Genomic DNA, 57671 nt, shown 5'->3' with positions numbered 1-57671 from the left:
TTAGCAAAGGCTGTCACTCGCCCAGATTCTTTTGTTAGAATCACAAGCCGTTTATCGAATTCACCTACATCGGAGCTTGATAATACAATTCCCGTAATGGTCACAAGTCCCATTTATTAAATGTCCTCTTTTTTATATCCAAAATTCTTCAGCTCATAGTCGCTATCACGCCAATCCTTTTTAACCTTAACAAAAAGCTTAAGATTGACCTTGGCATCAAGGAGCTTCTCGATTTCGTAACGTGAGTTGGTGCCGATTTTCTTAATCATGGCACCGCCCTTACCTATTATAATTCCCTTATGAGAATTCTTCTCGCAAATTATAGTCGCCTCAATATCCCACATTGGCTTTTTGCCTGGGCGCTCCTTCATGGTATCAATTGCTATAGCAATACCATGAGGTACCTCATCATTTAATGCGTGAAGAGATTTCTCTCTGATAATCTCTGCTGTGATTTCTCTAAGAGTCTGATTGGTAACAGTCTCCTCGTCGTAAAAAGCTGGTCCCTCTGGAAGGTGCTTAAATATAGTAGAAAGTAAATCATCACAGCCCTCTCCGTGAAGTGCGGATACAGGTACAACCTCTATAAAATCACATAAATCCTTGAATGCCTGAATAGTCTCTCCTACCTTGGCACCATCAGCCATGTCGATTTTATTGATAACAAGAATTACTGGTGCCTCTGCTGTAGCAAGAAGCTCTGCAATTTTCTTATCACCTGCTCCAACTTTTGTATCAGGCTCGATGAGCCACAAAATCAAATCCACATCATTGATTGTGCTCTTAGCTGCAGTCATCATATACTCGCCAAGCTTATTTTTAGCCTGATGCATGCCAGGTGTATCAAGAAAAACAATCTGGCCAACCTCAGAATCTGTATATACAGTCTGTATTCTGTTTCTTGTTGTCTGAGGCTTGTTGCTTGTGATGGCTATCTTCTGCCCAATGATATGATTCATCAATGTGCTCTTGCCCACATTTGGGCGACCTACTATTGTAACGAAACCTGATTTAAAATTATCACTCATTTAAAATCCTCTAATCCGCTGGTTACTCCTACCAGCTCATCAAATAATTATCATTAATATAAACTCTCAATAGAAGTGAATATGTCTCTATTCTCCTCTATTGCATTTTCGTTTCCTACCACACAGATATACTGCTGTGAGATAGCTGCCTCTACAGGCTCAGCCAAGGCTCTAACATCCTCTACAGTAGCATCTAGCACTTCGTTTCTAGTCTTCTGTAAATCCTCGAAGGTAATCCCTGAAAGATAACAATTAAGACCACGTAAACCTCTCTGAGAAGGAGTAAGCGGTGTATCCATACCACTTATGGTACCAATGATATATTTGGTCATGTCTCTATCATCAGCATCAAAATTCTTAAGATAAACACCTGTCTCCTTAAATACATTTATTGTCTCAAGAAGATTTGGATCTCTGTATGATACAAATACGACATCGCCCTGTCGGCTGCAATTCATACTGCATCCATAGGCGCCGCCTTGGACACGAACCTTTATCCAGAAGTAATCATATCCAAGAATAGTGTTTAATAATCTGTACGCGCCGTTATATTTAAATCCAGCTTTAACAAAATCTCCAGCCATGGCCACATACTGAATCTGTGAGGCATCCTTCAAACCTTCCTTCACCTGATGTGGCTCATACTCATCTTGACCATCAAATGAAGTCTTGGTTTGTGACAACAGAGGTCTTATATCATTTACAAGAGATCTGGCCTGCTCTAATGCCTCGGCCTTTCCAGTAGAAGAAATGATTAATCTTTCTGTAGAGAATATTGTATCGCAAAGTTTATTAAGTTTAGATATAACTTTGTCTTTTTTGCTGTCAAAGTTTTCTTCTAGGTCAACCAAGAACCTATAGAACTCCAATCCGCTTGACATATCAGAAATCATAGCTCTCTTGGAGAATCCGCTTCTAGCTCTAGTTGCAGCCACCTGATTGCCCTTTGCATTAAGGTTTGCTTCTATATGAGATTTCTCTGCTGTAATAAGCTCACTTAATCTCTTTTCATCAGAGAAAATCGTATGACGAATCATCTCGATAACTAAATCTCTAGCAGCATCTGCTTCATCATATATAAACTTAGAGCGAACCTCAAAGGAAATCTTGTATTTGTCGTGCTCACCGAATACCTCATGTACTGTTGTAGATGTGGTGATTCCACCAGTGTGGAGATACATCTCATTAGTATAATCAGTGTAGGTATAATGCTCAGTATCCATAAGGCCTATAAAGCGCTCTAACAGGGAAACATATGGAATATCTGATAAAGTCACATCACTGATATCAAACACCATATTGAAGTAGTGAATACCATTAGTGCTAACCTTGTGATGTAAAATGGTAGTTCCATTTTCCTCATAAACAGCTAAATCTATCGGACGAGCCTCTCTAGTCAAATCGAATCTAGTAAGCATAGGTATCTTAGCCAAATCCTCTTTTGAGCTAGGTGTCTGCTGATACTCTTTCAAGTATGCTGTATGCTCTACAATCTCAGCAATCTCTTCTGCTGTCATAGTAGCCTTTTTAGCTGCAAGCTTTGACTTTAATTCCTCGTCATCCTTTGCTGTAAGCCCCTGCTTTGGACGAAGTGTAACAATTGACTTGTGATTATTTGAAAGCAAATATACATCAGCAATATAATCGAAAAGACCATTCTCAACTCTAGATTTAATTTTATCAAATACCTCTACTGCATGGAGATGTATAAATGGTCTATCCTTGTCATAGAGCCAGCTATCAAGAAGCTGAAGACCTATTATAAGTCCCTTTGGCGCGCTACCAAAATCAAGCTCTCTAGCTCTAAACTGCTCGCCATTTATAGATGCATATAGAGTCTTCTTATCGATTCCCTTTTGAATCTCTCGCTTCAATGTAGACTCTATTGTCTCAACGAACTTGTCTTTGTCTTCTTCGTTGGCGCCGCGTGCCACAATAGAAAAATACATCTGTCTCTGAGATGCTTCAAATGAGCATTCAACATCCTCTGCTATATCAGCATCAATAAGTGCCTGATAAAGAGGGGCACCTGGTGCAGATACCAGCGCATAATTAAGTACATCAAAAGCTCTGTACATATTAGGATCTAAAACATCACCAATACACACATTATAGGAAAGGAAGGTATTGTTCTCCACATCCTGATCAGCAGCTATTGAATAATCCAGTGTAATATCAACTGGCTTATCAAAAGGCTTCTGCATCTGAATCTCAGAATCAACCTCAAGATAATCATACTTGCAAAGATATTTTTTATCTAAATACTCTAGCATCTCATCTATATCCACATCTCCATAGACGTAAATATAGGAATTGCTAGGATGATAATACTTGCTGTGGAATGCAAGGAAATCCTCATATGTAAGAGATGGGATTACCTTTGGGTCACCACCTGACTCTATAGCATATGTGGTATCTGGGAATAATGAATTGAGAATCTGACGTGAAAGTACATCATCAGGAGATGAATATGCACCCTTCATTTCATTATAAACAACACCATTGATGGTCAGCTCGCTGTCAGCATCCTCCATCTCATAGTGCCATCCTTCCTGCTCAAAAATCTCACGATACTTGTAAATGTTTGGATGAAAAACTGCATCCATATACACATCGATAAGATTCATATAATCAGTGTTATTAGTGCTTGCAATAGGATAAACTGTTTTATCTGGGTAAGTCATAGCATTTAAAAATGTGTTAAGACTTCCCTTTACAAGCTCAACAAAAGGATCCTTCACTGGATACTTATCAGAACCACACAAAACTGTATGCTCCACAATATGCGCCACACCTGTAGAATCCTTTGGTGGTGTTCTGAATCCTATATAAAACACCTTGTTAGTATCGTCGTTAGAAATAAAACAAATTCTTGCCTTAGTCTTCTTGTGTTCAAAGATAAAGCCTAGTGAATCAAGCCCTTCAAGCTTTTCTTCTTTTAATAAATCGTATGCCTTGTTCAAAACTCCTGCCCAACCCTATATGGGTCCTTCCTAAATTAATCTTCTTTTTTTATGTGAACATCTAACTGATTAAAGCAGATTTCAATCCCCGCCTTATCAAAACGTTCTTTTATTTGCTCTAGAACTCTCCATTTTGTCTCCCAGTAATACTCTGTCTCGATCCAAAAACGAAGACCTATCTGAACCGCACTTTCTCCTAACTCTGCTACAAATACAGAAATAGGCTCAGAGGAAATACGGTGGTCCTGCTGTGTAGCAATGTACTCCATTATCTCCTTTGCTCTCTTAATGTCAGAACTATAGCTAATCCCAACAGTCTCATTGAACATTCTTCTAGTCATAGAAGTACAGTTAGTAAGAGATGCTGAAGATAATGTACCATTAGGAATCTGCACCATTCTACCATCAATCATCTTAAGGCTAGTGTAAATGATATTGATTTTTTCTACTCTACCCTCTTGATTAGTAGCATGCTCAATGATGTAATCACCGACTCTAAATGGATGCATTACAAGAATCAAAATGCCACCGGCGAAATTTGAAAGAGCTCCCTGCAGCGCAAGACCGATGGTAACACCAAGTCCTGCCACAGCAGCAGAAATAGATGTGGTAGTAACTCCAAATAATCCAAGAATTATGGTAAATAAAATAATATATAAAATCCATCTAAGGACTGACTCTAAGAATGTGGCTACACCTGTATCAACATTTCTAATAGTCAACGCCTTAGCTGTTAGCTTGATAATTCCCTTTATAATCTGAGAACCTATAAAAAATACAACTATAGATAACACTACACACCACAAGAAACTCCAAAACTGTGGAATGAGCTTTTCAATCTGTTGTTGTATAACACCCTTTTGAATATCCTCTACTAATTCGTCAGCCGAAATAGTCCCATTTGTAATATCAGTTGCCAAAAAAATTAAGCTTCTCATATTATTCTCCCGCCTTTTACACTTTGATGCAAATTATACCATATTTCATATTTTTTTTTAACACAGTACAGTTGCTTTTAAAGGCCTATTTTTCTCAACAATAGCTAGTCCCATTTAGTTTTATGGGCTAGGCTGACAATAAAAACAAAACTACAAATTTATAAATCAAAAAGCCAGAAGGAACCAGCGCTAATGCTGCAGCTATTAAAAGAACAATAACAAGGGTTTTCTTTCTCTTAGACTCACTAAGCTTTTTACCTGTATTAGCAAGAACAACACTACTAATAAGTGCCGTAATTCCAACAGCTATAAGAAAAAGTACCAATCCTACTACAGCTAAAAAAGCTGCAAGCATCAATAAACATACTAACAATACTCCAATAAATGCCATTATTCTTCCCTCTTTTTTCTATATTTACTAGTTGTATTGTACAAGAACATCACTTGTAATCCAAATATATTTTACAGATTCTTTTCATAAATTCGCGCCATGCAACATTTTAATACACGTATGTGGATTAAGCCACTGTTATACCCACAGAATAATTAAAGCACATTTTTTCACTTTTATGGCAAGTTTTATAATGCATGATTATTTCCTCGTTGTTACGATTTTATTATGTGGTTATAAACATTTGTAACATATAGAAGGAGGTTTTTAGTGAAGAAAAAATTAGCAGCGGCGTTGTTGTCTCTTGCCGTTTCTGCCACCACACTTTTTGCACCTATTACTGTTAAGGCAGCTAACACAATTTACAACAACGAGACCGGTAACCAGGATGGTTACGATTATGAATTATGGAAAGATACGGGAAACACAAGCATGACATTGAATGCTGGGGGAACATTCGAATGTTCATGGAGCAATATTAACAATGCTCTTTTCCGTAAAGGTAAGAAATTTGATAGTACAAAAACCTACAAAGAAATAGGAAATATTTCTTTTGATTACGGTTGCGACTATAATCCAAATGGAAATTCTTATCTTTGCGTCTACGGATGGACAGTAGACCCACTAGTTGAATACTACATTGTAGACAGCTGGGGAACATGGCGTCCACCAGGAGGAACTCCAAGAGGACAAATCCAGGTAGACGGTGGTACTTATGATGTATATGTTACTACCCGTGAAAATGCCCCTTCCATCCAGGGCGACACTACATTTACACAGTACTTTAGCGTTCGCACAACAAAGCGAACCAGTGGTACTATAAGCGTTTCAGAGCACTTCAAAGCATGGGAAAATATGGGGTTACCATGCGGAAAGCTTTACGAAGCTGCTCTGAATATCGAAGGCTACCAAAGTAGCGGTACAGCAAATGTTTATAAAAACAATATGACTATCGGAGGCAGTTCTTCTGGCTCAAACAACTCCGGCAACCAGGGTTCAAGCCAAGGAAACAACGGAGGCAATAGTAATGCTGGAAACAACCTAGTAACTGTTAACGATTCCGATAAAATTCAATGTGAAAACATGACAAAGAGTGGCCAATATGCAGGAAACATCTCTTCTCCTTTCAGCGGTGTAGCCCTGTACGCCAACAATGACACTGTAAAATTCAACCAGAATTTCACAAGCGGCACTCATGACTTCACACTAAGAGGATGCTCTAACAATGATAATATGGCTAGAGTAGATTTGAAAATCGGCGGTCAATACAAGGGAACATTCTATTATGGCGACTCATACCCAGCTGAATACACTATTAAAAATGTCAGCCACGGAACAGGCAACCAAACTGTAGAGCTTGTAGTGACAGCAGATGACGGTCAATGGGATGCTTATATTGATTGGCTTGGAATAGGTGGAATCAGCTCACAAGGGGGAGCTTCTCCATCTCCATCCACAGGCAATGGCAATTCTGGAGGAAACACTGGTAACAAAAAAGTAGTGGCTCTCACATTTGATGACGGGCCTAGCAGCACTACTGATCAGGTACTAGACGTCCTTGAGCAATATAATGTAAAGGCAACATTCTTCCTTATTGGACAGAATGTAAATTCCAACACTATGGCAACTATGCAGCGCCAGGTTAACATGGGTTGCGAGCTTGCCAGCCATTCATATACACATGAAGACATGGCTTACATGAGCCCAAATGACATTAAGAACCAGATGTATTGGACTTCTTCAGCCATCAACAACACTGTTGGTGTGGAGCCAAAATTCTTCCGCCCACCATATATTTCAGTGAGCAATACTATGTATCAAAACATTGATGTTCCTTTTATTCAAGGAACAATGCACAATGATTGGGAGTCAGGAACTTCATCTTCACAAATCGTGAATTCCGTCCTTTCAAGCACAAAGGATGGTGATATCATTCTACTTCACGATTTCCAGGGAAATAGCAAAACAGTTCAGGCTCTCCCACAGATAATAGAAGGTCTTCAGAATCAGGGTTATCAATTTGTTACAGTTAGCGAATTATTCCAGATAAAAGGTGTTAATCCAAATGTAGAATATAAAATCTGGTCAAACGCTAACCAGTAAAAATTTACCCATCGTTTATAACCACAAAGGCGCCAGGGACACCCGGCGCCTTTTATATTATCCATATATTTTTACATCAAAAGACTCTGCCACTGCCCTTCTTGCTTCCTCAAGAGATGAAAACTCATTTTTTGCAAGCATTTGTACAATTATATTTCCTATAGCAGTAGCTTCTGTAGGTCCAGCAGATACAATAAGCCTAGTTTCTTTGGCTGTCAGCTCATTGAGATACTTAGCATTAGAACCACCGCCAACTATAAATAATTTTTGATATTTCACATTTTGAACGAACTCTATCTCTGCCAAGGTCTTTTTGTAGCATACAGCCAGACTATGATAAATAACCCTAGCAAAATCGGAAGGTTCTTTAGGTTCCGGTTGATTTGATTCTTTGCAAAAAGTAACCACCGCATCCATCATGGATTTCGGCGCAAGAAATCTCTCATCATTGCAATCAACTATAGAAACACAGCTACTCTCCTCAGCCATCTCGCAAAGCTCTGCAAATGAATATTTATCATCCAATTCCTTCTTTAAACTCTGAATCATCCAAAGTCCCATTATATTTTTCAAATATCTGAAGCGATAATTATAGCCTCCTTCATTTGTAAAATTCAGGGCATGGGATTCCTTTGAACAATCAGGTTTCATGGCTTCAACGCCCATAAGAGACCATGTACCTGAGCTTATGTAGAGGGTATTTTTCTCGTTTGAAGGAACTGCAAGCACAGCTGATGCCGTATCGTGGGAACCTGGAAGAATAACTTCACAATCAAAACCTATTTCTTCTGAAACCTCTTTTCTTAAATTCCCGAGACTTGTTCCAGGAACTTTTATTTCTTGAAAAATCTCTTTTGGGTACCCAAGCATATCTATAAGCTCATAATCCCATGACTTAGTATTTGGATTAATAAGCTGGCTTGTGGTTGCAATAGTATATTCTGAAGCCTTTTTCCCCGTCAAAAGAAAATGCATGTAATCAGGCATCATAAGCAGAGCCTTAGCATTTTCTAGCTGATTAGGATTTTGCGTTTTGACCGCCATAAGCTGATAAATAGTATTGTAGATAGCCTTTTGAATTCCTGTTCTTGCATATAAATCTGTCTCAGAAATGATTTTATAGACTTCTTTATCCATATCCTCATTTCTACTATCTCTATAGCCTACAGCCTGACCAATTAAATTATCATTCTCATCAAGCAGGACAAAGTCTACACCCCAGGTATCCACACCAATTGTAGAGGGTATTTTTCCTATAGCCTTGCATTTCTTAAGTCCTGTAAGAATCTCACCAAATAAATACTTGGTATCCCAGCATAAATGCCCCTTAATCTCTTTCAAACCATTTTCAAATCTATGGATTTCTTCAAGTTTAATTATTCCATTTTCAGTTTCACCTAATATAAGCCGTCCACTGGACGCCCCCATATCAATCGCCGCAAAATATTTTCCCATAATGCCCCCTTTAATTATCTATCCTCTTTATAAATAGAATTATAGCTTCTAGAAATATGGGAAAGTATTACTTTGCTGGCAATTTATATAATCTTTTTCACAACAAAAAATGGCACCTGCAATTACTTGCAGATGCCATCGTACTTTTATTTAGGCAATAATTTTACAATTACTGAACTGACACATCAAGTGTATTTCCGATGCTACCTGTTCCGATAATACCGAACTGAATTGACTTTCCGTTCTCAATATGTGAGTTCCAATCAAGTGGAGTGATTACATAGTAGTCACCCTCCTCTTTAATATTTACACACCAGCTATTGTCGATGCTTACCTGATCTTTTCTAACCTTAACTGTCCAGCCATTAGTTGTAGAACCTGACTTATTATCTACAAAGAAGTCAACAGTATAGCCTGTGCCCCAGCTATTAATCTGATATCTAACATTTAATCCCTCAGTAACTACTGGATCTGGGTTAACTGGGTCTGGATTAACTGGCTCTGGAGTTACTGGATCTGGGTTAACTGGATCTGGATTTACTGGATCTGGATTTACTGGATCTGGATTTACTGGATCTGGATTTACATTTGGTCCAGGCATCAATTTCCACGAATCAAGATTTACTGTGCCTTTCTTTGCAACTAAATATACATCATGTTTACCTGTAACATCTGATGTAAACTTCACAGCATTTGTTTTAAATTCATCTGGAGATGCAATCTTTAAAGAAGCAACCGCTTCACTGTCAAGGCTATCAACATGAAGCTCTAATGATGTATTTGGTCTATCTGATTTAGCTGTAATCATCAAGCCTGAAATACCTTTTGATAAGTCTACATCCTTAAATAAAATATATCCATTTGCTTTAATTCCAAGATAGTTAACACCATCCTTGCTTAAAGGTGCAGCAAAATATTTATCCTGTGCAGATTCAGCTTCTACTGTATCATATGGATTTAATGTTGTAGTTGGATTCTCTGGTGTTTCTGGTTGTGGATTTTCCGGCTGTGGATCTTCTGGCTGTGGGTCAGGATTTGCACTTTCTACAGGAAGTAATTTCCATGAATCAAGTTTTACTGTACCTGTCTTTGCAACCAAGTATACATCATGTGTGCCTGTAACATCTGATGTGAACTTTTCAGTGGTAATTTTAAAAGCGCTAGGAGCACTAACCTTTACAGATGAAAGCGCTTCACCATCGACGCTATCTATATGAAGTTCTAAAGTTGTATTAGGTCTATCACATTTAGCAGTAACCACTAAACCTGAGATACCTTTTGATAAATCTACATCTTTAAATAAGAGGTATCCATTTGCTTTAATTCCAACATAGTTAACACCTTTATCACTTAAATCTTCAGCATCTGATCTCTCCTTTGTAGATTCAGCCTCAACTGTATCATATGGATTAAATGTTACAGTTGAATTCTCTGGTGTTTCTGGTGTTTCGGGATTCTCTGGCTGTGGATTTTCAGGCTGTGGGTCCTCAGGCTGTGGCTCAGTTGTCTGAGCTGCCACTGCTGACCAATAGTCAATTGACACAGATCCACCCGCACCTACAAATGCGATAGTATCTTTACCCTCTACATTCTTCATTGCTGCAGAGAAATCCTTATACTCGCCATTTGTATTTGAAAGCTTGATATTACCTAGAACTTCGCCATCTGCTCCGCCCTTTCTTACTTCGATAACAGCTGGGCCTTCTGCTTTAGCAGAAATAGCGATTTTTGAAAGACCTTCTGAGAAATTAACATCCTTTACAAAGAAATAATCACCCTTATCAATACTTGATACTACCTTAGCGCCGCTTGCTTCTGTGGTGACTTCAACACCTGAATCACCAAACTTTGCTTCAGCCTGAATTGTCTTATAAGGATTGAAAGCAGGTGCTGCCTCAACTGTAAGCGCTGGTGCTGTGAGACCAGCAGCCAACAGCATGCTTAATATAACTGGTACTTTTCTTTTCATAAAACTTTATACCCCCTTGGTATTTTTTTGTATACGGAAATTTCCGAAAACGTTTACGTTGCTCGAGCCTTTTCAATTGTAATAATTATGTAATAGTTTTACTTTCTAATTCTTGCCTTGCAACTATTAATTATTGCCTTTTTATACACATCAGTGGCATAAACGAGCAAAAACGTTATAATAAACGCAAAACAACCAATCAATTGTGTAATATATACTTAATTGATTGGTTATTTTTCTTGTTATTATCAGTTATTTTATATAACTATTCGTTAATATTTGTATTATATATCTAATTTTGTATCACCACCCAAGAATGTTGGAAGTGATTTTCCATTCTTTTTCCACTGTGCATATTCTGCTGTAGCAGCAAACATAACGTCACCAGATGAATTAAGAGCAGTCTCAACAGAATCCTGCACTACTCCAATAATAAAGCCTACTGCAACTACCTGCATTGCAACATCTCCATCTACACCAAATAAAGAACATGCCATAGGAATAAGAAGAAGTGAACCGCCAGCTACACCTGAAGCACCACATGCTGCAAGTGTTGAAATAAATGCAAGAATAAGCGCAGTTACAAAGGATACATGAATACCTACTGTATTTGCAGCTGCAAGGGACATAACTGCTATAGTAATTGCTGCACCATCCATGTTTATTGTTGCACCAAGAGGAATTGATACAGCATACATTTCTGGATCCATACCAAGCTTCTCACAAAGCTCCATATTTACTGGAATATTTGCAGCCGAGCTTCTTGTAAAGAAAGCTGTTACGCCAGATTCTCTAAGGCATCTAAATACAAGTGGATATGGATTTCTTCTGAGAACAATTGCCGCCAAAAGTGGATCTACAACAAGTGCTACAGCTACCATACAACCAACTAAAAGCAATAAAAGCTTGCCATAATCTGTGAAAATAGACATTCCATTTGTAGAAATATTCTCGTATACAAGACCCATAATACCAAATGGAGCAAGCTGAATTATCCATCTTACAGCTTGGGAAACTATTTCAGAAATGTCTCCCATCATCTTCTTAGTAGCATCGCTGGCAATTCTCTTAGCTGCCACACCAAGTACAACTGCCCAGAAAAGAATACCAATATATCTTCCCTCAGCAAGTGAATTAACAGGATTAGATACCATGTTAATTAAAAGATTAGAAAGGACCTCGCCTACACTTGAAGGAACTGTATCTGCCTGAGCTGCCTCAGTAAGAGTAAGTGTCTGTGGGAATATAAAGCTTCCAACTACTGCTATTACAGATGCAAGAAGTGTACTTGTCATATAAAGGATAAGTACAAGGCCAAATCTTCTATCTAGCTTGTCATTGCCCTGGGCAAGAGCTGCAATTACAAGAACAAATACAAGCACAGGAGCCACTGCCTTTAAAGCTCCAACAAATATTGTGCCAAGAAGTGAAAGAAAGCCAAGATTATCAAAGGCCAATCCAAAAGCCACTCCCAACAACAATCCGATGATGATTCTTAGAATCAAACTTACACTAGTGTACTTTTTAATTAGATTCATACGTATATTCTCCCTTTTATAAAATTATGGTTTAATTCTACCGCTTTAAACTAATGAAGTAAAGGAATAAACAAAAAAGTCACTCCCTAAGGAGTGACTTTAATATGCTATAAATTATTAAACATTAATCTCAGCCTTAACACCAAGAATTTCTTTGTTAGCATCAAGAATTGGGTTGATAACATCACGAAGATAAACTTCAACCTGACGTGGGCTACGTCCAACATATCTGCTAGGCTCCATTGTAGCCTCAAGCTCCTCAAGTCCCATTGGGAACTGATCATCATCAGCGATAAGCGAAAGCAAGTTATTCTCCTTACCCTCTACCTTGACATTCTTGCCTGCCTCCATAGAAAGTGTACGAATCTTCTCATGAAGCTCCTGTCTATTGCCACCAAGCTTAACAGCATCCATCATGATATTCTCTGTAGCCATAAATGGAAGCTCAGACATCAGGCGCTTTGTAATAACCTTGTCGTATACAACAAGACCATCTACTACGTTAAGGCAAAGGTCCAAAACACCGTCAGTTGCAAGGAAACCTTCTGCTATAGAAAGTCTCTTATTAGCTGAATCATCAAGTGTTCTCTCAAACCACTGTGTAGCTGATGTAATAGCTGGATTAAGGGCATCAATCATAACGTAGCGAGAAAGTGATGCGATACGCTCAGAACGCATTGGATTTCTCTTGTAAGCCATAGCTGATGAACCAATCTGGCTCTTCTCAAATGGCTCCTCTACTTCCTTCAAATGCTGAAGAAGTCTAATATCGTTTGACATCTTGTGTGCTGAAGCGGCGATGCCTGCTAAAATATTGCAAACTCTAGTATCTACCTTTCTAGAATATGTCTGACCTGACACTGGATAACAAGCATCAAATCCCATCTTCTTAGCAATAGTAGGGTCAATCTTGTCAATTGTCTCATTATCACCATTAAAGAGCTCTAAGAAGCTAGCCTGTGTACCAGTTGTACCCTTTGAACCAAGAAGCTTAAGAGTAGAAAGTACATAGTCAAGATCCTCAAGATCCATAACGAACTCATTGAGCCAAAGTGTTGCACGCTTACCAACTGTAGTTGGCTGCGCTGGCTGGAAATGTGTAAATGCAAGTGTTGGCTGATCCTTGTATTTCTCTGCAAAATTAGCAAGCTCTGCAATAACATTTACAAGCTTCTTTCTGATGAGAAGAAGTGCATCACGCATGATGATTATATCTGTATTGTCGCCTACGTAGCAGCTTGTAGCTCCAAGGTGGATAATACCTGCAGCCTTAGGACACTGCTGTCCGTATGCATATACATGGCTCATTACATCATGTCTTACTTCCTTCTCACGAGCCTTAGCAACATCATAATTGATATCCTCAATATGCTGCTTCATCTCATCAATCATATCCTGAGTAATAACTGGCTTGCCATCCTGAGAAAGACCAAGTTCCATCTCTGTCTCAGCAAGTGCAATCCAAAGTCTACGCCATGTAGAAAACTTTTTATCCTGGGAGAAAATATACTGCATTTCCTTGCTTGCATATCTCTCAGAAAGTGGGCTAGTGTATCTATCTGTGCTCATAATTCTCTCCTTTATTTATCGTAATCTCCACGAATATCGTTTTCTGGTGGATCCATAGGATAGTTGCCATCAAAGCAACCATGACAAATCTCAAGTCCGTCTACCATCTGTGAAAGTCTGTCGAACTGAAGATATGCCAATGAATCGGCACCTATGATTTCACGGATTTCCTCTACTGTATGGTTGTAAGCTATAAGCTGCTCACGGCATGGTACATCAGTACCAAAATAGCAAGGCCACAAGAATGGAGGTGATGAAATACGTACATGAACCTCTGTAGCGCCTGCATCTCTAAGCATCTTAACAATACGATCAGATGTAGTACCACGGACAATTGAATCGTCAATCATGATGATTCTCTTGCCAGCAACAACCTCACGAAGCGCATTAAGTTTTACCTGAACAGAAGACTCTCTACTAGCCTGCTTAGGTTTGATGAATGTACGACCTACATATCCATTTTTAACAAATGCTGTTCCATAAGGAATGCCTGACTCAAGTGAAAATCCAAGAGCCGCTGCATTACCAGACTCAGGAACGCCAACAACCAAATCAGCATCTACTGGTGAATCCTGCGCAAGATAACGTCCTGCCTGAATTCTAGACTCATATACTGACTTGCCATCAAATGAACTGTCAGGTCTAGCAAAATAAATATACTCAAATATACAACGAGCATGCTTGTCCTTAGAAACACATCTGCTCTTGTCGGATTTGATTCCAAAATCTGGAGAAATAGTAACAATCTCTCCTGGCTCAATATCTCTGATAAACTCAGCACCAATTGTATCTAAGGCACATGACTCAGATGCTATTACGTATGCATTGTCACGCTTACCGATGCAAAGAGGTCTGAATCCCTGTGGGTCACGGGCAGCAATAAGCTTACGTGGTGACATTACTACAAGTGAATAAGCACCCTTGATTCTGTCACAAGCTCTAGCTACAGCCTCTTCTACAGTTGCACTGTTAAGACGCTCTCTTGCTATTAAATAAGCGATAGTCTCAGAATCGATAGTAGTCTGGAAAATAGCACCAGTCATTGAAAGCTCATCTCTAAGCTCCTCAGCATTGATAAGATTACCATTGTGGGCCATGCCGAGAATTCCCTTGATGTAAGAAAGCACAAGTGGCTGAGCATTCTCTCTACAAGACGAACCTGCGGTAGAATATCTTGTATGTCCTACACCGATATCGCCGTGCATTCCCTCTAAGATATCCTGATTAAATACTTCATTTACAAGTCCCATGCCCTTATTCAAAGAATAATTGCGCTTAGGACCATTGGTGTCTGAAACGGCGATACCGCAGCTCTCCTGGCCTCTGTGCTGCAGAGCAAAAAGACCATAATAAATAGAGGAGGCAACGTCCCCACCGTCGAAATCATACATCGCAAAGACGCCGCACTCCTCGTGCAAATCGTCCCATGGAGTATCCTTAATAATTTCCTTCATAAAATCTCCTAATACAATAAAATCACTGGATTCTTAAATCGCAAGCTCCTTGCCAGTAAGAAGCTTGTAAGCCTCTAAATACTTAGCGATAGTCTTATCAATTACATCCTGTGGAAGGAGGTAATCAGAATCTGGATTTGCCTTTAACCAATCACGTACAAACTGCTTATCAAAGGATGGCTGACCATGTCCAGCCTCATATCCCTCAAGTGGCCAGAAACGTGAGCTATCTGGAGTAAGCATCTCATCTGCGAGAACAACATTGCCCTCCTCATCGAGACCAAACTCAAACTTTGTATCAGCAATGATAATTCCCTTAGTAAGAGCATAGTCTGCGCACTTCTTGTAAAGAGCAATTGTCTTGTCGCGAAGTGCCTCAGCATACTCTAAACCGTGACCTGGGAATTCCTTTTCAAGAACCTCAATGGAACGTTCGAAAGAGATATTTTCATCATGATCACCAATTTCTGCCTTGGTTGATGGAGTGTAGATAGGTTCTGGGAGCTTATCAGACTCCTTAAGTCCAGCTGGAAGTGAGATGCCACAAACTGTACCGTTCTCTTTGTAGCTTGCCCAACCTGAACCTGTGATGTAACCACGAACGATGCACTCGATTGGAAGCATTGTAAGCTTCTTGCACATCATTGACTTACCCTTGTATTCATCATTTCTGAAGAACTCAGGCATGTCGTTAACATCAGTTGAAAGCATGTGATTTGGAACAATGTCTTTTGTAAGGTCAAACCAAAACTTTGACATCTGTGTAAGAACTGCACCCTTATTAACGATTTTGTTCTTTAAAATAACATCGAATGCAGAAATACGATCTGTGGCTACCATGATAATGCTATCACCATTATCGTATACTTCTCTTACTTTTCCTTCTTTAATTGGTTTCATAATCAAATCCTCTCTCTTATCTATTTAATTTTATTTAACAGCAATGCTGTCATTAACTATTTCTTGATGAGTAGTGACTTACCAGTCATCTCCTTAGGCTGCTCAAGGCCCATGATCTCAATAAGTGTAGGAGCAATATCACAAAGAGCTCCACCCTCGCGAAGTGTATAGTCACTATCATAGTTAACTAAGATAAATGGAACAGGATTTGTTGTGTGAGCTGTGTGTGGCTCTCCTGTCTCATAATCAATCATCTTCTCAGCATTTCCGTGGTCAGCGCAAATGAATAATGCTCCATCCATCTCCTTAACTGCCTCGACTGCCTCTCCTACAAGTGAGTCTACACGCTCTACAGCTGCAACAGCTGCCTCTATAACGCCAGTATGACCAACCATATCTGGGTTAGCAAAGTTGATAACGATAACATCGTATTTGTTAGACTTGATAGCGTCTACAAGCTTTGCTCCAACCTCTGGTGCTGACATCTCAGGCTTAAGGTCATATGTAGCTACATCCTTTGGTGAGTTAACAAGGATTCTCTCCTCGTCCTTATTTGGCTCTTCAACACCACCGTTGAAGAAGAATGTAACGTGTGCGTATTTTTCTGTCTCAGCAAGTCTAAGCTGCTTTAAGCCATTGTTAGCAAGGAACTCGCCGAAAGTATTTGTAATGCTCTCCTTCTCGAAAGCAATGTGCTTGTTAGGGATTGTCTCATCATAATCCTTGAAGCAAGCATAATATAATGTAAGGAATTCTCTATCGAATCCTGTGAACTTGTCATCGCAGAATGCTCTAGTAATCTCACGAGCTCTATCTGGACGGAAGTTGAAGAATACAACTGAATCTCCATTCTTAACAACTGAAAGTGGCTTGCCATCAGCATCTGTAATAACTGTAGGAAGAACGAACTCATCAGTAACTCCCTCATCATAAGAAGCCTGCATAGCATCTGAAACAGATGTAGCAAGAACGCCTTCACCCTTAACTAAAGAGTTGTAAGCCTTCTCTACACGATCCCAGTTGTTATCTCTATCCATTGCATAGTAACGACCAGAGATAGAAGCAATTGCTCCAACACCGATTTCATCGATTTTCTTCTGGAGAGTCTCAAGGAAATCCTTACCAGAAGCTGGTGGTGTATCTCTACCATCAAGGAATGCATGTACATAAACATTTGTAAGACCGTTCTTCTTGCACATCTCAAGCATTCCATAAAGGTGCTCGATGTGGCTGTGTACGCCACCGTCAGAAAGAAGACCCCAAAGATGCATATCTCCGCCTGTCTTCTTGCAATTATCAATTGCCTCTAAAAGAACTTTATTATTGAAGAATTCGCCATCATTGATAGCCTTAGTAATTCTAGTTAAATCCTGATAAATAATGCGGCCGGCGCCGATATTCATGTGACCAACCTCTGAATTTCCCATCTGTCCGTCTGGAAGACCAACAAACATTCCTGATGCCTGTCCTTGAACGAATGGACACTCAGCCATAAGCTTGTCCATAACAGGTGTCTTTGCCATTGCAATTGCATTTCCCTTTGGATTGTCATTGAGACCATATCCATCGAGAACCATAAGTACTACTGGTTTTTTACTCATTAAAAATCCTCCTTAATATGTCCCTGCTCATCAATAACAGCAGAACTAGATAAGCCATTAAGGCTGTTTATTATATCACTATATTTTTCATCTTCTGAGGAAAGCATAGTGGTAACTCCATTGCTAAAATGACATGGTATAAAATATGTCTCTATCTCACCATCCGGTGTGATTCTAATCTGCGCCATACCTGTACTGTAATCAGATGGCATGTTGGCAGTAGTTGAAAACCAAAAATTGCCAAGGCTGTAGAAAATCGGAACATCATCCATATACTCTACTGTCTGCAGACAATGGGTGTGGCCTCCAACTATCGCATCAGCCCCCGCTTCCACAAAGGAACGGGCAAGCGATGCCTGGTCATTGCCATAGTAGGCATTACCCTCTGTCCCCCAGTGAGGTACAACTATAACATAGTCCGCATTTGTCTGTGCCTTCTTGATAATCTGGCAAAACAACTCCGGATGTAGGCATTTTAAAACACCTGGTGAATCCGGTGTAGCCTCTTTTGTGTAGCTAAGTGTGCGCTCTATTTGAGTAGCTGCAACAATAGCTATCTTCCTACCACCCACTATAAAGTAAAGTGGCTCGGCCGCTTCTTTTAAATCGGCCCCTGCCCCTACGTAAGGCATTGACGCATTACTAAGGGTGTCCAATGTATCTAGAAATCCTGTCGTATCATAATCGTATACATGATTATTAGCGACGGATACACAATCTACTCCAAGTTCCTTTAAAAGTCCAACTCTGCTTGGATTGGCTCTAAAGGTATATGCCTTTCCTTGAAGTGCCTGGCCTCTTGAGGTATAAGCAAACTCATTATTAATCATCAAGATATCGGCTGACTGCATCTCAAATAATAAATCCTCTGAGAAACAATCCAAGATTCCCTCTTCTTGCTGATCCATATAACTGGTGGTAGCTATACCATCTGCCAAAGACACATCGCCGGTGAAATCAATTACTATATCACCACCGTCTTCATTAGGAAGCACATATGTCTTTCTATTGTCATAGGCCTCAAGGCCTGTCTGTTGGCAATACTCGTACCAAAGTACATGTACGCTTTTACCTGTGAGCTTATACCATATTTCTGGCGTGGTAAAATTAGAGTAACTAGCGATTTCTTTAATAGTCTCCTCGCCATATTCTGAGGTAATCATCATCAGAAAAGATTCATCAATGGGATGTCCCCCGATGAATTCCTTTGTAGCGCTATTCAAAATAGTGTCCCAAGCATCTGATAAATCCTCAATCTCAATAAGCTCAGGTTCAATTTCCCCTAAATTGTTGTCTTCTACCCCTGCGTGTGCACCGCATCCTGTTAATAGTGAGAAAGCAACAATAATCGCAACTGCCCTAAAGTTACAATTCTTCATTAATCTGTGCCTTTACTCGGACAACAGCCTCCGTAGCCCCTTCATAACCAGAATCGGCAGCCATCTCATAATACGATAAAGCTGTTTCCAAATTCCTCTCAACCCCGTAACCGTTTTCATAAAGAAAACCTAAATTAACTTGCGCAATGGCATACCCCTGTAATGCCGCAAGCTTTTGGTAATATACTGCTGATGCAAAATCAACATCAACACCATATCCATTGTAATATAAATATCCGATCTGATTAAGCGCTGGCGCGTAATCCTTATCGGCAGCAAGGAGATAATACTCCATAGCTTTCTCGTAATCTCTGTCAACGCCTACACCGCTCTCATACATCTGACCAATGTAATAGCTAGCTTTTGCTGAACCATTTTCTGATGCAGTCTCAAAATGCTCTAATGCTGTGTCCTCGTCAACTTCCACTCCATGGCCCTTAATGTACATAAGGCCAAGTGCAATATTAGAATGATTAATAGAATCCTGATCCTGAAGAGCCATGCTCTCTGAACGAGTAACTCTACTATAATAATCAAATGCCTTGCTGTAATCTAATGCAACACCCACACCGCGCTCGTAAATGAATCCAAGATAGTACTGACCATCTAAATCCTCTGCTTTTGCAGCCTCAGTGAGAAGCTCCACTGCCTTTTTTAAATCCTCAGACTGCTCCTCTGTAGAAGTCTTGTCTTTTGATTCCTCTTTCTCGCCATCTTCTGTAGATAACTCTTCATCATCTTGGGCGTCTAAATTAACAAGATAATCGCCCCTAGTAAGTATCACTCTTGCAAGACCTACCTTGGCATTATCTACTCCGCCATCAATGGCTGTATTAAATAGCTCCTCAGCCTTGTCTAAATTCTGCTCAACGCCTGTGCCTGTCAAATAAAAATAACCTAATGCGCAAGTGCCATCATAATCTCCAGAATCCGATGCCATCTGATACCAAGACAAAGCCTCTGTAAAATTCTGAGCAGTCTCCTCATCTCCGTACTCTAGCTTACGGCCTAGCATAATCTGCGCCTGCGAGTCTCCCTCATAGGCAAGTACCTCAAGTCCACTGTATGACAATGCAGAATAATCCTCAACCTCAGTACCCTCTATAGCAATCTGCTCTGTGGGAACCTGCTCTGCTGTCTCTTCTACGTCTGCCTTACCGCAACCTAAAAGTATACCCATAGGCAATATAAATATCATTAATAAACGAATATATTCTTTCATTAATCCTCCAGTCATAAATGAACAAAAAACGTCCATCAGCGCAAATTATATCATAAATAAGGGGATATTTAAACAAAAATAGCGCACCAGAGAACTGGTGCGCATGTAAAACTTTAGGAGTTTTTCTTACTTATAATTGACATTTTTAACAAAGTCATTAACAAAACCCATATAAATTTTAAGCATTAACGATCTTACCAAAGTCTGGCTTAAGAGAAGCGCCACCGATAAGACCACCATCGATGTTTGGCTTAGAAAGAAGCTCAGCAGCGTTTGAAGCGTTCATAGAACCGCCGTACTGAATACGAACTGCCTCAGCTGTAGCACCATCATAAAGCTTAGCAATAAGCTCACGGATGAATGCACAAACTTCCTCTGCCTGATCAGCTGTAGCTGTCTCACCTGTACCGATAGCCCAGATTGGCTCATAAGCGATAACAAGGTTCTTTACCTGATCAGCTGTAACGCCTGAAAGATCCCATGTGATCTGACGCTCAATCCACTCCTTGTATGTGCCAGCCTTGCGAAGTGCAAGTGACTCACCACAGCAAAGGATTGGTGTAAGACCAGCAGCGAATGCCTTCTTAACCTTTGCATTGATAAGGATATCATCCTCACCAAAGATGTCACGTCTCTCAGAGTGACCCATAATTACATACTTAACACCAGCATCAACAAGCATAGGAGCTGAAATCTCGCCAGTGAAAGCACCCTTGTCCTCGATGTAGAAGTTCTCAGCACCAACATTAACGTTTGTACCCTTAACTGCCTCTACTACAGGAACAATATCAATTGCAGGAACGCAGTAAACTACGTCTACATTATCATTTACAACTAAATCCTTAAGCTCAGCAACAAGCTTTACAGCCTCAGAAGGTGTCATGTTCATCTTCCAGTTGCCGGCAATAATTCTTCTTCTTGCCATAATAGTTCTCCTCTCGCCATTGCATCATCAATATATCAAACACTCTCAACGACACGCTTGCGCTCTTATTCGCTCGTTACCCTACATAAGATGCTGCTTACGCACCATCTAAGTAGGGATGGCTCATCAAGGTCTAATGAGAGTATTTGCTATATTTCTGATTTATGGCTACTTATAATTTTTCTAATAATAAAAATATATTGCCTCTACGATTTTAAAATTCTAGTGTTTTTCTAAAAGTACAAGGCAATAGATATGCCAAATTTTTCATATTTGCTTTATTTCAAGGCAGTAGATGCGAAGCTGTAGTAAACCTACTGCAAGCATCTACTAACGCAGAAATCAAACTAATATGGAAAATTTTACTTGTCGTCTGCTGCGTAAACGCCAGGAAGCTCCTTACCCTCAAGGAACTCAAGAGAAGCTCCACCACCTGTAGAGATGTGGCTCATCTTGTCAGCGAATCCCATCTGGTTAACAGCTGCTGCTGAATCACCACCACCGATGATTGTTGTAGCATCTGTATCAGCAAGTGCCTGAGCAACTGCCTTTGTACCTACAGCAAGTGCTGGGTTCTCGAAAAGACCCATTGGTCCGTTCCAAAGAACAGTCTTAGCTGTCTTAACCTTGTTAGAGAAGAGCTCTACAGTCTTAGGTCCGATATCGCAACCCTCTCTATCTGCTGGCATGTTCTCTGTATCATATGTCTCTGTCTCGATTGGAGCATCGATTGGATCTGGGAACTCAGCGATTGTTACTGAATCAAGTGGAAGAAGGATTTCCTTACCCATCTTCTCTGCCTTCTCAAGCATCTCCTTGCAGTAATCAAGCTTTGTATCATCACAAAGTGACTTACCAATCTCGTGGCCAAGTGCCTTCTGGAATGTGTAAGCCATACCACCACCGATGATAAGTGTATCGCACTTCTCAAGAAGGTTGTTGATAACGTTAAGCTTGTCAGCTACCTTAGCACCACCAAGGATAGCTACGAATGGACGAACTGGATTCTCAACAGCGTTGCCAAGGAAGTCAATTTCCTTCTGCATAAGGTATCCAACTACGTTAGAACCACCCTTAGCTGTGATAAACTTTGTAACACCAGCTACAGAAGCGTGTGCTCTGTGTGATGAACCGAAAGCGTCACATACATAATCATCTGCAAGATCAGCAAGCTCCTTAGAGAAAGCCTCGCCGTTCTTTGTCTCTTCCTCGCCACGGAAACGAGTATTCTGAAGAAGAACTACATCTCCCTCTTTCATAGCGTTAACTGCTGCTGTAGCAGCCTCGCCTGTTACGTTGTAATCTGAAACGAAGTTAACTTCCTTACCGAGCTTCTCTGAAAGTCTCTTTGCAACTGGTGCAAGTGACTCGCCCTCGTTAGGACCATTCTTAACCTTACCAAGGTGTGAGCAAAGGATAACCTTTCCACCATCAGCGATAAGCTTGTTGATTGTAGGAAGAGCTGCCTTGATACGTGTATCGTCTGTAATCTCGCCACCCTTAAGTGGTACGTTGAAATCGCAACGAACAAGAACGCGACGGCCCTTTACATTGATGTCATCAACTGTCTTTTTGTTTAATGCCATTTTAAATTCCTCCTTGTATAACCCTAGTCCGCTGGTCACGGCCACAAGCCTCAGTATTTCCCCGCTAGACAGCACGTCTAGCTTAGGAAATCAGAGAGCTTGTTTCCTACCAGCTCATCTAAGTATAAAATTTTTGATTAAACCATACGGGTAAAGTCCCATAAATAAGAAAAAAGGGTTCGGTCCATAAGGACCGGACCCTAATAAATCCAAAAAAATCGGATATTTACTCATAGGCTAGGCGCATAAGCGAAGCTGTACTAAGTACCGCGAGCGCAATGCAACGACGCATATGAGTAAATAGACATTTTTTAAGCTAACTCTGAGAAGTACTTAATTGTACGTACCATCTGTGATGTGTAGCTGTTCTCGTTATCATACCAAGAAACAACCTGTACCTCGTACTGATCATCAGAAACCTTAGAAACCATTGTCTGTGTAGCATCGAAGAGAGAACCAAATCTCATACCTACGATATCTGAAGAAACGATTTCATCCTCGTTGTAACCGAATGACTCGTTAGCTGCTGCCTTCATAGCTGCGTTGATACCCTCAACTGTAACGTCCTTCTTGTTAACAACTGCTGTAAGGATTGTTGTAGAACCTGTTGGTGTAGGAACACGCTGAGCAGATCCGATAAGCTTTCCGTTAAGCTCTGGGATAACAAGACCGATAGCCTTAGCTGCACCTGTTGAGTTAGGAACGATGTTAACTGCTGCTGCACGTGAACGACGAAGATCACCCTTTCTCTGTGGGCCATCAAGTGTCATCTGATCACCTGTGTAAGCATGGATTGTTACCATGATACCAGACTGGATTGGAGCGTACTTGTTAAGTGCGTCAGCCATAGGTGCTAAGCAGTTTGTTGTACATGAAGCTGCTGAAATGATGTTATCAGAAGCCTTAAGTGTTGTGTGGTTTGTATTGTAAACGATTGTAGGAAGATCGTTTCCTGCTGGAGCAGAGATAACAACCTTTCTAGCACCAGCATTGATATGAGCCTGTGCCTTTTCCTTTGATGTGTAGAAACCTGAGCACTCAAGAACTACGTCTACCTTAAGGTCTCCCCATGGGCAATTGTTTGCATCTGGGAATGCGTAAATCTTAATCTCCTTGCCACATACGATGATTGAATCATCTGTAGATGAAACCTCATCAGCGTGCTCGTACTTTCCCTGTGATGAATCGTACTTTAAAAGATGTGCTAACATCTTTGGGCTAGTTAAGTCGTTGATTGCTACTACTTCGTAACCTTCTGCGCCGAACATCTGACGGAATGCAAGACGTCCGATACGGCCAAAACCGTTGATTGCTACTCTTACTGCCATTTTTAAATCCTCCTAAAGATTCTTTTAAAAAATATTTTTCTGGGCTAACCATGAAATTAGCCCCGTATGCACTTTATTTTATACAAAAGCACTTTATAATTCAACCCCAAAATCAAATATTGTTAAATTTTTCTCAATCTGCTCTAATCTTACCACCACTCTTATAAAATAGTGATAAATATTCCTCATCTTCTGCCTTGATTGAACCCATCACTTCATTTATTATTAATTTACTTAAAAGTGTGGCATTTCTATATGTCATAATTACTGAATTCATCTCACAAAGGAGGGACTTATAATGCTATGGGATAACCACATGCACAGTTGGTTTTCAGGGGACAGTGACACAGACCCACTTGATATGATTAAGGCTGCCAAGGCAAAGGGCTTACGAGGAATCACTTTTACAGATCATCTCGATTTATATTACCCAAAGAAATATGGTTATTTTGAGCTTGATGTTGAAAACTACTTTACCAAACAACACGCTACTGCTTTAGAGATTTCAAATGATAGTTTTACAGTTCTCACTGGTATAGAAGTAGGCATCCAAGAAATAGCCGCAAAAGAAAACAATACTATAGTAGAAACCTATCCTTTTGATTTTGTTATAGGAAGCACCCACCTTATATATGGCAAGGACCCATATTTTCCTGGTACATGGGAGGAGGTTGAGCCTCAAAAACTTATGACAACTTACTATGAGTGCATCCTTGATAACATAAACAGTTTTATGAATTTTGATTCTATTGGACATCTGGATTACGCCTTTAGATATTCACCTGATCCTATTTTTAAGAATAACACCTACGAGCCTTATAAAGAGGTTGTAGATGCCATATTAGAAAAGCTAGTCAAAAACGACAAGGCGCTAGAAGTTAATACAGCTGCTTTCAGAAAAGGTATGAACAACCCTAATCCGGCAGCTAGTATAATAAAACGATACCATGACCTAGGGGGAAAGCTTATCACAATCGGAGCAGATGCTCACGTCACCGAGGACGTAGCAGCAGACTTTGATAAGGTTCCTTCTATATTAAGGGCATGCGGTTTCAACAAGTTTGCAGTATTCAAAAACAGAAAGCCTGAACTTTATCCCCTTTAAAGGATAGAGCTCAGGCTTTATCTTTATAAATTTCGTGCTTTTTGTTTTATTCTTGTAAGGGTATTATCAATAGACTTCTCGGACTTTTCGAGCTTTGCTGCTATCTCTTTGTAATCAAAATCCTGCATATACAAATCGAATACCTGCTGCTCCATCGGTGAAAGGTTTGCTTTTAGTCTATCAATCAAAGTTGTATTTTCCTCTGCCTCAATGATTAATTCTGCCGGATCATCAGTTGTAAACCCCGATTCTTCCATCTCGCCCCCATCTTCATTATAAAGGGAAACATAGGCATTCAAAGGAGAATGTTTTTTTCGATTGCTGGCTTCAATCGCCTTAATCATCTGTCTATCGATACACATGGAAGCAAAATGAAAAAATGTAACCTCAGAATCAGTATCATAGTCACCAATAGCACTAAAAAGTCCAATCATCCCCTCCTGAATCAGGTCTTCATTTTCGCCTCCCACAAGGAAATATTTCTTGGAATTTTTAAGAACCAGTGGCTTATATTTTTCACATATATAATTCAGGATGGCCTGATCGCCATCCTGATATTTTTTTACTAATTGTTCATCTGTAAGCTTTTCATATTCCAATCTATGGTTCATAGCTCACTCCCGAAATCTATTTACTCTTATTAATTCTTTGTCTAACAACCTCATATGCAAGAACGCCGCAAGCAACTGATGCATTAAGAGAATCAATATCGCCATACATAGGAATGCTGGCAACCATATCACAATTCTTCTTAACCAAATCAGATACTCCGTGTCCCTCATTGCCAATAACAAGGCCAATTGAGCCAGTAAGATTAAGGTCATACATAGTAGTGCCACCCATATCAGCACATACAAACCACATGCCCTGCTCCTTAAGCTCTTCCATAGTCTTTGAAATGTTGGTGACCTTTGCAACTGGAGTGTAATTAATTGCTCCCGCAGATGCCTTAGCCACAGTAGCTGTAAGTCCAACTGCTCTATGCTTTGGAATAACCACTCCATGGGCACCAGCCTGGTTTGCAGTACGAATGATTGCACCAAGATTATGAGGGTCCTCTATATTATCAAGGATTATGAGAAATGGGTCCTCTCCCTTTTCCTTAGCCCTAGCCATAATCTCATCAAGCTCAACATAGTCATAGCTTGCTGCATAAGCAAGAACTCCCTGATGCTTGCCAGTCTCAGAAAGCTGGTCAAGGCGCTCCTTCTTTACAAAACTAATAACTGTATCTTTGCTCTTTTTTGCCTCTCTAAGAATAGTCTGCACAGGGCCATCCTTGCAGCCTTCTAAAACAAAAAGCTTATCTATAGTTTTACCAGATCTAAAAGCTTCGAGGACAGCATTACGGCCCTCAACAATTCTACTTTCTTCCATCTTTACACATACCTACGCGAGTTACCGCTACAAGCCTTAAATTCTCTCCGTTCATCTAACACGATTCACTTGAGAGAATTAAGAGCTTGATGCCTACTCGCTCACTCTTTCTAAAATCTATATACGCGAGTTACATTCACAATCCGCATCGCATACCACGTTATTCCAAAATATCAAGCCCCGTAAGTTCGATGCCGCGGCGAACCAATTCGCATATACGGTCCATATCTCCAGTCAGGTACAGGTAACCCATCACCGCCTCAAAGCCTGTGGCCTCAAGATAGTCCATAGTGGTGGCATTTTTAGCCTTGGTGTGAGGCTTGGAATTACGTCCACGTCTGTACCAGTCTGCCTCTTCCTCGGTGAAATCATCCATAAGTGCTGCCGCCATCCTAGCCTGTGTCGGCGCCTTAACCACTGAGCTTGCTCGCTGATGTAATTTATTGACTGCAGTGTTTCCCTTGTTAACCAGAATCGAGCGAACCACCACATCAAATATAGCATCACCAATGTATGCAAGAGTCAGGGGGGAATAAGTCCTGATATCCTTTGGTTCAATATCAAATTTGCTATTTAAATAATCATTTAAACTAGCTTCCATACTACTCCTTCACGAGTATCCTTAATCTCAACACCCTTTGCCAAAAGCTCATCTCGGATTGCATCTGCTGTAGCAAAATCCTTAGCTTTCTTAGCCTCTGCACGGCGTGCGATTGCATCATTAATATATGCCTCAAGCTCAGCATCTACCTCAGTAGCTGCACCAAGAGCCTTGGCATGACCAATCAAATCAAGTGAAAGCACTCTATCAAAGCTCTCTACAAGCGCAAGCTTTGTAGCGTCATTAGTATCTGCCTTGAGAGCATCGTAAAGAATTGTGATAGCCATTGAAGTATTCAAATCATTTGAAACTGCCTCGCAGAACTTCTCCTCAAATTCCTTTTTCACTGCCTCATCAACTGTGCCCTCAGCCTTAAGCTCAGAGACACGCTTAACAAGCTTGTTATAAGCCTGAACTGTATTGTCTAGATTCTCCCATGAGAATACAAGTGGCTTACGATAGTGTGACTGCAAGCAGAAGAATCTGTATACAAGTGGATCATATCCCTTTTCCTGAAGAACTGAAACAGTAAGGATTGCCCCCTTTGACTTTGACATCTTACCAGACTGATCGTTAAGGTGATTGCTGTGGAACCAGTAATTGCACCACTTATGTCCAAGATACGCCTCAGACTGTGCCACCTCATTTGTGTGGTGTGGGAAAATATTGTCTACACCACCACAGTGAATATCCATATATTCTCCAAGGTGCTTCATAGAAATGCATGAGCACTCAATGTGCCATCCTGGATATCCTACACCCCATGGGCTATCCCACTTAAGAGCCTGATCTTCGAATTTAGACTTTGTAAACCAAAGAACAAAGTCTGTTTTATTCTTTTTATTAGTATCCTCTTCTACATCATCACGAACGCCAATCTCAAGTGCCTCTTTTTCAACAGATGATGAGAAAACATAATAATCCGAAAGCTTGCTTGTGTCAAAGTAAACATTGCCACCAGCAACATATGCGTAACCCTTTTCAATAAGAGTCTCTACCATGTGAATAAACTCAGGAATGCAATTTGTAGCAGGCTCAACCACATCTGGTCGCTTATTTCCTACTGCATCAAAATCCTTGAAGAATGCATCTGTATAGAACTTAGCAATCTCCATAACAGTCTTGTGCTCACGCTTAGCGCCAGCAACCATCTTGTCCTCGCCTGTATCTGCATCAGATGAAAGATGACCTACATCTGTGATATTCATAACGCGCTTAACATTATAGCCTGCGTACTCTAAAGACTTGATAAGTGCATCCTGCATAATGTATGTACGAATATTTCCAATATGTGCAAAATGATAAACTGTAGGGCCGCAAGTGTACATTGCAACCTTGCCCTCCTCATTAGGCTGAAACTCCTCAATTTTTCTGCTCAAAGTATTATAAAATTTAAACATATCTATTCTCCTAGTCCGCATTTGTTACGTAAACAAGCCTTAGTATTTCTCCGCTCATCTAACACGATTCCCTTGAGAAATCTAAGAGCTTGTTTACTACAAACGCTTTATAAAATTCTACTTACAGATATTTATGCCACGTATTCTACCAAGACACGCTTTCGCTCTTGTCTGTTTAATATATCCTATAAAATTGTATCCGTTCTTACCACGGTTAGCTCTGATTTCTCGGACAGCCACTACAGCCTCCGCAATTTCGACCACTGTCAAACACCACATTGCTTCCGTCATAGAACTCATAAAGCAAACAGACTGCCTGAGCGCTAATGCCCTCCTCACGTCCCGTAAATCCAAGGTGTTCCTCTGTAGTGGCCTTAATATTGACCTGCTCTACATCTATGCCAAGACACTTGGCAACATTTTCTTCCATCTGCTCAATGAAAGGACGAAGCTTTGGTCTCTGAGCAATAACTGTAGCATCAACATTGCCAACAACATATCCATGGTCCATAACCAGCTCTCTGACCTGTTCTAAAAGCTTCATGGAATCTGCTCCCTTGTACTTAGGGTCAGTATCTGGAAAATGAGCTCCTATATCCTTAAGTCCTGCTGCTCCAAGGACCGCATCTGCTATCGCATGCAAAAGTACATCAGCATCTGAATGGCCAAGAAGTCCTAGGGTGTGGTCGATTTTCACACCGCCTATAATAAGGTCTCGGCCCTCCACCAGCTTATGTACATCATAACCTGTACCGATTCTCATTGTATCTCCTATCTATATAAACATAAAATCTTTTTATAAACTTAAACAATACTGAATTATACCAAAAAATCAATTTCTTTAATAGCCTTTTACCAATAAATCCTATAGGTGAAAAACAAAAAAAGAGATGACATTCTACCTGTCATCTCTTTTATACTCAATTTAACCTGCGTATGGCATGTCTGCGAACAAATCATATTCGCTGACACCGTCAACATATCGAACACCATCCTTGTATTCAAAGGTGAAGTATCCGCTTTCAGCTCCATCTTCTGTCATAAATTCAAGCTTGTCCCCATCTAAAACAGTAGGATAAATCACTGTACCCTTTGATAAAGTCTGCTGTTTGCCATCCTTGTCTGTATATGTAAGCTTTTTAAGAAGTGTAATACCTATGGCATCATCACCCTTACTTGGTAAATTATCTAAGTTATCAACCTTGTCTGTTGTGACAAATCCATTGCCATCATAGGTGTATTCCTTCTTAGCCCCCCATGAGCCAAAGGCATCTACCTTAGCCTGAATGGTGCATTTTCCATCACTGATTTCTGTAATATTTCCAGAAATCGACTGTACAAGGGTGTAATTCTTATCTGCATTATAAAGATATGTTGTGTGCCAATCACTCATACCAGTGCAATCTAGTATGAAATAATTTCCTGTGCTACTGTGTACAAACATTGGCGAGCACATATAGTAGGCGTCATCCCCACCATTTTCTATAGTGTCATCACCAATATGTAAAATGTAGGAATCTCCTAAATCCTCGTCTGGGATAGTCTCAAGGTAAACAGGAGTCTCTTCTCCATCACCATTTACGTCAACCATCTCTGCAAATCCATTTGAAGGAATCTCTGCTGTATAGAAATCTCCTTCAGGTAAATATTTTTCATCAAAACCCACTAATTTACTATATGGAATATTAAAAGTAGGAATTCCTGCTGCATAAGGAGCAATCTCAGCCTGCTCAAACGCTACAACGATGCCACGTTCATTGAAATAAACACCAAGTGTAGAAAGTCCGCCCTCAAAATGATGGTTGATGGTATCCTTGTAATCTTCAAACAAGCTGCTTGTAGCCTCCTCGGTTGAATTATCAATTCGATTCAAAATCTCCTCTTTAACAATATCCTTAAAACCATCAAATGAACTGTTTTCAAGAATCTCACCTGTCTTAGCATCAAATGTTATACCATATTCTATAGTGGTTCCATGAGCACCACCTGTAAAGCTATACTCATCTAATTTAATGCTTAACATTTCATTGTCGCAACGAGTAACCTCGCAATAAATATCGTAGCTATAGTATGCAGTATAATCGTATACATTTTCATTTTCAGCTCCAGCATTGTCTTCCTCATCCTTTGAAAGCTTCTGATTAGCCTTTTTTGAATCCTCTAAATAAGACTCGCAGGATTTGTTAAACTGCTGAATTTGTTTCGAGAAATAATTATTAACGGCCTCCTTAAGTTCAGGATGCCCGTCGTCAGTAAGCTCTACACACTGAATTTTGCCATCAAAATACTGATAGTCATTATCATATTGAACGGCTGTATATGCATATTCAGGCTCACCTGCAGAAACAGTTTCTTCCTTCTGTTCCTCTACTACTGTCTCAGTCTTTTGTTCTTCTTTTTTAGTATCTTCTTTCTTAGCTTTAGTATCACAAGCCCAAAGGGCAATTGCCATCATTGTTACAACAAGAATGAATGATATACGTCTTTTCATATCACAATCCTCCATAAACACAGTTTGTCTATAAGCTAAGTATACACATCTTCTGTACTATTTCAAGTCATACAGTTAAAATTTTATTTTTATCTACGAGGTGCCTCTTAAAAAGTCATAAAAAAGCTAGCCTTTTACGGCTAGCTTTAATTAATCTATGATACAGAATCCATTATTACAGTTGATAAAAAGCTAGGATCAGAAGCAAGATTAATAACCTGGCCTGACTTGATAACCTTTATAACTGGTCGAAGTGGATAAGACTTATTTTGTTTCATAACTATAGCTTTCTCACCTGTGCTAAGCATTACCTTTGAGCCATTTGGGAAAGCATTAATAACAGACAAGAAATGCTTGAAATATTTCAAATTGAACTTGTTGCTCATGGTAAACATAATTTCAATGGCCTGACCAGGTGTCTTAGCCTCCTTGTATGTGCGCTTTGTAACCAACGCATCATACACGTCAACAATAGCTAAAATCTGACCCATCTTACCAATTTGATCTGCTTCAAGTCCTCGTGGATATCCAGTACCATCAAGATTCTCATGATGATTTAAAATTCCCTGACGCATCTCTTCTGTAACGTCATTAGAATTCATAAGAAGTCTATATCCATGAACTGGATGAGTCTTAATAAGCTCAAACTCGTCTGTAGTCAGTTTAGATGGCTTATTAAGAACTTCTCTAGGGATTTTTTCCTTGCCCACATCATGAAGCAATCCAGATATTGTAATATCATGTACAAATTGCTTTGACTCACCGCTGGTCTTTGCAAGAATGGCTGCCATAGTACCTACATCAACAGAATGTTTGTAAGTATACTCATCGCTGACTTTTAAATTAGCCAAATTAATAAATAGATCCTTTGATTTATCGATAATCTGGAAAATTTCCTGACCAACCTCATTCATACCTGAAGTCAAATAATCTACATTGTCAACGTCAGCAAAAAGAGAAGACAATGTCTCCTCTGCATATTTTTTGAATGATTCTTCAAAAATAACAGATCTATCCTCATCAGCTATTGGTGTCTCATCCTCCACCACTACCATCTCTGGAGTATAAGAAACAACAGCGTGAATCCTCCCCTTGTATTTAGAAAGGTTCTTAAGCATTGCCGCATCTATTATAGTCATACGTGGACAAAGCAAAGCTCCTTTGTCCGTATAAATATCAGTCTCCGTAATGCAGCCTTTTGGGAGATCTGACACATACCCTTCAATTTCTTTTATCATATAACACCCACTAAAAAAAACTATAACGCAACCATCATAGTATAAAACGTAAAGGGGACTCAGTCAAGCCGAGTCCCCAAAAGGAGGATTTATAATACCACAAAGTTATTTGATAACTAATCTCTTAGCACCTTCGGCTGCAAGAGCGCTTCTTACTGTTTCGCTCTCATCAAAGGTAATCTGAGCACATAACTTAGAGCCTTTCATTCTCTCTGCTGCGAAGGATAAACCATTATTTTTTCTGTCCAGCTTTGGAGAATCAATCTGGTCTGGATCTCCAAGTAGCACAACTTTTGAGCCTTTTCCTGCTCTAGTAATAATCTCAAGTATCTGTCCAATGGTACAGTTTTGAGCTTCATCTACAACAATGTAAGAATTAACAAGAGAACGACCTCTCATATATGCAAGAGAACAAATTTCCAGGATACCTGTCTCAAACATATCCTCAATTTGAATCTTAATCTGCTCCTTCTCTTCGTTCTGTCCCTTCAAAAGTACCTGCAGGTTATCCATGAATGGAGCAATAAGAGGTGTCATTTTTTCTTCCAAATCTCCAGGTAAAAATCCCAAATCATTATCTGAAAGAGTGTTACTTCTTGTAATCATAATTCTGTCGTAACCATTGTGATAATATCCCTGAAGACCAGCTGCCAGTGAAAGGAATGTCTTTGCAGTACCAGCACTACCTTTTAGAATAACAAGAGGGATTTCATCTGGACTGGCAAGCAGTGCATATAAAGCAAATCTCTGTCCCACATTTCTAGGCTGACAGTATGGTGTGTAGTAATCTCTATCCTTTAATAGATGCCATCCATCTTCCTTGAAAGTATAGAGAGCCGAATTGCTTCCGTCCTTGCAAATACCAAATTCATTCTCGATAAATCCCTTGTTAAATGGACTCTCGATATCCTCTGGCGTAATATCCCTACGTCCTGTGTAGTTCTCGTTATCAACAATCATTTCATTGTGATAACCTTGTACAACGCAACCACACATAGTAGCATTGATTCTCATTGAAATATCATTAGTTACAAGTATTGTTTCAAGGTCGCTTTGCTTTGCAATAGCAAGCACACCATTAATTATTCTGTTGTCAGGTCTTTCTAAGGTGAATTCAGCTGGAACCAGCTTCTCAAATTCAGATTCCTTTGCAATTTTGAAGGTGCCGCCATTTGGCATAGTCACACCGTTGGCGTAATCCCCTTCTATAGATTCGATGTTTCGGATTGACTCTCGCGCGCCATAACCCACCTCAGCATAAGCCGTCTTCATAGAGTCAAGCTCCTGCAAAGTAGTGGTGGTAATGATGACATTATTATCATCAAAACCAAACAAGGCCGAAGGGCAATGAATCAAAATGTTAGTGTCGAGTACGTAGTTTTTCTTCATAAGGGGTCACGCTCCTTGCATATTAAATTATCAGTCAGCGCTACAGTTTGTAGATAACTTTTCTGATAATTTAATTTTACCCTACTTTGCTCTTCTTCGCCACAAGATTTTGTTGTTTTTTATGATTTATCTGTGAAAAGAAGCACCACATATTGATATGTGTTTCAATATCAACATGTGGCGCCTTTTATATGCTTTTTTAACTATTCAATTGAAAAGATTTCCACCTCTGACATAAATGGAATCGACTGTGCTGCACCAGGTTTTGTAACTGCAAGAGCAGCGGCTTTGCTAGCAAGAATCAGATTAACTCTAGTAGGCATTTTCTTAATTAGTCCAGAAATAAAATAGCCTGTAAATGTATCGCCAGCAGCAGTGGTATCAACTGTGTCCACCTCAAATGCTCCCTGATAGAGCTCCTCATCACCATGGTGGTAAATAGCTCCATCCTTTCCTAGAGTAAGCAAAATCTTAGCATTTGAAAAGCTAGCTTCCATTGCCGCCACAATTGTGGCCGGTGTAGTCTTGCCTGTAAGCTGAGTTCCCTCATTTTCATTTAATACGAAAATGGAAACCTTGCCCAAATCACATTCATTTATCCTGTCATCCATTGGAGAAGGATTAAGCACAATAGTCATGCCCTTGGCAAATGCCTGATCTATTATATATGGAAGTTCATTAATTTCATTTTGCAGAAGAATAATATCCCCAGTAGAAAAATTGCTAAGGACTTCATCAACGAATTCCTTGGTGTTCTTTTGGTTGGCACCGCCATAAAGAACGATGCTGTTTTGACCTTCATTATCTACCTGAATAATTGTATGACCACATCTGCCAGTAACGGTGCGCATGTAGTCTGTTTTGATTCCACAATCCTGACAGGCATCATAAAAATCCAGTCCCTCTTCGCCTACAAGACCTGCATGATAAACTGGCACTCCAGCTCTAGCCAATGCCACAGATTGATTGAATCCCTTTCCTCCTAGATTGATTTTCAAATCCCTAGAAGAAATAGTCTCTCCTTCTCTGACAATATGGTCTACCTGATAGCTGTAATCCATGTTTAAAGAACCAAAATTTAGCACCTTCATAATGAACTCCCCCGCATATACTAGATATGTCCTACAAGTAACAAACCAGCCAAACCGTAGTATGTTACAACAGCAACTAAATCATTAACAGTTGTGATAAGTGGACCTGAAGCAACAGCTGGATCCACCTTAATCTTATGGAAGAAAATTGGAATAATTGTTCCGATAAAACTAGATACAATCATCGCTACAAATAGAGAGAATCCAACAATGCCAGAAACTCTAAATGCTGCAGCCCAAGCCAGTCCCTTCAAACTGTGAAGATAAAGTGCAATAAACACAAGTGCAAGTGTACCGAGAATCAATCCATTAGTTCCACCTACACGCATCTCCTTTAGGACAAACTTAGCCTTCTCAAGTCCTGAAATTTCCTCGTCCATAAGAACTCGAATAGTAACAGCCAGCGACTGTGTTCCAACATTTCCTGCCATATCAAGAATCAATGACTGGAATACTACAACAATAGCAACTGATGCTACTACCCTGTCAAAAATACCGATAACTGAGCTTGTGACAAGTCCTAGTCCAAGCAACAGTAAAAGCCAAGGTATACGCTTTTTAATACTCTCACCAAGTCTCTCGTTCAAATCCTCTTCAGCAGTCAAACCAGCCAACTTAGCGTAGTCTTCACCCATCTCATCATCTACCGCCTCGATGATATCCTGAGATGTGATAACACCGATAATCTCGTCTGCAGGATTAAGTACTGGGATAGAATCCTCAGCGTAATCCTTTAAATCTTCGATTGTGTCAGAAATCAAAGCATCTGCCTTAACGCTTGGATAACTATGGGAAATAATATCATCAAGTGGAGTATAATCACGAGCTAAAATCAAATCTCTAAGCTCGATTGCTCCGTAATATTTCTTATCCTCATCCTCAACATAAATAGTGTTGATATTGTCATTGTCCTTTGACTGAGAAATCAAAGAACGCATAGCCTGCTTAACTGAAAAATTCTTGCCAACAACGATGAAATTTGTAGTCATCATGCTACCAATCTCATCCTCGTCGTAGGAATTAATCAAGCGGACATCTGCCGATGCCTCTTTGTCCATCAAGGAAATGAGCTGTTCTCTCTGCTCCTCATCCTCGATATCTTCAAGAGCATCAACCGCATCGTCGGCATCCATGTTTTCGAGGACGTCTGCAGCCTGTTCTGGTGTGATTTCTGCAAGAATCTCACCTACATCCTCAATGTAAGGGAAAATTTCTGAAAGTCGCTCAGCACCTAAGATACCGAATAATCTCTGACGGTCCTCTTTATCTAGAGCCTCGTATGCCTCGGCAATATCATTCTCATGATAATCGTCCAGAGCTTCGATTAGCTCATCAGCACTGATATTAGAGCGAAGTAAGTCAATAATCTCCCCAGTAATTGTGTTCTCTAATAATTCTTTGTTTTCCATAGTTTCACATGAACTAATGCATAAAAAAAGTCACCGACTTTTTGGATTACCATTAGACGATGACAAAATCTGCCCATATAAATGAAACTACTCTATTATTTGTAAAGAGCAGCTATATTCTTATGCGCATCTAATGCCTCGTCGCTAAATAATCGCCCGTGACTGTCCGATTTATCCATAGCTACTCTCCTTTCATATTTGCTAAATTAAATTGTTTGAATTTACATAAAAAATTTAACACATAAAACAACTCTTTGTAAACCCAAATTAAGAAATTTTATTAACCATTTCTCTATCAAATACAACATTTTTTACCTTGTCCACCTCGATTTGATAGAGGGCATTAGCAGCAAGATGCTCAGCTGCCTGTTCAACATTTCTTATACCAGTAGAAATAACGAACTTTTCCATCACTGCATCAAGTCCGTCCTCAGTAACCTGACATTCCTCTGGTGACATTCCCATTCTCTTTAATACCTTTGGAAGTGAAAATCTCTTAAAGATTTCTTTTTTCTCCTCAATTGTATAATCAGGAATATCAATTACAGCAAATCTAGACATAAGTGGTGCAGAAATATCTGCCTTTACATTTGCTGTGGCAATTGGGTATACGCCCATTGTAGGAATCATGCATTCCATATAGTTATCAGTAAATCCTAAATTATCAAGCAATGTCAAAAGTACGTCTGCTGGATTGCCATTGCCCTTTCCAGAATTTGCCTTATCAAGCTCATTAATAATAAACACAAGATTACTAGTGCTAGCATTTGAAAATGCTTCCATGATAATACCAGGCTTTGCATTAGAATAAATTCTTGAGCTTCCTGTAAGCTGCTCAGGGTCATTGATTGAACTCATATCAAGTGTAGTCCATGGAAGCTTTAAAATACGTGCTACCGCATATGCGATTTGAGATTTACCAACACCTGCAGGGCCGCAAAGAAGTAAACCGTAGCTTGGAAGTGTGTGAGTACGATTGACCTGAATTACAGTCTCCATAATACGCTGCTTCACAGACTCAAGTCCATAAAGCTCCTCGTCCAAAATACGTCTAGCCTCCACTGGATCAATTGCCTCGAAATAATCACTCTTCCACTGAATGCTTGTCATAATGGAAAGTGCTCGCTGTGCATGACGGCGCTCTTCGATTGTAACTTCAGCGGACTTAGCAACTGCTAAGTTTCTTCTAGCCCAAAGTCTAATATTATCTGGGAATGTTCTGCCGGCACAAGTAATAAAGTCTGTGATGGACTGAATGCTTGTAAGCTTCATATCATCGCCATCTTCAACCTCGTCCTCGTCAGTCTCTTCCTCTGAAGGAGCATTGCTGGCAAATAATCTCTCAAGCATAAACTGAAGGAAGCCATCATCTGATGAAAGCTTGCCATTACCTATGCCTGTCTCTCTAATCTTGTATACAGCATAGCCCTCATCTGTGATTGCGCCAGATAATCTAACCGGTATATGATTTTCTCCAAGCCATCCAAGAAGACTTACAAAGCGCAAATCCACTCTTAAAATATCTGAAGAAACCACTCCATTTTCAGTGTTGATTTCAAAACTAGTCCTTGTAATTGGATTGGTAAATGTTCCGCAAATATGATGAGCCATCTCCTCCTTTTTTTGAAGGACTAAAATCGGACGCTCAACTGTAGCATCAGGCTCATCTGACTTAAATGTCACATAAGTCTTTACCGCCTTTGCGTTATCTTTTTCTTCCTGAGCAAAATCAAATACTGGCATTTCCTACTCCTATTAAATCTTGTGAATAAATAAACCGCTTCTAAGCTTTGGCTCAAACCAAGTAGATTTTGGTGGCATCAGAAGTCCTGCATCTGCCACATCAAATAATTCTGCGATGCTTGTTGGATACATTGCAAAAGCAATTTTACAATCCTCTGCGCATCTTCTTTCTAGTTCTTCTAATCCACGAATACCTCCGACAAAATCTATGCGATTGTCTGTCTTTGGATCCTCAATTCCAAGTAATGGCTGAAGCACTAGATTTTGAAGTAATGAAACATCAAGTCCCTCAACAGGGTCTGTAACAAGATGTTCTTTCTTCACCTGACATAAATACCAGGTACCATCTAAAAGCATACTCCACTGACCTTTTGCCTCTGGTCTAATAGGCTTACTGTCAGTCTTTACAATATCAACAATGCTATCAAGCTCCTCTAAAAGTTCTTCTGGAGCAAGTCCATTTAAATCCTTTACAACTCGATTGTAGTCGTATATTTTAAGTTCCTCATCTGGGAAAAGAACTGAAAGGAAATAATTAAAATCTTCCTTGCCTGTGTATCCAGGATTTTCTTCTCTGCGCTTAAATCCAACCTTTACTGCACTGGCAGCTCTGTGATGTCCATCAGCAATGTAGATAGAACTCATCTTTTCAAATGCAATTGCAATAAGAGCCATATCCATCATGTCCTTGATTATCCAGCAACGATGGGTAATTCCATCCTCAGCTGTAAAATCATATACAGGCTTTCTGCTTTTTGCCTTTTGAACAACTCCTGATATAGTAGGCTCTGCTCTATATGCAAGAAAAATAGGACCTGTCTGAGCACTGCAGGTATCCACATGGCGGATTCTATCCTGCTCCTTTTCAGCTCTAGTATTCTCATGCTTTTTAATAACTGAATTGGCATAGTCATCAATAGATGCACAAGCTACAATACCAGTCTGGGAACGACCGTCCATCGTGAGCTCATACACATAATAATATGCCTTATCATCCTGAATAAATCTTCCAGCATCTGTCCACTCTTTAAGCATTGATGCTGCCTTTTCATAGACCTCATCAGAGTACATGTCTACGTCCTCTGCAAACTGTGTCTCTGGTCTATCAATTGCCAAAAATGAATTTGGCTGTTCTTTTACCTTCTCATAAGCTTCTTTTCTGCTATAAACATCATAAGGAAGGGCTGCTATTACAGCAGCCTCTTCCTTAGATGGTCGTATTGCTTTAAATGGTACGATCCTTGCCATTATTATTTTACCACCCTTACTTTAATAACTCCGTCAACCTTCTCAATTTCGTTAATTACAGTCTCTGCTGGCTTTGCAGCAAGATCAAGTAATGTATATGCATAATCGCCACGACTCTTGTTAGTCATATCTTCTACGTTTACATTCTCGTTACCAAGAATTGTTGTAAATGAAGCGATAAGACCAGCCTTATTCTTATGAAGAATAGCCACACGTGACTCTGTTGTACAAATTCCCATATCACAGTCAGGGTAATTTACAGAATGGCAAATGTTACCATTTTCCATGTAATCCATAACTTCCTTAACTGCCATAATTGCACAGTTGTCCTCAGCCTCTTCTGTAGAAGCGCCAAGGTGTGGTGTACAGATAACACCAGGCTTACCTGCTGTAGTAGGATTAGCAAAGTCTGTAACATAATGACGAACCTTGCCAGACTCGATACCATTTAATACTGCAGGCTCATCAACAAGAAGATCACGAGCAAAGTTAAGAATAACTACGCCCTTCTTCATCATCTGAACAGCCTCTTTATTAATCATACCCTTTGTTGAATCAACAAGTGGTACATGAACTGTAATGAAATCACACTCTCTGTAGATATCCTCTACATTTGTAACGTGCTTAACATTTCTAGAAAGGTTCCAAGCAGCGTTAACAGAAATGTATGGGTCATAACCCATAACTTCCATACCAAGATGTGTTGCGTCGTTAGCTACCTTGACACCGATAGCTCCAAGACCGATAACACCAAGCTTCTTGCCAGCAATCTCTGTACCAGCGAAAGCTTTCTTAGCCTTTTCTGCTGTCTTTGCAATGTTCTCATCAGCAACATTTTCCTTTACCCAGTCAATACCGCCAACGATATCACGAGAAGCTAAAAGCATTCCTGCAAAAACAAGCTCCTTAACACCGTTTGCATTAGCACCTGGTGTATTGAAAACTACGATACCATCCTCTGCACATTTCTCAAGAGGAATATTGTTAACACCGGCACCAGCACGTGCGATACATTTAAGCTTGTCACCAAGCTCAAGATCGTGCATAGCAGCTGAACGAACTAAGCATGCGTCAGCCTCACCGATTGTCTCGACCTTCTTGAAGTCTGTAGAGAAGTTAACTAATCCCTTGTCTGAAATTGGATTTAAGCAATTGTAAGTAAACATTTTTCTCTCCTTATTAAACTTAGTCCGCCTGTTACATTCACAAGCATTAAGTCTCTTCCTTCGGCTGAAATGCCTCATCAAAAGAATTAATAACTTGTTAGCTACAGGCTCATTTATTTGACATTATGCATTAGCTTTTTCGAATTCACGCATGAATTCAACAAGCTTCTCTACGCCTTCGATTGGCATAGCATTGTAGATAGAAGCTCTCATACCACCAACAGTTCTGTGACCCTTAAGGTTAACAAATCCTGCTGCAGTAGCTTCCTTAACAAACTTAGCATCAAGCTCTTCGTTACCTGTAACAAATGGTACGTTCATAAGTGAACGATCTTCTTTTCTAACAGTACCCTTGAAAAGCTTTGATGAATCAAGGTAATCATAAAGGATAGCTGCCTTCTTCTCGTTGAGTTCCTTCATTGCTGAAAGGCCGCCATTCTTAAGGAGCCACTTGAACACCTTACCGCAGATATAAATATCATAGCATGGTGGTGTATTGTAAAGACTGTCATTGTCTGCCTGTGTCTTATACTTAAGCATTGTTGGTGTGCCTGGAAGAACATCATCACGGATAAGGTCCTCACGGATGATTACGATAACCATACCTGCAGGTCCTACGTTCTTCTGAACACCACCATAGATGATGCCGTACTTGCTAACATCTACTGGCTCTGAAAGGAAGCATGAGCTAACGTCTGCTACTAAATCCTTGCCCTTTGTGTTAGGAAGTGTCTTAAACTTTGTTCCATAAATTGTGTTGTTCTCACAGATGTATACATAGTCCATATCATCAGTGATAGGAAGGTCTGAACAATCTGGAATATATGAGAATGTCTCATCTGCTGATGAAGCAAGCTCTACTGCCTCACCATACATCTTTGCTTCCTGGAATGCCTTCTTTGCCCACTGACCTGTGATGATATAGCCTGCCTTCTTGTTCTTCATAAGGTTCATTGGAACTGCTGCGAACTGCTGGCTAGCACCACCCTGAAGGAAAAGCACCTTGTAGTTATCAGGGATGTTCATAAGAGTTCTGATATCAGCCTCTGCCTCTTTGATAATCTCATCAAAAACCTTTGAACGGTGGCTCATCTCCATTACTGACATGCCACAGCCCTTGTAATCAAGCATCTCATCTGCTGCTTCTCTAAGAACTTCCTCAGGTAATACTGCTGGTCCTGCACTAAAATTATAAACTCTACTCATTACACTAATCTCCTTACTTTTCTTCAAAAAACTCATTTATTGGTGCTCCTGGTGCTACCATTGGCCATACTTTTTCATCACTATTGATGATACAGTCAATAAGCACAGGCTTCTCGGATCGCATAGCCTCCGATAAAGCGCTGGAGAACTCTTCCTGAGTTGTTACGCGATATCCTGTTGCACCCATAGCTTCTGCCAACTTGACATAATCAACTCCGTCGTCAAGTACAGTAGCTGAATAATGCTTGTCATAAAAAAGTGTCTGCCATTGTCTAACCATTCCAAGTACGTGGTTGTTGACAATTATTTCAATGATAGGCAACTTTTCTCTAGACGCTGTTGCCATCTCATTCATGTTCATTCTGAAGCAGCCATCACCTGCAATATTGATAACTGTCTTGTCTGGATTACCTGTCTTGGCACCAATTGCGGCTCCAAGTCCATATCCCATAGTTCCAAGACCACCTGATGTCAAAAGCTGATGTGGCTTTTTATAATTGTAGAACTGAGCTGCCCACATCTGATGCTGTCCTACTTCTGTAGTGATGATTGCCTCACCCTTTGTCTGACGATAAACCTCAGATACAATATATGGACCAGACAAGCCTTCCTTAGGAATTGTAAGTGGGTACTTGTCCTTAAGTTCCTCTGTATGCTTAATCCATGCCTCATGCTCCTTCTGAGTGAGAAGCTTGTTGATTCTAGAAAGAATCTCCTTAACATCACCTATCACAGCATGGTCAGCTACTATATTTTTATTAATCTCAGCTGGATCTACATCAAACTGAAGTATCTTTGCCTTGCTAGCAAACTTTGAAGGATTGCCGAGAACTCTATCAGAAAATCTAGTACCGATTGCAATAAGCAAATCACACTCAGATACGCTTAAGTTGGATGCCTTTGTACCATGCATACCAAGCATTCCAAGGTATCTGTCTTCCTTGCCAGAGTAAGCTCCCTTTCCCATCAATGTATCGCAAACTGGTGCATCTACAAGCTCAACAAACTTCTTTAATTCCTTGGAAGCATTGGCAAGAACTGCACCACCGCCAACGAAAATAACTGGCTTTTTAGCCTTATCAATAAGCTTGATTGCCTGCTTTAAGCTATCCTCTGTAATGTCCTTTTTAACCCTACCTACTGGGATAGGCTTCATTGGCATGTACTCGTATTTATTATTTGGAGCAGTAACATCCTTTGGCACATCGATAAGTACAGGACCTGGACGACCGCTCTTTGCAATGACAAATGCTCGGCGAATTGTCTCAGCTAAATCCTTAACATCCTTAACGATGAAGTTATGCTTAGTGATAGGCATTGTAATACCGGCAATGTCAATCTCCTGGAATGAATCCTTACCAAGTAAAGGAACTGTTACGTTACAAGTAATAGCAATGATAGGCACCGAATCCATATGCGCTGTTGCAATACCTGTAACAAGATTTGTGGCACCTGGACCACTTGTTGCAAGGCACACGCCTACCTTTCCAGTAGAACGAGCATATCCATCTGCTGCATGTGCGGCACCCTGCTCATGACTTGTAAGCACATGGTGAATCTCATCCTTATGCTTATAAAGCTCATCATAAAGATTAAGAATCGCTCCGCCTGGATACCCAAAAACAGTATCAACGCCCTGTTCCTTCAAACATTCAATTATAATCTCTGAACCACTGAGTAACATATCTTTTTCTCCTCTAAACTCCGTCTAAACGCGGCGCCTTCTTTTTCATGCTCCCGCAGGGCACCCCTCGTACTTCGCTAGGCAACCTCCCGCAGAGCGGTTCCTTCCTAGCTCGCACGATACTTCCCTCCTCGCGCTTGCCAAGGCTGAGTAGCCGCGTTTTAAATGAGTCCGTAGTAGACAAGCTCTTAGGTTTCTCAAGCGAAACGTGTTGTTGAGCGGAGAAACTCTAAGGCTTGTCTACGTAACGGACGTACTAAAATTCTGGCGTCTTAAGAATCGCGCCGCGGTTTCCTGAGGTAACCTGCGCTGCGTAGCGACGAAGATAGCCCGTTGTAACCTTTGGCTCGCGTGGCTGCCACTTAGCACGGCGTGCTTCAAGCTCTTCGTCTGAAACCTTAAGTGTCATTGTATAGTTAGGAATATCAATTGAAATGATATCGCCTTCTTCAACAAGTGCGATTGGTCCGCCAACAGCTGCCTCTGGTGAAACGTGACCGATAGAAGCTCCACGGCTAGCGCCTGAGAAACGACCATCAGTAATAAGTGCAACTGATGAACCAAGTCCCATACCAGCAATAGCTGATGTAGGGTTAAGCATCTCTCTCATACCAGGGCCACCCTTAGGTCCCTCATAACGGATGACAACTACATCACCCTCAACAATCTTGCCGCCCTTGATAGCTGCGATTGCATCTTCCTCGCTATCAAATACTCTGGCTGGGCCTTCATGAACAAGCATCTCAGGAACTACTGCACTACGCTTAACAACTGAGCCGTCTGGTGCAAGATTTCCCTTAAGTACTGCAAGTCCACCTGTCTTTGTATATGGATTGTCCACAGGTCTGATAACCTCTGGATTTCTGTTAATAGCATTTTTAATATTCTCACCAACTGTCTTGCCTGTAACTGTCATACAGTCAGTATTAAGAAGTCCGATATCTGCAAGCTCCTTCATAACTGCCCATACACCGCCGGCCTCATTAAGGTCTTCCATGTATGTAGGACCAGCTGGAGCAAGGTGACAAAGGTTTGGTGTCTTCTCAGAAATTGGATTAGCAAACTCAATATCGAAATCAAAACCAATCTCGTGAGCGATAGCTGGTAAATGAAGCATTGAGTTTGTAGAACAACCAAGTGCCATATCTACTGTAAGAGCATTTAAAACTGCCTCTTTTGTCATAATCTGACGAGCAGTAATACCCTTGTTATACATATCCATAACAGCCATACCTGCATGCTTAGCAAGTCTGATTCTCTCTGAGTAAACAGCAGGGATAGTACCATTACCTCTAAGTCCCATTCCAAGAGCCTCTGTAAGGCAGTTCATTGAGTTAGCTGTGTACATACCTGAGCAGCTACCACATGTAGGACAAACATTTTCAACGAAGTTCTCAACCTCATCCTCTGTCATGTTGCCAGCTGCATGTGCGCCAACAGCCTCAAACATAGAAGAAAGAGAACGCTTCTGACCACCTACGTGACCTGCAAGCATTGGACCGCCTGATACAAATACTGTAGGAAGATCAAGACGAGCTGCTGCCATCAAAAGTCCAGGCACATTCTTGTCGCAGTTTGGTACCATAACAAGTGCATCAAACTGATGAGCAAGTGCCATACACTCTGTTGAATCAGCAATCAAATCACGAGTTACAAGGGAATATTTCATTCCGATGTGTCCCATTGCAATACCATCACAAACTGCAATAGCTGGGAATACTACAGGCACACCGCCTGCCTCAGCTACTCCAAGCTTTACTGCATCAACAATTTTATCAATATTCATATGGCCTGGTACTATCTCATTGTACGAAGATACGATACCTACCATTGGCTTTTTCATTTCTTCTGGTGTAAATCCCAAAGCATTAAACAAAGATCTAGCTGGTGCCTGCTGCATGCCAGCTCTCGCGTTATCACTTCTCATTTATCGACTCCTCCTAGTATTTTAGTCCGCTGGTTACGGCCACAAGCCTTAGTATTTCTCCGCTCATCTAACACGATTCGCTTGAGAAATCTAAGAGCTTGTTTCCTACCAGCTCATTTAAATAATTCTATAAACGCTCTACTATTAAATCGCCCATCTCAGAAGTTCCTACCTGCTTTACGGTGCTGCCGTCGCGAGGCATGATATCGATTGTGCGATAGCCATCCTTGAGAACCTGCTTAACTGCATTTTCTACTGCATCAGCCTCAGCATCTAAATCGAAGCTGTAGCGAAGCATCATAGCTGCTGAAAGGATTGTAGCTATTGGGTTAGCAATGCCCTTTCCTGCAATATCTGGTGCGCTTCCGCCTGATGGCTCATATAAACCGAATTTTGTATCGTTAAGGGAAGCTGATGAAAGCATTCCGATGGAACCGGTAACCATAGATGCCTCATCTGATAAAATATCTCCAAACATGTTCTCAGTAAGAATTACATCGAACTGACGTGGATCCTTAACAAGCTGCATTGCACAGTTGTCTACAAGCATGTGCTCGTATGTAACCTCTGGATAATCTTTAGCTACCTCTTCAACAATTTTTCTCCAGAGACGTGAGCTATCAAGTACGTTAGCCTTGTCAACTGAAGTAACTTTCTTGCGACGCTTCATTGCAATATCAAATCCGCGTTTTGCAATTCTGCGAATCTCATTTTCTGAATAAGTAAGAGAATCTCTTGCAACTAGCTGACCATTTTCTTCTTTTGTAGAACGCTCTCCAAAATAAAGGCCGCCTGTAAGCTCTCTCATAATCATCATATCGAAGCCATCTCCGATAATGTCGTCTCTAAGTGGACATGCTTCTTTTAATTCGTTGTATAAATATGCTGGTCGCAAATTAGCGAATAGATTAAGGCTCTTGCGAAGCTTTAGAAGTCCTGCCTCTGGACGTTTGTCCGCTGGTAACTTGTACCAAGGACTTGTAGAAGTGTTTCCACCAATAGAACCCATGAGCACTGCATCGCTTGCTTTTGCTGCGGCGATTGCCTCATCTGTAAGAGGCTCTCCACATGCATCGATTGAGCAGCCGCCCATAAGAATTTCAGTATACTTAAACTCGTGTCCAAATTTTGCACCTACCGCATCAAGTACCTTAACTGCCTCAGTAACAACCTCCGGACCAATTCCATCTCCTCTGATTACACCTACATTGAATGCCATAATTATAGTCCTTCCCAATTAAAACCATTTTTAACAGTTTAATACACTAAAGCACGAAATTCAATGACAAAAAGACCTTTTTAATATCTTTGACAAAATAGCCCAAATACTTCTAAAATACATGTGGGTGTTTCGTCAACTTTCACACTTTAAAGTAACAATGAGGAGCTATGATGGCATCAAAAGACAAGGTATTAGAACTATTAGAATCAAATAAGGAGACCTATATTTCAGGAGAAGTTATAGCCTCTTCCCTTGGGCTTTCTAGAAATGCTATATGGAAAGCCATCAACGAGCTTAGAAAAGCTGGTTACGAAATCGATGCTATCAGCAACAAGGGTTACAAACTAAAAGAAGGAAATGACATTCTCTCTGAAGCAGGTATCATTTCCTATTTAGATAGTAGTTACAAATCCAAATATAAAGGTTCTAATTTAATCCGTATTTACGATGTCGCAAACTCCACTAATAGGATTGCAAAGGAAATGGCAATTGCAGGCGCCGCCCACGGCACTGTAGTTATTGCCAATGAACAAACGGAAGGTCGAGGCCGCAAGGATCACAGCTTCTATTCTCCTAAGGGAGGTTTGTATTTAAGCATTATTCTTCGCCCAGAGTTTCTTAAGACACTTTTACCTGATGAAATAACTATCCAAACAGGCACGGCTGTCTGCGACTCTATCGAAGCCCTAGCTGGTGTTAGACCTACCTTAAAGCCTATCAATGATTTATTTATTAATGATAAAAAGATTTGTGGAATTCTCACTGAAGCTGGAACCGAATTTGAAACTGGCGATATCCAGTGGATTGTTGTAGGAATTGGCATTAATTTTGACTCAGACATATCCACATTTCCATCAGATATAAAAAATATAGCCACCAGTCTTTTTTCTCCTAATCAAGCAACAATCACGAGAAATCAGCTGGCAGCCGAAATAATACAGAAAATAGTGGTCTAGGGGGACGGAGTTAGTGGTCCATTTTAGTAGCCTAGTCTCTTAAGCAGCCCCTGACATCCTTCCACTACTTCCTCGTAGCATTTATCAAACTTTCTTGTGTACCAAGGGTCATCTATATCTCTTGGTCTATCAGAAAAATCGAGAAGTCTATATATCTTATCATCTGGGTCTGGACCAAATTCATAGTTCAGATCCCTCATATTTTCAGCATCCATTCCAATTATGTAATCATAATCTCTATACTCGTCCCTGCGGACATGACGTGCAGCATAGCCATCGCAATTGATCCCCTTGCTATTTAGCACTTGTCTCACAGGTGGATACACTGGATTCCCTATTTCCTCATAAGTCATAGCGGCACAATCGATATAAAAATCTCCTGCTATCCCTCTTCTATCAACCATATCCTGCAACACATATTTCGCCATTGGCGATCTACAAATCGAGCCATGACAAACAAATAAAACTCTTACCATTATTCCTCCTCAAATATGAACCTAGGGGACGGGGTTAGTGGTCCATTTTTATTTTGGCCCTATCCCCCCGTCCCTATGGACCATTTTCTACTTCATGCACTTAAAATAAACTATGGAACCATCAACATAATACTCCACTGAAGCGTATAGTTCATGTAATTTCCTAACCAATTCCTTCTCATCAGGAAAAGGAGGCGTAAACCATCCTTTTTTCGATAAAATGTTTTTCACAAGCCAGTCAGTGCGCTTTGATTTACCTCTGATATAAAAACAAGCAATAAAACTACCGCCTTTTTTCAAAACACGACTAGTCTCTTGAAAAGCTTTTTCCTTGTCTGGAAATGCATGAAATCCATTCATGCTCATAACTATATCACACTCTTCATCAGCAAAAGGCAACTGCCCTACATCACCTTGAATAAACGAAATATGCGAGCAATTCCCAAGCCTTCTTTTGGCCTTTTCAAGCATATCAACACTATAGTCCAAGCAAGTAATCTTAGCGTTTTTCAGCCTTTTCCATTTCTCCTCTGTGAAGACTGCAGTTCCTACAGGTACATCAAGCAAAGTACCATCAAAATCATCTGGCACATAGGACAAAACCTTTCTTGCTATTTCATTGTCATCTGTCCCACTCCAGAAAAATTTAATGTATAGTTTGCTTAAAAAATTCCCCTGAGTCAACACATCATCATATATATCTTTTGAATCATGATACGCATTTTTTATCTTGTCACCCATTTTCTCTCCTATTTAAACAGATCAATTCCTGCTACCAACTTGCTCTTCTAAGCCTATAATCACAACAGTCATCCCCTTCAGCCACGGATTTCGTTCTTTCATAATCGATTCCTCTAAAGCCAGTCATATATTCCTTGTCCATACAACAAATCATTTGCACCGCTTCAGGAGTTCCCAATTCTACTGCTTTATCATAAAGGGGACACCTAATTACATCCATAAAGCATTTATCCTGTGTTACCTGAAGATTGCAAACATCATAGCCATCACTCATTTTAGCAGAAATCTTATCCATGTGTCTCCACATAAAAGCCGGAACACCAGGTATGCTAGTTATCTTTTTAAAAATTCCTTTAAATTTTAACCCCACCTTTGTCCCATAATTACGAGTTACCGTAAGGGCATCGTTAGGTGAATATTTCTCCACTGCACGATATAGTGCCACTGCAGGAAAAGCAAATTGTAAAGTAGAACTATCTGCATTTGGTTCAGCTTCTATCATTTTACAATACTCTTCTTCTGCAAAACTCCATATTTCATCAGCTTTATTGATTCCATATTTTTCAATAAGATCCTTGTAAAAATCTTTGAAAGCAAACATTTTCTTGATAGTCTTCATGTCACGTCTCCTCTTCTAGTATAATAATCAGTTAGCCTTTTCTAACCATCTATTATACACTATCAACGAAAAAAACTGCTACATATGCTTTACGACAATTATATGCTAATATTTCTTTTAGAATTAGCGTGAAAAGGAGGCTATATAATGTCGGTATATGATTATTATAATACGGTACCCGGCCCTGATGCATATCTTTCAGGTACAATATCAGCATTATCTTATGCATATCTTTCAAAAATTATCCCTCAATTCTGGGCTGTTGAAGCAGATGTATTTAAAGCTAATAAATCTAATATATGCGAAAGCATCCGAATAAGGTTACATGAATATTTAGACAATCAAATATTTGATATTAAAACAGTAACACGTGTCTATAAATTAAACTTTGATCTTGAGTTAATAGAAGGTGATTTATCTACTATCATCCAAAAAATAATATATGAACCAGGACATCAAGTCCCTAATGTTAATAATTACATAGACGATTTTTTTAAATCAGTTAGATTTTATCTCGGAGAAAAAAGTAACATCTATAGAATCAAAGGAGAATTGAACGAAGATATTACCGATGTATTAAGTGATTTCTATACATATGTTGTCTTTGATGTTTTGTTTATAGAATACAAAAATCATATGCTTATGATTGTATTTGGATCAGACGAATAATAGAAAGTTATGTTAGCATAAGTAAAGAACTCAGTGAATCTAAGGGGAAATTTATGAAAATAAGAAAGATTTCTAATGCATTAGCAGCTTTAACATGCATTTATATTTTTATCTACTTTTCAACAACTATTATATTGTCAGTCTTCAAACTCCGATTTAGAGTTTGGTTTACTGACCTTTCCGTAAAAATTATTGTTATCGGCTTATTTATTTGTATAGTTCTAGCCATTTTGCAAATCACCAAAAATGTACTAAAATATTTCATTCTTTTGGGATTTCTTTTTTGCGGGCTCATAATGATAAACCTATTATTTTTAAGGCCATTCCTTTTTCAAAAAACCGAATCTACAGAATATCGAGATAATACAAAGTACTCTGTGGTCGCACAAGAATTTCCTGGCATAACAAAAGACTACTACGAGTACAAGAATTTTCTTATTTCAGGAAAAACTGTTAGGATTCACGAATCATATACAGTAGAAAATACTCTCTCTCGTACAATTATTTACAATAAAAATGGAAATATTACTGAAGAAATCTCTGCCGATTCCCAGTAATATTTCCATCTTTAATCAATAAATCTTTTCTATTTCTCCTGTGATGCCATAGGTTTCCTTAAACTGCTCCAAATCTTCCGGGCCCTTTATCAGCATCACTTCCTCAAAAGCCCCTGTTGATAAATCCTTAAATCCAGCAACCTGCTCTCCTGTACAAATACTGGCCTTTATCACAGGCTTTTTCCTTAATTTGTCATAAGTTTTTTTCTCTAGCTTTTTCTTAAAAAACATAGTCCCCCATGCTCCTACTTTAGGAATTGCACATTGTCCCAAAAATCTATTTATTCCTACGTCCAAAGAGCTTATCTATGCCTACAAACAATAGTCCACCTACCGCAAATATTGCTGTCAAGATAACGCACCATTTTAAAACTCCCATATTGCCCACTCTATCTGGATTCAAGAAAAAGTATGGGTAGATAAGTGGGTCCGTGCCAAGATAATTTGTAATAGTTGAATCAAAACTATGTGCTGCTGCATGAATAAATACATAGCCTAAATAAGCTATAGGAAACAGCACCGAAACAAATGGATAAAATAACTTTGTCTTGCCTCTCTCATAGAATAAAAACCAGTCCAGTGTGTACATAATAGGCAGCACAACATGGGCAAGAACACTTGCTATTTTAAAGTTTTCTGCAGGATTTCTCCCTGGCACATTAGCAAGCAAAATATTGAACACTAAAAATGTTAGCAAAATTCCAAGCATACCTATAAACTTAAGCGCTGGGCTAACAGTTACATAGCTATTTTCTTTTTTTCGAGCTGTCTGTATAAGTTCAGCAAACATAACGAATATGCAAAAATAATTGCTGAGATTGGTATACATAATGTAAAAATCCCATCTGAAAACATGCTCAAAGAATCCAAGGCTTGCTGCGATTCCAACAACGCCCAGGGTACAATATGCTGTCTGGTAAATTAACTGTGTAGTACGATTTTTCATAACTTTTTCCTCCTTAAAATGGTCCTAGGGGACGGGGTTTTTGGTTCATTTTATATAAACTCTATCATGAGTTCATAATCGCTATCAACCGCCTTAACTACAGGATAATAAATATCGTAAACTGCTTTTAAGGCCAGGTCATCTGCCTGTTGTCCATTGCTATAGACATCGAATTTTTCTTTTAATCTTTTTCTTAATTCTTTTTCGATTTTATTGTAATCGGACAGGGTGAGCTTGATGTCTCCTATGGCCAAAAATCCACTTTGCTTATCACCAATCTCCACCTCGTTTGGGTCTATTTCTATTGTGTCTAAAACTGGGTGTGGAATCTTAATGGTCACTGTATGATTTTGGGCATCCTCAACTATATTGCTTTTTCCTAGTTGATCCAATTCAATTACGAAACTACCTTTTCCAGTATACTGTACAGTTTGATATTTCTTTGATGGTTCCCAATCTAAGAAATCAAACATCCTATCTTCGATTTTATAGCTAACTGTTCCCTCCTGCTCAAATACCACAAGCTTTCTGGTTTCTGATGGTTTTGACAGTATTACATCGGAAAATGATACTCTCACACCGCTATTGCTGAGAATAATCGTGTTAGGATCTACCATTTCCACCCCATCATCATAAGCGGATATATTTTCACTTTTTCTAGTCACAGAGATAATAATTATTAGAAGGGAAGCCAATAATAATGCAATACTAATTGCTCTAAGTATATATATCTTTTTCACTATTCAGCCTCCTCTACCTCTGTCTCATTGACTGATTCTTTATCAAGCTTTACTTTTAATACCTTTGGAACTCCCACTCTAAATCCTTCAAACTGAAATAGTTGGTTTAGAATCCAGAGCAATAATAAAAATGTTGCTACAGGAATAACAAAATATGCCACCACCAAAATGGCCAAGGAATTAATAAACTTGCCTAACATGCCCTTATAATAATTAAACAAATCTTTTACTCCATCTATAGCAGTGCTGAAAATCGCTGATATCTTCTCATAGAATCCTTTATCAGCCTCTGTACCTGATAAGTCTTCAACTTTGTCCGTTCCTTCTTCTGCGGATGTCACTGTTTCATTCACATATGTCATGCCACCATTACACAGCCAATTAGATATAGTTGTGCTGCAAGGCACTGCAAAAATAACAACCAGCGATAACACAATAATCTTTTTTGCTATTATCTTGAATATTTTCTTATTAGTCAGCAAATATGCTATCAGCAAAATTAAAGCAATAGGTACCAAAATCTTAAATGTCACTGGAATACCCTTAGATATCAGAAGACCTTCCAAGAAAAGCATTCCTAACAATAACACAAAATATTTATTCAAATCTGCAATTGTATCTGCAAGTGGTGTTCCCCAGTCATCTGGTAACATAGAGATAATAAATGACAATCCTATAGTTGCTCCAGTAACTTTCATTACTACAGATTTAGATTCCTCCAATGTTGAAACAGACTTTTCAAATACAGGTAGCTTAACAGCCTTTGAAGAAGCCACAAAAAATGAAAAGACAGTCAAAAAAATCAACAACGCTATTTTCGCAATAAAAATATTTTTCTTTAATCTTGCATCCATTATTATTCTCCTCAAAGTAATTTTTTCGTATTATTTTACCCTTTTATTAAAAAAAGAGCCATAGCCTATTTAGCTATGACCCGTATGCAATCTTTATGATATCATCAATACCTGCCTCTTCAATAGAAACATCCTTGATATTCTTTTCTTTGGACAGGTCGGCGATAATTTCTGCTGCAGTGGTTTCCTGCTTCATAAATTTGTATTTTGCTATATTACCCTCATGCTCAATCATCTCGCATCTAGCATGCTCAGGTGCAGCTTCATCATAGTACTCTACCACAAGTGTTTTGTATGGAGCGATTCTATCTACTATCTGAGATAGATTTCCATCCTCCATCATCACACCGTGATTTATAATGATTAGTCGTTCACACAATTCCTCGATATCACCTAAATCGTGGGTGGTAAGTATTACTGTTGTCTTTTTGATTTTATTAATTTCCTTGATAAATGTGCGAAGGGCAAACTTAGATGATACATCAAGTCCAATGGTTGGTTCATCTAAAAATAGCACCTTAGGAGAATGTAGCATTGCTGCCACCAAATCCCCCTTTACTCTCTGTCCTAGTGACATCTGGCGTACAGGCTTATCTACAAGTTCCTTGATGCCAAGTATCTCATCCATCACATCGAGTGTGGCCTCATAGTCTTTCTGCTGAATTTGGTAAATGTGCTTAAGCAGTTCAAAACTTTCTCCCAGTCTCAGATCCCAGTTGAGCTGAGAACGCTGTCCAAATACAACGCCAATGTTTCTTACCACTTCTTTTCTATGCTTTGTAATATCCTCACCATTGATATATACACTTCCATTTGTAGGTGTCAAGATTCCTGCCATCATCTTTATAGTGGTACTTTTTCCTGCACCATTTGGCCCGATAAATCCAACTATTTCCCCCTCACCAATGCTAAAGGATAAATCCTTAACAGCATGTATTTCTTCGTAATTACGTTTTACAAGTCCCTTTAGCGCACCTGAAAGTCCAGGTGCTTTTTTCTTGAGTAAATAGTCTTTGCTTAGATTTTCAACTTTAATCATATTTAGTTACCTGCACTTTCGTATTTTTTGAGTCCCGATGTAAAATAAGCTCCCGCTAAAATCATAACTACAAGCCCTACCGCCAATGTCACAAATGGCACTGCAAGCCCATTTAACACAGTATTTTCAACTCCAAGCAATGCTGACACCGGGTAGAATGAAACCCATCCTACTGGAATCAAATATGTCAAAATAAACTGCATACTTTCAGGATACATTGATATTGGATACATAGTGGTCTTGTCCATTATCTCCTGTGTGTACTGGCCAAAATCCACTGCACTTCTAGTGTGAAAAGATGTACTTCCAATTAGGATATATATGCCGCCTCTTATGAGGGTTGCCCCCACCAACATGATAATTACCTGTATCAGAAAAAGTGGCGTTATGGCAAGCTGACATTTTGCGCATCCATAAATAAATACAATAATTCCAGGTATCAGATCTGTAATTCCAAATATATTTATATTTGTAAAAAAGAATTGATAAAGCACGCCGAGCGGTCTGGTCAAATATTGATCGAAATCTCCATAAATCACATAGTAGCCCATAAACCATCCCTGGACGAAAAATATCATAGAAAGAGCGTGGGATATAACTGAAATTCCATATAAAAATGCTAGCTGCCCATAGTTCCATCCATTTATCTCACCAAAGGACTCCACCACGAATTTTATGATTGCAAACCCCATAATAAACTGGAGTGGATTTGATATAAGCCATCCCGCAATGCTTGATGGGTATTCTATTATTGTCATAAATGCCATCTTTATACATTGGCCCGTCACGTCCATATAATGGCACAGTTCTTTAAATCCTTTTTTCATCATCAACCTCCCTGTACCATCACTTTTCTAGTTGCACGCTTCTGAACATATAGGAAAAGAGCGGCAAGAATTACCAGCCACACAAACTGTATTCCCATTCCCCTAAGCTGTTCAGCTCTATCACCTTTTCCTATATAGATAGAAAGCGGTAATTGATAAATATAAACAAATGGAAGTGCTTCTAAGACATTTGCCACCTTCTCTGGGAAAAACCAAATAGGAATAATACTTCCAGACAAAAGTCTAAGGAGATGCTTTTTCACCTGAATAAGAGCGTCAATATTAATTGCTGTAAATGCAATCATTCCAAAGAGAGCCGCAATCAGCCAGTTGATCAAAAATGATTCTACAACTGAGATTATAAACAACGGCAGAGCAGAAATATCCGCCATCTTTGGCACCTTTATAAATAAGGAACCAATAATAAAAATGGGAACCATGTTTTGGAAAAACAGCGCAATGATACTTCCAATATCCTCAGCAAAATACCCACCAAAAATGTTAATAGGTCGCATCATATCTGTGGCTACAGTTCCCTTAATTACACTCTGTTCAATTCTTTTTTCCACATTTGTGATTAAAAGCACGGATAACAACGAAGATATGATTATGTATGTGAGCATACTGTCAGCATCCACCCCTCCTACAGTTTCCTGTTTTCTATAGAGAGCCTTCCAGAAATAAGCAGAGGTAATCATGATGATTGTCTGCATAATGATATTGCCATAGACATTAAACTCATATGTCATGGTTTTAATTATTTGAGTCTTAAGAATATACATGTATTTTTTCATTTGCCTTCTCCCAACATGTTTCTTATTATACACTTTTTTTGTAGTGTGGCAATAAATAAACCAGGGGGACGGAGTCAGTGGACCATTTTCTGACAATACACTAAAAATGGTCCACTACCCCCGTCCCCCTGGGTCAAAAAAACTCGACTCTATTTAATTAACCTTCCATCTTCTCTGCTTTTGCAGAAGCTGTTTCTGTAGCACTTTCGATATGAGGATTTGTTGTTTCTGATAGTTCTTTTCTGATTTTAGCAAATGCGCTTGTCATAAAGATTACTACCATTACCATTACAACAATATCAGTAAATGTCTGTGCAAAGAATACACCGCCTACGCCCAATGCCTTGATTCGTGGAAGTAATATTACAAGTGGAATGAATAATACTACCTGACGAAGAAGTGTAAGGATAGCTGCAATACTTCCCTTTCCAATAGCCTGGAAGAATGTGATTGCAAGAATCATAACACCGTATGAAATATATGTGGCGAAAAGAATTCTAAGCATTGGCGCACCCATAACTACAACGTCGCTTGCATCCTTGATAAACATTGAAAGCATCTTGTCAGGGAAGCACATAATTGGGATGTAGAATACTGCTGCAATAATTGTAGCCGCAATCATAAATGCCTTGTTAAAGCCTACCATTCTGTCATATTTCTTAGCACCATAATTGGTTCCGATAGCTGGCTGGAAGCCCTGGCTGATTCCCCAAAGAGGAATAAATGCAAATGCCTGCAAGCTAAGTGAAGCACCAAGGATTGTCTGCCAACTGCTACCACCAAATGACTCTACAGTGTTGTACATAATAGTCTGCTGTACCATCTGAAGCACCTGCATCATCATTGCAGAAACACCTACGCTAAGTACTGGCTTAACCATTGAAGAATTTACACCAATCTTGCCAATCTTAATCTGCTCACTCTTATTTAAGAAATAGTAAAGAGTGATGCATGCCTGAACAAACTGAGAAATGATAGTTGCAAAAGCAGCACCTGTAACACCATTTTCCTTGCCAACAATAGTAATCATAATTGGATCAAGAATGATATTTAAAATTGCACCGATTGCCATGAATGTCATGGCCTTCTTAAGCTTTCCTTCGCCTCTCATTACCATGTTTGCTGACTGAGCAAAGTTAACAAATAATGAACCGCAGAAAACTATTCGAAGGTATCTTACTGCCTCATTTAAAATGTCCCCCTTAGCACCGCTAAGTGAAAGGAGCTGTGGTGTGAAAGCAAGTCCCACAACCATTACAATCACAGAAAGAATTCCAATTAATGCCATAAGATTTCCCATGATGCCATCAATTGTTTTCTTATCCTTTTTACCAATAGCAATTGATAAAAGAGATGATGAACCTACACCGATAAGTGTAGAAACACCACTATTTAAAAGTGTAAATGGATAGGATACCTTTACAGCAGTCATGGCTGTAGCATTAACCATCTGCCCTACAAATACCGCATCCATAAAGTTATAAAGACCAATTACAACCATTCCAAGAATAGCTGGAATACTAAGTGTCAGCATTGTGCTAACGATATTTCCAGAGACCAACATCTCTCTAGTATCTTCACTCTTTTTCATTTTTCCCTCCGTTAAATCATTTCTAAACGACTAATTAACCTTATCAAAATATTCTTTTATTTGACTAAGCACCTCTTGCTCTTTCTCCTTAATATAAAAGTGAGTACCCTCAAACATCCTATATGAAAAATCATCCTGAGTATAACTTGCCCAAGCCTTGATAGCCGGCTCTAAGGCGTCATAATCTTGATTTGCCCCCATTGCACATATAGGACA

At 39.6% G+C, this 57671-nt stretch carries 52 protein-coding genes (2 of these 52 cut by a window edge); 5 read left to right on the top strand and 47 right to left on the bottom strand.

Features of this window, described 5'->3' with window-relative positions:
• From recO to F0Q01_RS02425, 5 genes are all read right to left on the bottom strand, one after another.
• Positions 1 to 113 carry the start of a DNA repair protein RecO gene (gene recO, locus F0Q01_RS02445; RefSeq protein ID WP_090485859.1) on the bottom strand. The gene continues 613 nt to the left of window position 1, outside the view, so only the first 113 of its 726 coding nucleotides appear in the window; it begins with the start codon at positions 111 to 113; its stop codon lies beyond the left edge, outside the window.
• Between the two features lie 3 nt (positions 114 to 116).
• On the bottom strand, positions 117 to 1028 hold the full coding sequence (gene era / locus F0Q01_RS02440; RefSeq protein ID WP_090154582.1) for a GTPase Era: 912 nt from the start codon (positions 1026 to 1028) through the stop codon (positions 117 to 119).
• A gap of 53 nt (positions 1029 to 1081) precedes the next feature.
• Complete coding sequence (locus F0Q01_RS02435) at positions 1082 to 3991, bottom strand: insulinase family protein (RefSeq protein WP_090485856.1); 2910 nt, start codon at positions 3989 to 3991, stop codon at positions 1082 to 1084.
• Positions 3992 to 4026: 35 nt separating this feature from the next.
• The gene (locus F0Q01_RS02430) at positions 4027 to 4929 is read right to left on the bottom strand and encodes a mechanosensitive ion channel family protein (RefSeq protein ID WP_090485853.1); all 903 of its coding nucleotides are present in this window, start codon (positions 4927 to 4929) and stop codon (positions 4027 to 4029) included.
• A 127-nt stretch (positions 4930 to 5056) separates the two neighbouring features.
• Complete coding sequence (locus F0Q01_RS02425) at positions 5057 to 5320, bottom strand: hypothetical protein (RefSeq protein WP_090485850.1); 264 nt, start codon at positions 5318 to 5320, stop codon at positions 5057 to 5059.
• Positions 5321 to 5590: 270 nt separating this feature from the next.
• Here F0Q01_RS02425 and F0Q01_RS13965 point away from each other — a divergent pair, with 270 nt between their 5' ends.
• Positions 5591 to 7423: a glycoside hydrolase family 11 protein gene (locus tag F0Q01_RS13965; protein ID WP_090485847.1), complete on the top strand. Its 1833-nt coding sequence runs from the start codon at positions 5591 to 5593 to the stop codon at positions 7421 to 7423.
• Positions 7424 to 7480: 57 nt separating this feature from the next.
• Here the strand turns inward: F0Q01_RS13965 and rhaB are convergent, their stop codons facing one another.
• The 13 genes from rhaB to F0Q01_RS02355 all read right to left on the bottom strand — a co-directional run bounded on the left by rhaB (position 7481) and on the right by F0Q01_RS02355 (position 24626).
• Entirely contained in the window at positions 7481 to 8878 is a 1398-nt protein-coding gene (rhaB, locus tag F0Q01_RS02415; RefSeq protein ID WP_090485844.1) for a rhamnulokinase, read from the bottom strand.
• 169 nt (positions 8879 to 9047) lie between these two features.
• On the bottom strand, positions 9048 to 10847 hold the full coding sequence (locus tag F0Q01_RS02410; RefSeq protein WP_090485841.1) for a carbohydrate-binding protein: 1800 nt from the start codon (positions 10845 to 10847) through the stop codon (positions 9048 to 9050).
• 284 nt (positions 10848 to 11131) lie between these two features.
• Positions 11132 to 12385, bottom strand: a complete 1254-nt coding sequence (gene sstT / locus F0Q01_RS02405; protein ID WP_090485838.1) for a serine/threonine transporter SstT — start codon at positions 12383 to 12385, stop codon at positions 11132 to 11134.
• 117 nt (positions 12386 to 12502) lie between these two features.
• A complete protein-coding gene (gene purB / locus F0Q01_RS02400; protein WP_090485835.1) occupies positions 12503 to 13954 on the bottom strand; it encodes an adenylosuccinate lyase in 1452 nt (483 codons plus the stop codon).
• Positions 13955 to 13965: 11 nt separating this feature from the next.
• Entirely contained in the window at positions 13966 to 15408 is a 1443-nt protein-coding gene (purF, locus tag F0Q01_RS02395; RefSeq protein WP_090154598.1) for an amidophosphoribosyltransferase, read from the bottom strand.
• A gap of 33 nt (positions 15409 to 15441) precedes the next feature.
• Positions 15442 to 16308 (bottom strand): phosphoribosylaminoimidazolesuccinocarboxamide synthase, encoded by an 867-nt coding sequence (locus tag F0Q01_RS02390; RefSeq protein ID WP_090154600.1) that lies wholly within the window; start codon positions 16306 to 16308, stop codon positions 15442 to 15444.
• A 56-nt stretch (positions 16309 to 16364) separates the two neighbouring features.
• A complete protein-coding gene (gpmI, locus tag F0Q01_RS02385; RefSeq protein ID WP_090485832.1) occupies positions 16365 to 17909 on the bottom strand; it encodes a 2,3-bisphosphoglycerate-independent phosphoglycerate mutase in 1545 nt (514 codons plus the stop codon).
• Entirely contained in the window at positions 17909 to 19288 is a 1380-nt protein-coding gene (locus tag F0Q01_RS02380) for a CapA family protein (protein ID WP_090485830.1), read from the bottom strand. Before F0Q01_RS02380 ends, gpmI begins: the two co-directional genes overlap by 1 nt.
• On the bottom strand, positions 19275 to 20510 hold the full coding sequence (locus tag F0Q01_RS02375; protein WP_163927118.1) for an SEL1-like repeat protein: 1236 nt from the start codon (positions 20508 to 20510) through the stop codon (positions 19275 to 19277). The genes F0Q01_RS02380 and F0Q01_RS02375 overlap by 14 nt, the downstream gene beginning before the upstream one ends.
• A 178-nt stretch (positions 20511 to 20688) precedes the next feature.
• Positions 20689 to 21435 carry a triose-phosphate isomerase gene (gene tpiA / locus F0Q01_RS02370; protein ID WP_090154609.1) on the bottom strand — a complete coding sequence of 249 codons (747 nt, stop codon included), beginning with the start codon at positions 21433 to 21435 and terminating at the stop codon, positions 20689 to 20691.
• Between the two features lie 362 nt (positions 21436 to 21797).
• Positions 21798 to 23021 carry a phosphoglycerate kinase gene (locus F0Q01_RS02365; protein ID WP_090154611.1) on the bottom strand — a complete coding sequence of 408 codons (1224 nt, stop codon included), beginning with the start codon at positions 23019 to 23021 and terminating at the stop codon, positions 21798 to 21800.
• Positions 23022 to 23332: 311 nt separating this feature from the next.
• Positions 23333 to 24349 carry a type I glyceraldehyde-3-phosphate dehydrogenase gene (gap, locus tag F0Q01_RS02360; protein WP_090154613.1) on the bottom strand — a complete coding sequence of 339 codons (1017 nt, stop codon included), beginning with the start codon at positions 24347 to 24349 and terminating at the stop codon, positions 23333 to 23335.
• 133 nt (positions 24350 to 24482) lie between these two features.
• Positions 24483 to 24626 carry a hypothetical protein gene (locus F0Q01_RS02355; RefSeq protein ID WP_163927116.1) on the bottom strand — a complete coding sequence of 48 codons (144 nt, stop codon included), beginning with the start codon at positions 24624 to 24626 and terminating at the stop codon, positions 24483 to 24485.
• A gap of 21 nt (positions 24627 to 24647) precedes the next feature.
• On the opposite strand from F0Q01_RS02355, the gene F0Q01_RS02350 reads away from it, so the two are divergent.
• A complete protein-coding gene (locus F0Q01_RS02350; protein ID WP_090485823.1) occupies positions 24648 to 25454 on the top strand; it encodes a histidinol-phosphatase HisJ family protein in 807 nt (268 codons plus the stop codon).
• Between the two features lie 23 nt (positions 25455 to 25477).
• Here F0Q01_RS02350 and F0Q01_RS02345 read toward each other — a convergent pair whose 3' ends face one another.
• The 17 genes from F0Q01_RS02345 to leuB all read right to left on the bottom strand — a co-directional run bounded on the left by F0Q01_RS02345 (position 25478) and on the right by leuB (position 46643).
• The gene (locus F0Q01_RS02345; protein WP_090485819.1) at positions 25478 to 26065 is read right to left on the bottom strand and encodes a sigma-70 family RNA polymerase sigma factor; all 588 of its coding nucleotides are present in this window, start codon (positions 26063 to 26065) and stop codon (positions 25478 to 25480) included.
• A gap of 16 nt (positions 26066 to 26081) precedes the next feature.
• Positions 26082 to 26831, bottom strand: coding sequence for a 23S rRNA (guanosine(2251)-2'-O)-methyltransferase RlmB (rlmB, locus tag F0Q01_RS02340; RefSeq protein ID WP_090154619.1), 750 nt, complete (start codon positions 26829 to 26831; stop codon positions 26082 to 26084).
• A 160-nt stretch (positions 26832 to 26991) separates the two neighbouring features.
• Complete coding sequence (locus F0Q01_RS02335) at positions 26992 to 27432, bottom strand: Mini-ribonuclease 3 (RefSeq protein ID WP_090485815.1); 441 nt, start codon at positions 27430 to 27432, stop codon at positions 26992 to 26994.
• Complete coding sequence (gene cysS / locus F0Q01_RS02330; protein ID WP_242941820.1) at positions 27417 to 28832, bottom strand: cysteine--tRNA ligase; 1416 nt, start codon at positions 28830 to 28832, stop codon at positions 27417 to 27419. Before cysS ends, F0Q01_RS02335 begins: the two co-directional genes overlap by 16 nt.
• 214 nt (positions 28833 to 29046) lie before the next feature.
• Entirely contained in the window at positions 29047 to 29595 is a 549-nt protein-coding gene (gene ispF / locus F0Q01_RS02325) for a 2-C-methyl-D-erythritol 2,4-cyclodiphosphate synthase (protein WP_090485809.1), read from the bottom strand.
• Between the two features lie 162 nt (positions 29596 to 29757).
• The gene (locus tag F0Q01_RS02320; RefSeq protein ID WP_163927114.1) at positions 29758 to 31323 is read right to left on the bottom strand and encodes a DUF3298 and DUF4163 domain-containing protein; all 1566 of its coding nucleotides are present in this window, start codon (positions 31321 to 31323) and stop codon (positions 29758 to 29760) included.
• A 155-nt stretch (positions 31324 to 31478) separates the two neighbouring features.
• Complete coding sequence (locus tag F0Q01_RS02315) at positions 31479 to 32561, bottom strand: HD-GYP domain-containing protein (protein ID WP_090485803.1); 1083 nt, start codon at positions 32559 to 32561, stop codon at positions 31479 to 31481.
• Between the two features lie 105 nt (positions 32562 to 32666).
• On the bottom strand, positions 32667 to 33950 hold the full coding sequence (locus F0Q01_RS02310; protein WP_090154630.1) for a PhoH family protein: 1284 nt from the start codon (positions 33948 to 33950) through the stop codon (positions 32667 to 32669).
• A 203-nt stretch (positions 33951 to 34153) separates the two neighbouring features.
• Positions 34154 to 35041 (bottom strand): ribokinase, encoded by an 888-nt coding sequence (locus F0Q01_RS02305; protein WP_090154632.1) that lies wholly within the window; start codon positions 35039 to 35041, stop codon positions 34154 to 34156.
• A gap of 20 nt (positions 35042 to 35061) precedes the next feature.
• Complete coding sequence (gene mgtE / locus F0Q01_RS02300) at positions 35062 to 36450, bottom strand: magnesium transporter (RefSeq protein WP_090485800.1); 1389 nt, start codon at positions 36448 to 36450, stop codon at positions 35062 to 35064.
• Positions 36451 to 36717: 267 nt separating this feature from the next.
• Entirely contained in the window at positions 36718 to 38193 is a 1476-nt protein-coding gene (locus F0Q01_RS02295; RefSeq protein WP_090485796.1) for an AAA family ATPase, read from the bottom strand.
• A 12-nt stretch (positions 38194 to 38205) separates the two neighbouring features.
• Positions 38206 to 39441: a DUF1015 domain-containing protein gene (locus F0Q01_RS02290; protein WP_090485793.1), complete on the bottom strand. Its 1236-nt coding sequence runs from the start codon at positions 39439 to 39441 to the stop codon at positions 38206 to 38208.
• Between the two features lie 2 nt (positions 39442 to 39443).
• Complete coding sequence (locus F0Q01_RS02285) at positions 39444 to 40607, bottom strand: phosphoglycerate dehydrogenase (protein ID WP_090154640.1); 1164 nt, start codon at positions 40605 to 40607, stop codon at positions 39444 to 39446.
• 123 nt (positions 40608 to 40730) lie between these two features.
• Positions 40731 to 41813 carry a 3-phosphoserine/phosphohydroxythreonine transaminase gene (serC, locus tag F0Q01_RS02280; RefSeq protein WP_090154709.1) on the bottom strand — a complete coding sequence of 361 codons (1083 nt, stop codon included), beginning with the start codon at positions 41811 to 41813 and terminating at the stop codon, positions 40731 to 40733.
• Between the two features lie 13 nt (positions 41814 to 41826).
• Entirely contained in the window at positions 41827 to 43497 is a 1671-nt protein-coding gene (ilvB, locus tag F0Q01_RS02275; protein WP_090154642.1) for a biosynthetic-type acetolactate synthase large subunit, read from the bottom strand.
• Between the two features lie 256 nt (positions 43498 to 43753).
• Entirely contained in the window at positions 43754 to 45424 is a 1671-nt protein-coding gene (gene ilvD / locus F0Q01_RS02270; RefSeq protein ID WP_090154644.1) for a dihydroxy-acid dehydratase, read from the bottom strand.
• Between the two features lie 127 nt (positions 45425 to 45551).
• Positions 45552 to 46643, bottom strand: coding sequence for a 3-isopropylmalate dehydrogenase (leuB, locus tag F0Q01_RS02265; protein ID WP_090485791.1), 1092 nt, complete (start codon positions 46641 to 46643; stop codon positions 45552 to 45554).
• A gap of 170 nt (positions 46644 to 46813) precedes the next feature.
• Here leuB and F0Q01_RS02260 point away from each other — a divergent pair, with 170 nt between their 5' ends.
• Positions 46814 to 47602 (top strand): biotin--[acetyl-CoA-carboxylase] ligase, encoded by a 789-nt coding sequence (locus F0Q01_RS02260; RefSeq protein ID WP_242941819.1) that lies wholly within the window; start codon positions 46814 to 46816, stop codon positions 47600 to 47602.
• A 23-nt stretch (positions 47603 to 47625) separates the two neighbouring features.
• On the opposite strand, the gene F0Q01_RS02255 is transcribed toward F0Q01_RS02260, so the two are convergent.
• From F0Q01_RS02255 to F0Q01_RS02245, 3 genes are all read right to left on the bottom strand, one after another.
• Positions 47626 to 48078, bottom strand: a complete 453-nt coding sequence (locus F0Q01_RS02255) for a low molecular weight protein-tyrosine-phosphatase (protein WP_090485786.1) — start codon at positions 48076 to 48078, stop codon at positions 47626 to 47628.
• An 87-nt stretch (positions 48079 to 48165) separates the two neighbouring features.
• Positions 48166 to 48819, bottom strand: coding sequence for a class I SAM-dependent methyltransferase (locus F0Q01_RS02250; protein WP_090485784.1), 654 nt, complete (start codon positions 48817 to 48819; stop codon positions 48166 to 48168).
• 31 nt (positions 48820 to 48850) lie between these two features.
• Positions 48851 to 49438 carry an L-2-amino-thiazoline-4-carboxylic acid hydrolase gene (locus F0Q01_RS02245; RefSeq protein WP_090485782.1) on the bottom strand — a complete coding sequence of 196 codons (588 nt, stop codon included), beginning with the start codon at positions 49436 to 49438 and terminating at the stop codon, positions 48851 to 48853.
• A gap of 147 nt (positions 49439 to 49585) precedes the next feature.
• Between F0Q01_RS02245 and F0Q01_RS02240 the strand changes: the two genes are divergently transcribed.
• Together F0Q01_RS02240 and F0Q01_RS02235 are read left to right on the top strand one after the other, a co-directional pair.
• Positions 49586 to 50107: a hypothetical protein gene (locus F0Q01_RS02240; protein WP_090485779.1), complete on the top strand. Its 522-nt coding sequence runs from the start codon at positions 49586 to 49588 to the stop codon at positions 50105 to 50107.
• A 53-nt stretch (positions 50108 to 50160) separates the two neighbouring features.
• Positions 50161 to 50664: a hypothetical protein gene (locus F0Q01_RS02235; protein WP_090485778.1), complete on the top strand. Its 504-nt coding sequence runs from the start codon at positions 50161 to 50163 to the stop codon at positions 50662 to 50664.
• Positions 50665 to 50679: 15 nt separating this feature from the next.
• On the opposite strand, the gene F0Q01_RS02230 is transcribed toward F0Q01_RS02235, so the two are convergent.
• The 9 genes from F0Q01_RS02230 to F0Q01_RS02190 all read right to left on the bottom strand — a co-directional run.
• On the bottom strand, positions 50680 to 50895 hold the full coding sequence (locus F0Q01_RS02230; RefSeq protein WP_090485777.1) for an aspartate dehydrogenase: 216 nt from the start codon (positions 50893 to 50895) through the stop codon (positions 50680 to 50682).
• A 46-nt stretch (positions 50896 to 50941) separates the two neighbouring features.
• On the bottom strand, positions 50942 to 51610 hold the full coding sequence (locus F0Q01_RS02225) for a Pr6Pr family membrane protein (RefSeq protein ID WP_090485776.1): 669 nt from the start codon (positions 51608 to 51610) through the stop codon (positions 50942 to 50944).
• 50 nt (positions 51611 to 51660) lie between these two features.
• Positions 51661 to 52350, bottom strand: coding sequence for a DUF4230 domain-containing protein (locus F0Q01_RS13825; protein ID WP_090485775.1), 690 nt, complete (start codon positions 52348 to 52350; stop codon positions 51661 to 51663).
• Entirely contained in the window at positions 52350 to 53204 is an 855-nt protein-coding gene (locus tag F0Q01_RS02215) for a hypothetical protein (protein WP_090485774.1), read from the bottom strand. The genes F0Q01_RS13825 and F0Q01_RS02215 overlap by 1 nt, the downstream gene beginning before the upstream one ends.
• Before the next feature lie 73 nt (positions 53205 to 53277).
• The gene (locus F0Q01_RS02210) at positions 53278 to 54243 is read right to left on the bottom strand and encodes an ABC transporter ATP-binding protein (RefSeq protein ID WP_090485773.1); all 966 of its coding nucleotides are present in this window, start codon (positions 54241 to 54243) and stop codon (positions 53278 to 53280) included.
• 2 nt (positions 54244 to 54245) lie between these two features.
• Positions 54246 to 55070 (bottom strand): ABC transporter permease, encoded by an 825-nt coding sequence (locus tag F0Q01_RS02205; protein WP_163927112.1) that lies wholly within the window; start codon positions 55068 to 55070, stop codon positions 54246 to 54248.
• A 2-nt stretch (positions 55071 to 55072) separates the two neighbouring features.
• On the bottom strand, positions 55073 to 55864 hold the full coding sequence (locus F0Q01_RS02200) for an ABC transporter permease (RefSeq protein WP_090485769.1): 792 nt from the start codon (positions 55862 to 55864) through the stop codon (positions 55073 to 55075).
• A 157-nt stretch (positions 55865 to 56021) separates the two neighbouring features.
• Positions 56022 to 57455 (bottom strand): MATE family efflux transporter, encoded by a 1434-nt coding sequence (locus F0Q01_RS02195; RefSeq protein ID WP_090485768.1) that lies wholly within the window; start codon positions 57453 to 57455, stop codon positions 56022 to 56024.
• Between the two features lie 30 nt (positions 57456 to 57485).
• Positions 57486 to 57671: the 3' end of a thioesterase II family protein gene (locus F0Q01_RS02190; protein ID WP_090485765.1), read on the bottom strand. It continues 549 nt past the right edge of the window; only the last 186 of its 735 coding nucleotides appear in the window; its start codon lies off the right edge, out of view; it ends in the stop codon at positions 57486 to 57488.

Source organism: Pseudobutyrivibrio xylanivorans (assembly GCF_010906925.1).
Taxonomy (GTDB): Bacteria; Bacillota; Clostridia; order Lachnospirales; family Lachnospiraceae; genus Pseudobutyrivibrio.
The sequence above is the reverse complement of the archived record's forward strand: the minus strand, read 5'-3'. Positions and strand labels throughout refer to the sequence as shown.

Bases quoted from the DNA above. Each gene is read 5' to 3' on its own strand.
- F0Q01_RS02365 (WP_090154611.1), bottom strand. From the start codon at position 23,021: ATGGCATTAAACAAAAAGACAGTTGATGACATCAATGTAAAGGGCCGT.
- F0Q01_RS02250 (WP_090485784.1), bottom strand. From the start codon at position 48,819: ATGGGTGACAAGATAAAAAATGCGTATCATGATTCAAAAGATATATAT.
- F0Q01_RS02230 (WP_090485777.1), bottom strand. From the start codon at position 50,895: ATGTTTTTTAAGAAAAAGCTAGAGAAAAAAACTTATGACAAATTAAGG.
- era (WP_090154582.1), bottom strand. From the start codon at position 1,028: ATGAGTGATAATTTTAAATCAGGTTTCGTTACAATAGTAGGTCGCCCA.
- mgtE (WP_090485800.1), bottom strand. From the start codon at position 36,450: ATGGAAAACAAAGAATTATTAGAGAACACAATTACTGGGGAGATTATT.
- cysS (WP_242941820.1), bottom strand. From the start codon at position 28,832: ATGTTTAAATTTTATAATACTTTGAGCAGAAAAATTGAGGAGTTTCAG.
- F0Q01_RS02375 (WP_163927118.1), bottom strand. From the start codon at position 20,510: ATGAAAGAATATATTCGTTTATTAATGATATTTATATTGCCTATGGGT.
- gpmI (WP_090485832.1), bottom strand. From the start codon at position 17,909: ATGAGTAAAAAACCAGTAGTACTTATGGTTCTCGATGGATATGGTCTC.
- F0Q01_RS02350 (WP_090485823.1), top strand. From the start codon at position 24,648: ATGCTATGGGATAACCACATGCACAGTTGGTTTTCAGGGGACAGTGAC.
- F0Q01_RS02390 (WP_090154600.1), bottom strand. From the start codon at position 16,308: ATGAAACCAATTAAAGAAGGAAAAGTAAGAGAAGTATACGATAATGGT.
- purB (WP_090485835.1), bottom strand. From the start codon at position 13,954: ATGAGCACAGATAGATACACTAGCCCACTTTCTGAGAGATATGCAAGC.
- rhaB (WP_090485844.1), bottom strand. From the start codon at position 8,878: ATGGGAAAATATTTTGCGGCGATTGATATGGGGGCGTCCAGTGGACGG.
- ispF (WP_090485809.1), bottom strand. From the start codon at position 29,595: ATGAGAATCGGTACAGGTTATGATGTACATAAGCTGGTGGAGGGCCGA.
- F0Q01_RS02245 (WP_090485782.1), bottom strand. From the start codon at position 49,438: ATGAAGACTATCAAGAAAATGTTTGCTTTCAAAGATTTTTACAAGGAT.
- F0Q01_RS02205 (WP_163927112.1), bottom strand. From the start codon at position 55,070: ATGAAAAAAGGATTTAAAGAACTGTGCCATTATATGGACGTGACGGGC.
- rlmB (WP_090154619.1), bottom strand. From the start codon at position 26,831: ATGGAAGAAAGTAGAATTGTTGAGGGCCGTAATGCTGTCCTCGAAGCT.
- F0Q01_RS02240 (WP_090485779.1), top strand. From the start codon at position 49,586: ATGTCGGTATATGATTATTATAATACGGTACCCGGCCCTGATGCATAT.
- leuB (WP_090485791.1), bottom strand. From the start codon at position 46,643: ATGGCATTCAATGTAGGTGTAATCAGAGGAGATGGAATTGGTCCGGAG.
- ilvB (WP_090154642.1), bottom strand. From the start codon at position 43,497: ATGTTACTCAGTGGTTCAGAGATTATAATTGAATGTTTGAAGGAACAG.
- F0Q01_RS02380 (WP_090485830.1), bottom strand. From the start codon at position 19,288: ATGAAGAATTGTAACTTTAGGGCAGTTGCGATTATTGTTGCTTTCTCA.
- sstT (WP_090485838.1), bottom strand. From the start codon at position 12,385: ATGAATCTAATTAAAAAGTACACTAGTGTAAGTTTGATTCTAAGAATC.
- gap (WP_090154613.1), bottom strand. From the start codon at position 24,349: ATGGCAGTAAGAGTAGCAATCAACGGTTTTGGCCGTATCGGACGTCTT.
- F0Q01_RS02305 (WP_090154632.1), bottom strand. From the start codon at position 35,041: ATGAAGGTGCTAAATTTTGGTTCTTTAAACATGGATTACAGCTATCAG.
- F0Q01_RS02290 (WP_090485793.1), bottom strand. From the start codon at position 39,441: ATGGCAAGGATCGTACCATTTAAAGCAATACGACCATCTAAGGAAGAG.
- F0Q01_RS02215 (WP_090485774.1), bottom strand. From the start codon at position 53,204: ATGGATGCAAGATTAAAGAAAAATATTTTTATTGCGAAAATAGCGTTG.
- F0Q01_RS02285 (WP_090154640.1), bottom strand. From the start codon at position 40,607: ATGTTTACTTACAATTGCTTAAATCCAATTTCAGACAAGGGATTAGTT.
- serC (WP_090154709.1), bottom strand. From the start codon at position 41,813: ATGAGTAGAGTTTATAATTTTAGTGCAGGACCAGCAGTATTACCTGAG.
- F0Q01_RS02315 (WP_090485803.1), bottom strand. From the start codon at position 32,561: ATGATAAAAGAAATTGAAGGGTATGTGTCAGATCTCCCAAAAGGCTGC.
- F0Q01_RS02260 (WP_242941819.1), top strand. From the start codon at position 46,814: ATGATGGCATCAAAAGACAAGGTATTAGAACTATTAGAATCAAATAAG.
- F0Q01_RS02310 (WP_090154630.1), bottom strand. From the start codon at position 33,950: ATGAAGAAAAACTACGTACTCGACACTAACATTTTGATTCATTGCCCT.
- ilvD (WP_090154644.1), bottom strand. From the start codon at position 45,424: ATGAGAAGTGATAACGCGAGAGCTGGCATGCAGCAGGCACCAGCTAGA.
- F0Q01_RS02295 (WP_090485796.1), bottom strand. From the start codon at position 38,193: ATGCCAGTATTTGATTTTGCTCAGGAAGAAAAAGATAACGCAAAGGCG.
- F0Q01_RS02425 (WP_090485850.1), bottom strand. From the start codon at position 5,320: ATGGCATTTATTGGAGTATTGTTAGTATGTTTATTGATGCTTGCAGCT.
- F0Q01_RS02235 (WP_090485778.1), top strand. From the start codon at position 50,161: ATGAAAATAAGAAAGATTTCTAATGCATTAGCAGCTTTAACATGCATT.
- F0Q01_RS02225 (WP_090485776.1), bottom strand. From the start codon at position 51,610: ATGAAAAATCGTACTACACAGTTAATTTACCAGACAGCATATTGTACC.
- F0Q01_RS02210 (WP_090485773.1), bottom strand. From the start codon at position 54,243: ATGATTAAAGTTGAAAATCTAAGCAAAGACTATTTACTCAAGAAAAAA.
- purF (WP_090154598.1), bottom strand. From the start codon at position 15,408: ATGAAGGAAATTATTAAGGATACTCCATGGGACGATTTGCACGAGGAG.
- F0Q01_RS02430 (WP_090485853.1), bottom strand. From the start codon at position 4,929: ATGAGAAGCTTAATTTTTTTGGCAACTGATATTACAAATGGGACTATT.
- F0Q01_RS02255 (WP_090485786.1), bottom strand. From the start codon at position 48,078: ATGGTAAGAGTTTTATTTGTTTGTCATGGCTCGATTTGTAGATCGCCA.
- F0Q01_RS02345 (WP_090485819.1), bottom strand. From the start codon at position 26,065: ATGAACCATAGATTGGAATATGAAAAGCTTACAGATGAACAATTAGTA.
- F0Q01_RS02195 (WP_090485768.1), bottom strand. From the start codon at position 57,455: ATGAAAAAGAGTGAAGATACTAGAGAGATGTTGGTCTCTGGAAATATC.
- F0Q01_RS02335 (WP_090485815.1), bottom strand. From the start codon at position 27,432: ATGGAAGCTAGTTTAAATGATTATTTAAATAGCAAATTTGATATTGAA.
- F0Q01_RS02410 (WP_090485841.1), bottom strand. From the start codon at position 10,847: ATGAAAAGAAAAGTACCAGTTATATTAAGCATGCTGTTGGCTGCTGGT.
- F0Q01_RS02320 (WP_163927114.1), bottom strand. From the start codon at position 31,323: ATGAAAAGACGTATATCATTCATTCTTGTTGTAACAATGATGGCAATT.
- F0Q01_RS02355 (WP_163927116.1), bottom strand. From the start codon at position 24,626: ATGAATTCAGTAATTATGACATATAGAAATGCCACACTTTTAAGTAAA.
- tpiA (WP_090154609.1), bottom strand. From the start codon at position 21,435: ATGGCAAGAAGAAGAATTATTGCCGGCAACTGGAAGATGAACATGACA.
- F0Q01_RS02200 (WP_090485769.1), bottom strand. From the start codon at position 55,864: ATGAAAAAATACATGTATATTCTTAAGACTCAAATAATTAAAACCATG.